Below are 57,671 nucleotides of genomic sequence, written 5' to 3' on the forward strand. Positions count from 1 at the left end.
CCTAAATCGATCGGTGTGGGTCAATACCAACACGATGTGAGCCAAACTATGCTCGCTAAGCGCCTAGATGCGATTGTCGAAGACTGTGTAAACGCGGTTGGTGTTGATGTGAATACCGCTTCGGCTGCGCTACTGACTCGTGTTGCTGGCCTGTCTAGCACCATCGCTCAGAACATCGTGGACTTCCGTGATGAAAATGGTCGTTTTGAAGCACGTACTACACTGAAAAAAGTCGCACGCTTGGGGCCAAAAGCCTTTGAACAGTGTGCCGGCTTCCTACGTATTATGGATGGCAAAAACCCACTGGATGCATCATCGGTTCACCCAGAAGCTTACCCAGTAGTGAAAAGCATCGCTGAGAAAAACCACAAAGACATCAAATCTCTGGTGGGTAACACCGACTTCTTACGTGGTTTGCACGCGGTTGATTACACCAATGAAAACTTTGGTGTTCCAACGGTCACCGACATCATCAAGGAGCTGGATAAGCCGGGACGCGACCCTCGCCCTGAGTTCAAGACTGCAACCTTCGCCGATGGCGTAAACAGTGTTTCAGATCTAGAACCGGGCATGATTTTAGAAGGTGTGGTATCGAACGTGGCTAACTTTGGTGCCTTCGTTGATATTGGTGTTCACCAAGATGGCTTAGTGCATATTTCAGCGCTCACCGATCGCTTTGTCTCTGACCCACGTGAAGTGGTTAAAGCGGGCGACATCGTGAAAGTGAAGGTGATGGAAGTGGATGTTCAGCGTAAACGTATTGCACTAAGCATGCGTATGAAGGACGAGCCGGGACAAGACAACCGTGCTCAACGTTCAAGTGCACCTCGCACACAAAACCGCTCGAATCAAAACTCGCAAGGTGGCCAACGCCGTCGTGAAGAGCCGCAACAAAACGCTGCAATGGGTGGAGCATTCGCTGCCGCTTTTGCTAAAGCGAAAAAGTAATCCATTAGCTCATCTAAAAAGCTGATGTGCTTAAAACAGAAAACCTGCATCCCTTAGGGTATGCAGGTTTTTTTATTATGTGTTCAAAAAAGACATCGAAGCTTGGTTGACTCGTAAACTTTTGATTTATAAGACCACCAACATCTCTGATGGAGCATGAGGCGCAACAGCATGACCATAATGATACTTTATGACCTTACGTCGTTTCTCCATCTGTCCTTCCTGAATCGCCGCATCTAAAACATGCTTTGGCAGGCGGAAACGCATGGTATAACCTTTGCCTTGATCAGCACTGTATGTTTTCAGTGCCAATAAGCTGAACAGCCGATCAAAAGGGTCTTGTGGCTCTTCTTGGCTAACCGAATTGGCCTCTGACTCGTTCTCCATTTCATAACCTGGATGGTCTGAAGGATCCCAAGCCGACTGCTGCCTTCGTTTATCGTCTGATTTTACCTTACGCTCTGCATTGGTTCTCGCCAATGCTACTGCGGGAGCAACAGGCTCTCGGACTCTATTATCACGCGCAACTTGCTCTGTTTGCACATTAACGGACGGGGCGATTAGTGGCACACTCACTGCAGTTGCAGGTGACACAATCATCGCGAACTCTCCTCAAGAATCGCCCATCGTTTTTGCTATAACGCTGTTGTACTGTGAGTCAGCACAACAGGCATAGCCCAACTTACCGCAATCAGCTCAGGAGAGAGTTAGGTCTGAGTATCAAGCAACACGTTGGTGTTATACCAATCGTAGTAAATAACTGATCATCCTAGCTTGTTAAAATGCTCGATAACGGCGTTAGATTTTTTGATTGTAGAATAACTACTTATCGAAACTACTTGTCAAAAAAAAAGCTGCCTTGTTCTCAAGCCTTTTACCTACGCTATTTTTGAACACTTACTTACTGTGATTGGTATTAGCTTATATATCGACCAAGCCGGATATATATTTAGCAATTATTTTTGTGCGAAGCTGACAAGCTCACTGCAAAAGGCATCCGCTTCGGTCATAAACGGTGCATGCGAAGACTGGGTAAATATGTATTGCTCGGTATGAGGCAAGGCTGTGCCTAAGTCTTTCGCAACCTTGATTGGCACCAATCCATCTAATCGACCATACAAGCGTAGCATTGGTACTGAAATCTCAGGCAGTTGTTCACGCAGATCGACATCCGACAGCATCTTTAATCCTGCCAATAATGAGTCAGGGTTCGGCAACGGGCGAGACAGCACCGCTTGCTTGAGTTGTTTTACATCTTGCCTTGCTGAAGGGCTGCCCATGGCTTGCAATGCCATAAAGCGTTCGATGGTGGTTTGGAAATCTTCAACCAGTTGCTCGGTGAATGCGCTTAATACGTTGGGCTGAATGCCTCGCCATAACACGGGCTCTTTTGCAGCGGCGAATTTGGGAGAACTGGCGACAGTCACCAGCTTGCTCACGTAATCTGAGTGATGGAGAGCCATGTGCGTTGCGACCAAGCCTCCAAGTGACCAACCCACCCAAATCGCTTGCTTTGGTGCTTCGGCCAAAAGCTGCTGAGCAATCTCTTCAAGATCTTGAGCGTGGCAGTGCGCGCTGTGTCCATACCCTGGTAAATCGACAACATGCACTCGAAAATCAGCTTGTAATGCATTAACGGTTTGTTGCCATACCGCACCGTTCATTCCCCAGCCGTGAACCAGTACTAAATCAGGCCCTTGCCCAGAAACATGCCAATATAACGCGTCACTCATTCTCAATATTCCCTACTTTTTCCATCAGCGATAATCCGCGCTTTTCAGTATGGTGAGCAAAAGGAACACCATAACCCAAAAGCATCACGAGCTATGTTATCCGATTGGCTACAAAAACACACACCACGTCTGGTCACACCTCAATGCCACCTGTGCAAACTTGATAAACTGCCCAGTGATACACATCCTCGATGGTGCAATTCTTGTCTCAAACTCTTTCAGCCAGTACCACGCTGCCAACGATGTGGTTTAAAAACACTGCTCACAGTAGAGCAGTGCGGACAGTGCTTATCTCAACCTCCACCTTGGCATCGCCTCTACTGTGTCGGCGATTACACCTTCCCTACAGCAGGTTACATTCAGCAAATGAAGTACGCTGATAAGTTTTGGTTTGCACGTGATCTATCTAAGCTATTGGCATCACGTATCGAATATCCTGCTCCGCTGATCACCAGCGTGCCGCTGCATTGGCGTCGATATACTCATCGCGGCTTTAATCAAAGTAAGCTGCTAGCCGACTACACGGCTCAAGAGCTTGGCGTTGAAAGTGATGTGCTCTTTCGTCGAATTCGCTCAACGGCTTCCCAGCAGGGGCTGACTAAATCCGCACGATTACACAATCTAAAGAGCGCTTTTGCGCTGCGAAAACAAGACGTTCAAGGAACTATCCCCTCTCACGTCGCGATAATTGATGATGTTGTAACCACCGGCAGTACTGTGTATCAATTATGCCAATTACTACTTGAAGTGGACGTTAAAAGGATTGATATTTACTGCATCTGCCGCACTCCTGAGCCCTCTGGATAAAAGCTGTGAATCACTACTTGTACAGCAATCCAACAAAAAAGGGCTGAATTACAAATCTGACAGGAGTAGAATGGCGCTAATAACCTACAAATCTACTCAGGTATTCGTCGTGTCAAATATTACTATTACAGAAACAGCTCAAACTCACTTTGCCAATCTGCTGTCACAGCAGCCTGAAGGTACAAACATTCGTGTGTTCGTGGTAAACCCAGGCACACAAAACGCTGAGTGTGGTGTTTCTTACTGCCCAACAGATGCTATCGAAGCGTCTGACACAGAGCTTAAATTCGAAGCTTTCTCTGCATACGTAGATGAGCTAAGCCTACCGTTCCTAGATGAAGCTGAAATTGACTTCGTTACTGACAAAATGGGCTCTCAGCTAACGCTTAAAGCACCAAACGCTAAGATGCGTAAAGTCGCAGACGATGCACCACTTCTAGAACGTGTTGAATACGCAATTCAAACACAAGTTAACCCACAACTTGCTGGTCACGGCGGTCACGTTAGCTTGGTAGAAATCACTGAAGACGGCGCAGCTATTGTAGCATTCGGTGGTGGTTGTAACGGTTGTTCTATGGTTGATGTAACGCTAAAAGAAGGCATCGAGAAAGAACTTCTTCAACAGTTTGAAGGTGAACTGACTGCTGTTCGTGATGCAACTGAGCACGATCGTGGTGAGCACTCTTACTACTAATCACTGATTTAGTGTTAGTTGTTATTTGAAAGGTTGATGCGCAAGCATCAACCTTTTTTGTTATGTGGATAAGCAAGTTAGGACTATCGCGTTCTCTCTATACTCTTTTGCTATACAACCATATTTTCACCTCGTTACCATCTTGAGTAAGGTATTCAAGTGATCGTAATCGATTCCTGCTTCAATAATTTTCGGATATGAAAACTCGGATCTAGGAACTCAAGGTCATTTCCCCTATATTAGAATGACTTTATAAGAAAGAATTCCAATGAGCTAAGGAGCGAGCGCAATGACGAAAAGGACCAAGCCAGAGATTTTGGCTAAACAAACTGTCGCTCAATCAAGACTATTCTCTATCGAGTCTCTCGACTTACGCTTTTCAAACGGCGAAGAGCGCACTTACGAACGCATGAAGCCCAGCGGGCGCAACGCAGTGATGATGGTTCCTATTACTGAGCAAGGCGATATTCTATTAGTACGTGAATATGCAGCGGGAACTGAACGCTACGAACTTGGCTTTCCAAAAGGGCTGATTGATCCAGGTGAGCAGCCAAACGAAGCCGCCGTTCGCGAACTCAAAGAAGAGATAGGCTTCGGTGCCAACAAGCTTACTCCGCTGAAGGAAGTGATCCTTGCACCCTCTTACTTCTCTAGCAAAATGACGCTGTTTATTGCAGAAGACCTCTACCCAGAAAAGCTAGAAGGTGATGAGCCAGAGCCTCTCGATATTGTGCGCTGGCCACTTGCTCAAGCCGAAGAACTGTTAACACATCTCGATTTCTGTGAGGCTCGGAGTATTACAGCCCTGCTTTTAAGCCTTCGTGTATTAAACAATAACTAGAACATTCAGGCTCGCTCTAAGAGTAAGAGAACATTTATGCCAATAACAAAAGATTTGTCTCACCTCCTACCCTCTGTCATTGAGATTGCTCGCTCTGCTGGTCAACTCATCTTAGAGATCTACGAGAAAAAGGATTACGAAGAGTTCATTAAGAGTGATGACACTCCAGTAACCAGTGCCGATCTTGCAGCACATAAGCTGATATTAAAAAAACTCAGTGAATTGACGCCTGATATTCCCGTATTATCCGAAGAAGACGCCGACATCAGCCTAGAGCAACGCTCTCAATGGGATCGCTACTGGTTAGTTGACCCACTGGACGGCACCCAGGAGTTCATCGCACGAAGTGGTGATTTCGCGACAATTATCGCCCTAATCGAGCATAACAAGCCAGTGATGGGCGTGGTATACGCACCCGTTTCAGGTGTGAGCTATTACGCTTACAGTGGCAAAGGCGCTTGGAAGATCCCAGACCTTAATGACAGCGTGAAAATCAAAACGCATCGTCACGAGCTGCCAAACCAGTCAATCGCCATGGCGATCAGCCGTCGCCAAGACATCAATCGCATCACTAGCCGTATGAGCTCAGCATGGAATTATGATTTGGTTCCTCTAGGCTCAGCAGCGCTTAAGGCATGTTTAGTCGCAGAAGGGGCTGTGGATTGTTATCTGCGCCTTGGACCAACCGGAGAATGGGATACCGCCGCAACGCAGTGCATTGTTGAAGAAGCTGGCGGACGTATCTTAAGTACTCAGCTAGAGCCGCTTTCGTACAATGAAAGAGAAACGCTAGAAAACCCGAACTTCATTGTACTCGGTGATGCAGATTTACCGTGGGCAGAAATACTTCAGGGTAAAGATTAGTTTTATCAATTACATAACATTGAGACCTCACCCTAACTTTAAAATATAAAATGTGAATAAAGTTCAATGGGCAACTATTTTCTATACAAATGATTTGATGTTAGTTCCATTCCTATCTATAAAAAGCAACTTAATAATAAATAGGAATGGATACTCCATGAAACGTCTTAGTTTGCTAGCTAGTACCATCGCTCTAATTCTATCAGGATGCGGTAGCGACAGTTCAGATAATAGCCCACAAACACCACCAAGCTCATCATTTGAAATCAACTCTACGGCAAGTACAACCGCCACAGAAGACATTCAATACCAATATCAACTATCAACAAACCATTCAGAACCCGTGGCCTACTCTGCAACCAATATACCTACTGGTATGACTTTAAGCAGTGATGGTTTGCTCACATGGATACCACTAGAAGGTATCCTTACATCTGGTGAGATCACCGTTAAGGCCGTCGCTTCAAGTGATACAAACCTATCTGACACTCAAACATTTTCAATAACTGTAACGCCTGTCAACGACACTCCGGTAGCAGAGACACCATTACAGCTTAATACTAATGAAGATGTTGCTCTTACTATTTCTCATGCAACTCTTCTAAGTAATGTGACAGATGTCGACTCTAGTATTTTAACAATTACAAACTTATCAATTGATAACCCAGCCATAACTATTACAGAAAACAGTGACTCGATTACTCTTACAGCATTGCAAGATTACAATGGCGATGCGAACTTATCTTTTAGTGTTTCAGATGAAGAATTTACTATCAGTAATAGTGGCATTGTAATAATTTCAGCAGTCAACGACCCTGTACAAATAGAGTCTTTTGCTAGCTTAAGTGTAGAAGCTGGTGAATCACTATCTTTTCAAGTTCAAGTCACCGATCCAGACGATGAAAACAATGGTTCTGATATTCAGTTCTCTTTGACCAACGCGCCTAATGGGCTGTCTGTTTCAGAGACCGGAGAACTGACGATATCTTCTTCTGTTCTTGCCTCAATCATTCACGACGACATCGTTTTGAAGGTTCAAGATGGCTTAGAAGATGGCGCCGTAATTGCGCAAAACACTTTCAAACTCTCTGAATTGTTCTACTACACGGTACAAGGTGAAGTCTCTAGCTATTATGAGAATACAGCGATTGAAGATAGCGTCGTCAAAATTTCGAATGATGGAGCTGTTTTAGCCGAAGGAAATTCTAACGCATCAGGTAAATACAGTATTAAGGTATTAGACACTGATTTAGATACCAATAAAGCAATTATTGTATCGGCTGATGCTATAGGCTTTTCTGAAGCTTCAGAATCTAAGCAATTTTCAGATATCGGTACGGCAATAAACTTGTATCTACCGACAATTCACGCAAATGTTAACTTCGATAGTCAAGTCGCTTCAGATCTACAAGTCGATAATGAAACTCTTGTTTCAGTAGAAGCTCAGAGCTTCGTGAACGCGCAAGGGGAAGCCGTAACTGGACAAATTAGTTCCGAACTATTCGTAATCGATCCATCGTTGGATATTGATTTGATGCCTGGCGAAATGGTTACTGAGATTCCTTCAGGAGAAACAGTTCTGATTGAATCTTTTGGTGCGGTCACTGCAACCTTTACTGATAGTGAAGGCAATGAGCTACAATTAGCAGATGGTAAAACCGCACAAGTTAGAATCCCTGCGTCAGGTTCGAATCCACCAGCCACAATCCCACTCTTCTATTACGATGAAGTACAAGGTATTTGGGTAGAAGACGGTACCGCTACTTTAGACGATGGATTCTATGTTGGGGAAGTTACTCACTTCACAACATGGAATGCAGATAGAATTTATGAAACTGTATACGTTGATGGTTGTGTCGTTGACAAAGAAAATCAATCAATTGCCAATGCAAGGATTCGTTCGGAAGGTGTTAACTATAATGGTCGCTCATCTGCCTATAGTGATGCTCAAGGTAACTTTAGAATACCGGTTAGACAAGATAGTACAGTGCTGATCTCTGCAGAAAGCCAGTATCAAAGTCGCACAGAAACTATACACACCGATTCACGTGATGAAACCATGAATGAGTGCTTAACCCTTGATGATGCTACAACCAAGATCCAACTAACCTGGGGACAAAACCCTAGAGACTTAGATACACACTTCTATGGCCCAAATGGTGAAGATGGTCGATTCCACGTTTACTATGGCAATAAGAACTTCAATCAATCTGGCAATAATATTTTCTTAGATGTTGATGATACAAGTAGTTATGGCCCAGAAGTTGTGACCATTCCTGACTTTACTGTTCCTGGAACTTATCGTTATGGCGTATACAAGTACTCTGGAACCGGCGATATTCAGCGCCGAGAGACAAAAGTAGAAATCATTTTAGACGGTAATCGCACTGTGTTTACTCCACCAGAGGGAGATGCAGAACGTTGGTGGTATGTATTTGAAATTGAAGTAAGCGACAACCTAAGTTTCAGCCTAACTCCAATAAATCAATGGTCAACAACTGACCCTGACTCCGCGGCTACTCCTGACTCCGCTACTACTCCTGACTCCGCTACTACTCCTGCTGCAGCTTATAGTAGCCAAGTCCTGAAATCATCTCAGCCAACGCAAAACTACGCAGAAAAAATGCTAGAAAGTAAATACTACGCTGACTAGTGTCCCCCCCCCTGATAAACCAAAGGGCGATAGAATTTAATTCTACCGCCCTTTCTCTTACTCGTTCACTTTTTAACAAAGCACTAAAAACGGCCTTGATAAGTAAACTGGTACTTACCTTGGCTATCAGGGTTGCCCAACCACTTAAGCTGACTCTGCATTGCTGGCGGGAATTCCGCCCCCGGCTTAAACCATGCTGCCAACGTGTAGCGTTGGTTAGGTGTTAGGCTCGCTGAGAACTCACTGTCTACCTGATCGCTCTTCTGAGTGCCTTTCGCTGCAATTGTGCTGTCTTCACAGGTTATGTCCGCAATCACAGGACCAAGGTCTAACGAACCAACAGGAGAGTCGACTGCGGCACCAGACCAAGCCAATGTACCTTCGCCAGATTGACACCAAGGCTGAGCGTGAACCGCATGCTTAATCGTCAGTTCAACTTGCCCACCAATAGAAACCGGTACTGGAATGGCTAGAGCGTATTTCATCACGTTCATAGCAGGCATTGAAGCCACTAAGTTTTCTGCATATGCGCCGCTCATGCTGTACCCGACACGCCCTTTACCTGATAAATTCATGTCACTGTTACGACCAAAACGAACCGCCAGTTCTGCTTTGGCTTGGAATAACTTAGAAAACTGGAAATCCCACTGCACTGAACCGTAATTAATGCGCTGCCACACGATGTTGTTAGCGCTGCCTTGCCAAATGGTGCCCTCAACGCCTTCGATACTCAAACCGCGCACAGCAGGTGCCTGCTTTAGAGCAAAAGAAGCCGGCAAGTGCAGCAACAAACTGACCGAGAAAAAGACGATAAAGATGCCACTGAAGAGCAGGCCATACTTAAAAGATAAACCGCGTTTCACATTAACCTCGTTTAAACTGTAGTCGGTTGACGTCAATAACCCCTGGGTTATCAGAGCGATCAATATCCATAAACTCGACCTCAACACCCTGTTTTTCTTTCAGGTATGTAAGCCAGTCAACGAACTTATTAAAAGGCACAGGTTTTACCCACACTTGCAACATCTCGCCACGTGGTTGCACACGTATCAGCTCGATATTAAAGCGACGCATAGAAGCAGGCACAGATTGATTCAGAGGTTGACTGGCACTAATGCCGCCACTGCCTCGTAGCTCAACCACTTCATTGGCTTTATTGGTTACCCAAGCCAGTAGTTGCTTCTCGCTTTGAATGCGGGTCTGCGCAAGTTCAGCTCGCTGACTGAGTGGCTGGATTAGCCCCCAATAAACGACACCGACCACCAATAGAATTGAGCAACCAATCACTAATCGTTGCTCTCTTTGACTTATTGAAGTCCACCACGCTTGGAGTGGCTCAATCATATTTCTCATCACTGATCTCCTTACGCAGGTTATTGATGGGGTTTAAGAGTAAAGCTGCCAAATACGGCATCGCCATTACGGTTTAATGGACCTTGTTCGACGGTAAATTTCTCTTCGAGCTTCACTCTTGCGGTCTCAAAATGTTGGAAGTCAGAGCTTTTCGCCTGGAGTCGAATCTCAGAACGATTACCATCGTAGCGAATGCTTTCGACTTCAATTGATTTCACCTGACCTAAGGTTTCAGGCAGCAATGCTAACCAACCCAATAAAGAATCACCATCGCCTGAGCCGCCATATTTCTTGGCTTCATCGTTCATCTGACGCTTAAGGTAGCTGACCGTCGGAATACGTTGCTTGCCCGGAAGTACGCTTCTAAAAATACGTTCACTCTCCGTTCGGTACGCTTCGGCTTGTGCTTCGTACTGCTGAACCTTTAAGACTTGCTGAGTGACGATCACCGCCACCAGCAAACAAGCTGCGATCGCTACTTTTTGCCATACACGCCAGTACTTACTGAATGAAGATTTGGTTTTAAAGGTGCCAGTCAGTAAGTTTACGCCACTTGTAATGGCTTGTTGGCTCAGTAAAGACATCACCAGTTCCGCAGGTTTAGCTTGCCACTCAATGCCACTTTGCAGTTGAACGTCATCACTTGGCAGTGCGGTGTAGCTAAAAATCGTTGGTGATTGCTCTTCGTCATCTAAGGCAACCCAATCGCTTTGTAAGAACATCGCTAGCCACGCCTCATTGATCGACACTGCTTGATAGTTGCTTTGACGCAATAACCAATGTTGGTCGATCTGCAGCGCACTGATGCCCTGATCTTCTAAAGGCAACGCTAAGGTATCAGGCAATACTTTACGAAAGATAATGTTCGCTTCGCGGAAAGTATCCAGCGCCTGCTTAAGCCAATCACGTTCCACACCACACACTGTCGCGTGCGTTGCGTCTTTCTCTAAAATAGTCAGGTGTAAGTCTTCGATATCTTGTGCGACTTCGTCTTCTAATAAAAACGGCAGCATAGAATCGAACTGGCGAGCAGCACCTTTCGGGATCTCAACACGCTTAATTAAGCATTCATTTCCCGGCAATAAAGCGATACAGCTACGCTTTTCAGCGTAAGGCGTTAACTCATCCAGCTGCTCCCAGCTAGACAGTTCGCCACTTGCTATCACTTCTTGTTGGCTTGTCGACCAAACTAACCACTGCACAGGGCTTTGTGGTTCGCTACTCAGTCGAACGGTCAGAAACTCGCTCACTGATTCCTCCAAAACGACGGCGTACTACCGTCACTGTTTCTCGATTACTACTATAGAAAAGCGTCCGTATACGTACACGTGACTGCTCAACTAATACCTCTGCATCTAGCTCAAAATAGGCGCTATCTACAGTTAAATATGCTTTCGCTTTTTTGCTGACTTCGGCACTCACACCCACAATAGCAGGCTCAGCCATAAACGCATCCACCGTATCCCAACCATCGAATGGGCGTTTGTCTATCAGCTGTTTGGCATCCGATTCACTTAAGCCGGGGGCAAACATCGCTTCCAATAACGGCGCCTGCTTTTCCGTAAGAGTATTCACATTCAAACGGAAATCGTCGCTCGGCAAAGCACAAACAAAGGGGCGAACCTTATTCATCACCTCACCCGTGACTTGATAAACCGCGCGTAGCTCGGACTCATCGGCCATTAAGCCATTCGCTGCCAAATAAGATGGCTTCATCGCCTCATAAGTACTGTCTTCGACACCTGCTGAAGAGGTGGTTCGGGTATCACTATCAACAAATTCCCAGCTTGAATGTGCGATAACCTCGGCCTGATAAGGCTCAATATCTTGGTTTTCCAACAAGGTTTGCCAAACCGTAATTAAATAAGGTGTTTGGTTACTTGAAGTCGTCGCCACACCAGCCAACGCATTGAGATTAAAACATGCCTGAGCATCAACAATACGGCCTTTAACTTGACCATAATCCAACGGGTATACCTGTTCTTCTAACGCCCATGGTTGACTCAAGTTGACGGTATCACTGTCTTTGTAGCTTTGCCTAATGCCGTCTTGCACCAGCGCTTCGACACCAATGCTGTACCAGTAAGCCTGTTGGTAACTCAGTTGATTGCCCACGCGCTTAAATTGAGTAAACAGGCGTTCCGACATACTGCCTGCGATGGTTGCCATTATCGCCAGTAGCATCAGGATAATGATCAGCGCAACACCTCGCTGCTTGCGCCCCATGGCAGACCTTGTCAGTGCAAACTTATTAGTTCGATGAGTCATTATTCCCCTCATTACTACTTGAAGAGTCACTGTTTGAAGAATCATCGGCCTGATCTAGCGTGCCACCAGGGGTGAGATAAATACGCTCTATCTCACCATAATCTTTCAAGGTTAGCTTTAACCTTACCGCTTTCGGTAGCGATTTGTCGGCTTGCCACTCTTTCCCCCAGCGGCTTCCGTCATAAAACTCGAATTCCAAGCTTTCAACATCATCAAGCAAAGGCGTAATCACACCCTCTTGGCCTGCAGGGGTATCGGGGTAGCGCCACCACACACGCTCAAGCGTTTCTTCTTTAATGCGGTAACCCACTTTGGTGACTTCTCCGCGAGGAAACTGCTGCTGTGGGTTATGCCAGCCAAGGCGAGTAAACATGATGCCAACGCTGTCGGAATCCAGTAAATACTCTTTAATTAAGATCAGCTTAGATGATGCTTCTTCACCGTTGGTACGAAATTGTCGTACCGCCATCTGGCGAAAATCATTATCTAAAATGACTAAGCTACGTTGCAGTTGATTTAAACGAGCACTACGCTCGATTGAAAGCTCGTTGCTGCGCTGAACCTGATTGACTACCTGATAAGCCGCCATGCTTAACGTGGCAAAGATAGCGATCGAGACCAAAACCTCAATTAAGGTAAAGCCTCTCCCGTTCGAAGATAGACCTTGTGTACGAGACACACGCTTATTGGCGGACATGCTCTTACTTAGCGACTTGCTCTGAGCTAACGACACGCTTTTACTTGACCACATAGCTGCGCACCGTGACCACTGGAGAAGCTTGTTTACTGGTTGCCACACTCACATCAAACGCCTTTAATAAATCATCGCTAGTATCGATTGGCGTGACCTTCCAAAACCACTCTCTCTCGGCCAACTCTTGTGTGCCCTGCGCTTTTTTTAGCTTCTCAGGATGCAGCATCACCAAAGCCATTTGATTATCAACGACCATAGCCGCGAAGGTTTTTTCTTCGAGATAACTGAGGGTATTGATGTGCTGAGTAACAGCACGAATCACACTGATCGCCGCAGTCGCAAAGATAGCGAGCGCAACCAATACCTCAAGCAGCGTCATTCCTCGAGAACCAAGGGGCATACCACGAAAACGATAAGGAGAACGGTTATTCCTCTTCATCTTCTTCTCCCGGTTCTAGCAGTCGAATCACACCATTGTCCAATACTCGAATACGCCAACCATCTTGTATGGTGTCTCCGGTATTTGGATAAAACGACAATACAAATGGCGTCATTTCAGCACTCGACAAGATGTAGATCTGTGGTGGTTTCGGCTTCTTTTCCTCTTCAAGATCAGCAAACATATCTTCATCAAACAAGCTTCCTGGGTTGAACAACCGATCATCGTCTTCCCATGCGCCACCACCTAAGGTCAGTGACAATGCGAGTTCTTCCGGTAGTTCAGTTAAAGAGGGGATTTTTTCAAAATCGACTTCTTGCCAGCCTTCAGACTTAAGCGCCATCAGTACATAGGTCGATTTCTTTTCATCAACTCGAACGCCAAAATCTAAGCCGCTCAAAATAGCCTCTTCATTGAGTAATTGAACTCGCTGATAAAAGCTTTGAGCGTATTTTTTAGCAACATCTTTGCTATTGGTAGGAATGGTCGCGATCACCGCAACCGCCGTTACTGACAGTAGTACCAACACCAAGAGAATCTCAATCAAGGTGAAACCTGGCTGTGTTTGCTTAGTTTTCACCTTTAGACTCCATCTGTTTACGTCCTACCATCAATAACGTATCAAGCATCAATAACGAATCAAACAATAAGCTGAAGCTTATTGGAAATCCTGCATGTTCCAGTTGCCGATATCCGCCGCAATACCTTCACCACCTTCTTGGCCATCAGCACCAAGAGTGAAAATATCAATAGTGCCGTTATCACCAGGGCTTAGGTATTGGTACTCGTTACCCCATGGGTCGTTTGGCAGACGCTTGATGTAGCCACCGTCGCGGTAGTTACGAGGCTCTGGGCTGCTTGGCTTAGAAACCAATGCATCAAGACCTTGATCCGTTGTTGGGTAAACGCTGTTATCCAGTTTGTACATATCTAGCGCGTTCTCTAACGCCACGATATCAGTGATGGCTTTTTGTTGGTCTGCCTTCTCTTTATTACCCAATAGGTTAGGTACAACAAAGCTCGCCAATACGCCAAGGATAACCACAACAACCATCACCTCGAGTAGAGTAAAGCCTGATTGTTTCTTCATTTTATTTTTCATTATTTTCTCCAAATTACAGACAGCGAGTTGAAGGTAATAATGTCCTTCTTCTCGTTAATCCAAAAACTAACGTCTTATAAGCGGTAGGTTAGCCGCTCATCAAATTATTCATTTCAAGCATCGGCATCAGAGTCGCCATCACAATGAACAGTACTAAGCCTGCCATCAAAGCGATAAGTGCTGGCGTAAAGATACCTAATGCGATATTCACGGTCGATTCAAAGCTTTGATCCTGGTTATCTGCCGCTCTTGTTAGCATTTGCTCTAACTGACCACTCTGCTCACCACTGGCGATCATATGCAGCATCATTGGAGGGAAGAGTTTGGTTTGATCGAGCGCTTTACGCAGGCTTGCCCCTTCTCTAACACTGTCTGACGCCTGCAGTACTTGTTGCTTCACATGGTGATTCGACATTACATCAACCGCAACCTTCATCCCCTCAAGGATAGGAATCGCACTCGAGGTACAGATAGAGAGTGTTCGTGCAAAACGAGAGGTATTAATTCCTTTCGCGATCTTGCCGATCAGTGGAATGCTTAATAGCTTGCGATCCCAACTCATGCGAACACCCGGCTTTTTCAGAGCGGTCTTAATCAACACAATCACACCGATGATCAACAACAGTAATTGGATGCCCCAATTCTGGATAAATTCACTCGATGCCAATAAAAATTGTGTCGATTGAGGAAGTTCTTGGCCCATTTGGATAATCGGTTCAACGATCTTAGGTACCACGGTTGCCAGCAGGAACGAAACAATCGTCACCGCAAACACCACCAGCACCACAGGGTAGATCATCGCTTGCAGCAACTTAGAGCGCATCTTCTGACGGTTTTCTGCGTAATCAGCCAGTCGCTCCAATACCGCATCTAAGTGACCCGATTTCTCACCAGCCGCGACCATGGCTCTAAACAGTTCATCAAAGACATGTGGGTAATCAGCCAAGCTATCGGCTAGCGAATAACCTTCCGTTACCTTCGAACGAACCGCCAGTAACATGGTTCGAATACGTGGCTTTTCAGATTGCTCCGCCACGGCTTTCAAGCACTCTTCTAGCGGCATGCCTGATTGCACCAAGGTGGAAATTTGGCGAGTAATCAAAGCAAGGTCTGGCGTGCTGATACCACGCTTAAAGCTGGTCGAAGGCTGTGCACCTTTCGTCGTTTTAGCTTTAGCTTCGGTCATCTCAACCGGCATCAAGCCTTGTTCTTTTAAGCGCTGGCGAGCCTGACGAGCGTTATCCGCTTCAATCGAGCCCTTTTTGCTCTTACCCTTGGCATCCAGTGCTTTGTATTCAAATGCCGCCATACTAGACTTCCTTGGTCACGCGCATCACTTCTTCTAGGGACGTTACCCCTTTCAGAACTTTGCTCAAGCCATCATCTCGAATACTTGGTGTTGTGCCACGAATTGCTTTCTCAATTGCCTGTTCGCCAGCTTCACTGTGAATCAGCTCTTGTACCGAATCGTCAATCATCAGGAGTTCATGAATACCGGTACGGCCTCGATAGCCTTTGTGACTGCAGCTTTCACACCCTTTGGCATGGTAAAGCGTTAGGCTGTCTTTCTTCTTCAACCCAAACAGTTTTTTCTGTTCTTTATCCGCTTCGTAAGGTTCTTTACAGTCGTTACACAGGGTGCGAACCAAGCGCTGAGCCAAAACACCCAGCAGCGAAGAAGAGATCAAGAAGGGTTCGATGCCCATATCACGCAGACGTGTAATCGCACCAACGGCAGTATTGGTATGCAGAGTCGACATAACTAAGTGACCGGTCAAAGAGGCTTGGACAGCGATCTCTGCGGTTTCCAAATCACGGATCTCACCAATCATGACCACATCAGGATCTTGACGAAGAATGGCACGTAAACCACGCGCAAAGGTCATATCAACCTTAGGGTTCACTTGTGTTTGACCAATGCCATCGATATCGAATTCGATCGGGTCTTCAACGGTTAAAATGTTTCGTTCATTGCTGTTGAGTTCTTGCAGGCCTGCGTACAGGGTCGTCGATTTACCTGAACCTGTCGGGCCGGTCACCAAGATAATGCCGTGTGGGCGCTGAATCAGCTTACGGAAGTTTTCATGGTTTTCTGCTGTCATACCTAAACTGTGCAAGTCTAGACGAGTGGCGTTTTTGTCCAACAGACGCATTACCACACGCTCACCGTGCGAAGAAGGCATGGTTGAAACACGAACATCAACCGCTCGGCCACCAATACGCAAAGAAATACGACCATCTTGTGGCACGCGTTTTTCCGCAATATCCAATTTAGCCATAACCTTTACACGTGACACGAGCAGCGGAGCCAGTTTACGGCTCGGCGCCAACACATCACGTAACACACCATCAATACGGAAACGGATCGACAGTGATTTCTCAAAGGTTTCGATGTGTATATCCGAAGCACCCTCTTTGATCGCCTCACCCAGCATCGCATTGATTAACTTGATGATTGGTGCATCATCTTCTGATTCAAGTAAGTCTTCGTCTTGAGGCAGTTCTTCCGCTAGTGAGAAGAAATCATCACTATCAGCACCAATGTCTTCCATGAGCTGACGAGCTTCCGACGAGTCACGCTGATAAGCATCGGTCAGTTTTTTATCAAACTCATCGAGAGTAATCGCTTGTGGCGTGAAACCATTTTTCACAACACGACTCACTTCAATGATCGCCGCCGATTTCAGTGGCTCAACATAATAAAGTATCGGTGCGCGCTCTGGATGTTGATACTCCAACACCATCTTATAGCGATTCGCAAAGCTAAACGGCAAGCGCTGATAAGTACGTGCCGCCCCTACCAATTCAGCCATTATTCTGTTTCCATCTGATCAATGAAGGCTTGAAGTTCAGCCGGGTAATTCATGCTTTCGCCAAATTTAGGCAATACCGGGATGTTATCGTCTGCCATTAATTTCAGTCCTTGCTCAGCCTTGTACAACTGCTCAGCACGGATGAAGTTGTATTTACGCTGCGTGATACCATCGGCTGTCATACCATCACGAATAATGGTTGGTTTGATGAAGACCATTAGGTTCTTTTTCTCAACCTGAGTACTGGTTGATTTGAACAGGTGTCCTAGAACAGGGATATCGCCCAAGAACGGCACCTTAGATTCACTTTCCAGCGCTCGCTCGTCAATCAAGCCACCCAGCACCAGCATTTGACCGTCTTGAACAATCACTGACGTATTTAGCTGACGCTTAGCAAAACGAACATCTACTGCCCCGTTTGCGCCTAATACGTTCGATACTTCTTGTTCTATTTGCAGCTGAACCGAGTCACCTTCGTTGATTTGTGGCACCACTTTAAGCTTGATACCCACTTCTTTACGATCGACCGTTTGGAATGGGTTATCATTACTTGAACCCGCAGTTGATCCCGTTAGAACCGGAACCTCTTCACCCACAATGAACGACGCTTCGCCGTTATCCATAACTGTAATGCTAGGAGAAGACAGAATGTTTGAGTTGGAGTCGGTCGCTACCGCACTGATCAGCGCAGTCCAATCACCCATCACCACACTCATTGCGGCACCATTAACGCCAGAAAGTGCAGAAGCCAAGGTTGAATAGTCACCAGCTTCTGTAGTCGTCTCATTACGCACAAAGTCGCCGTTATCGTCATAGACTGCAGTGGTCGTTTCAGTATCTTTCGCTTCTTCTAGGCCCACCATTACACCACCAATCGATGCACCAGTATTGCTGTACTGAATCATAGCGCCCGTTTCTAGATTACCCCATTGCACACCAAGGTTAACACCGTCACCTTCTGCCATTTCAACAATCAAGGCTTCGATCAATACCTGAGCACGACGAATATCTAACTGGGCAATAACATCTTGTAGAGCATTCATGATGTCTGGCTGCGCTGTAATTACCAAAGAGTTGGTATCACTGTGAGCTGAGATCATTACTTGGTTGCGTTGCGATGAACTGCCTTTGGTTGATGATTGTTTCTCTTGTTGCAGGTTATCCGACACGCCTTTCAGTACATCGACTAAGTCTTCTGCTTTTGCATACTTAAGATAAATAACTTGGTTGTTGCCCTTGGTTGCCATTTCGACATCAAGCTGTTCAATCAGCTTTCTTAAACGGCTACGTACCTTAGGGTCACCGGAAATAAGAATTGCATTAGTACGCTCATCGGCAACCAATTTAGGCTGTAGAAATGCAGGCGTATTCTTCGCATCTGTGGTTTTGCTTAGTGCGTCAACAATACGCACCATCTCTGCTGCTGAAGCGTTCTTTAGCTCAACAACTTCAATCTCTTTATCACCAGCTTGGTCAACACGCTTGATGATTTCAGCTAAACGGTTTACTACCGCCGCTCGGCCTGTAATAAGGATGATGTTGGCTGGGTCGTAGTGCACAACGTTACCCGCGCCAGCATTGTCGTTCAGTTGACGAAGCAGAGGAGAAAGTTCACGAACCGAGACGTTACGAACCGTCACTACGCGTGTCACTACGCTATCACCAGTGATCGAATCACGGTCACCAACAACGGGGATCGCCGAGGTTTTAGAATCTTTGGCTTTGATGATCTTAAGAACACCCGAGTCCATTTCGACGACTGCATAGCCATACACCTCTAGTACGTTTAAGAAGAAGCTGTAATATTGCTCTTCATTCAATACGTCGTAACTGCGTACATCGATTTTTCCGCGCACCGATGGATCAACGATGATGGTCTTCTCTAGGTTACGACCAACAATATTAATAAACTCTTGAATGTCAGTGCCCTTAAAGCTGGCACTAAAATCACTCGCGATGGCTGCGGGTGTGCAGATTAAGCTTCCTGCCAATAACCATGCACTTTTCTTAAACCAATGCTTCACGTACTTCTCCTACACTTTCGTCCTTCGTTAGACGCAAAGTTTTAAAATTCAATAAACACTTCATGTTGTTGACCATCTCTCTCGACGACGAGGTTTAGCTCTGTCAGCTCGGAGATAGAACGGAATATGTTGCCCATAGCGGCGGGGTCAGTCAGGTCTTGACCATTTAACTGAGTAGCAATATCTCCGTTTTGGAGCCCTACTGAGTTAAAAAGTTCTGAATCTTTGCCAGGGCTCACGCGATAACCAATAACGCTATCGTCGCGCTTCACCTGAGACAGTCGAACATATTGGAAGATTTGTTGCGGATCTTTCATTATCTTCGCTTTAATTTCATCAAGCTTCTCTTCTGCAGAAGCCGGGTTATTACCACGAACTGAAGAAGAGCTACGAGGTGCTGCAGGCGCTGATACGGCCAAACGCTTGTACTCAATACCTTCAAGCATCAAGGTTTCGTCTCGTCCTGAGTTATCAATGATCACGCGATCGATTAATACCGCTTTTAGCTTGGCTCGGGTGCCTTCAATCTCTTCATTAATCCCGTAGGTCGCTTGCGTGCCGCGATTGGCGATCACCGCTAAGCTCAGTTTTGGATTTGAGCTCGCGACTGCACCCACTAAAACGAGGTTTAAACGCGTCTTAGGCGCATCTTGGATAACTTGCTGTTCAACCACAGCGGGCGTGCTTGGGTTATAAGCACCAAACATGTTGCTCCGCTGCAAAGAAGAGATATCAAGGGTCGATTGAGGTGCTGAAGACGATGAAGCCGTTGCTACCCAAGGCACGAAAGTTTGCTCAGCAGGTTCGATAAACCATGCAAGCTGTCCTAAAATCCATGCGGAAGCTGTAATCAATACACAACAGGTGACTAAGCTTAGTTTCTGCTGAAGTACAAATCCATTCTCTAATAAGCGACTCAACACAGGAGAATTTCCTACGTGACTTTTGATATCTAAAAAGTTCACTTTAACCAACCCTTCCAATAACTAAGAAAACTGTAACTTACTAAACTTTCAGCTTTTTTGTTCATACATCCTATTCAGGCTTATTTAAAGCACAGGGTCGCAAACTATATCATAGACAACCTGTAAATCTTCATAACCTGCGCTATTTTGCAATCTTCCTTGAAAAAAAAGCCCATCGCCTCCACATAAACTTCTACTTAATGTGATAAGCATCATCAAAAACATGTTGCGCACTGTTCATTACAGTTAAACCGCATTCATTTCTCACTTAATAAGGCACAGCCCTATATGAAAACTGCTAATGAAGCTGTCAGACTCGATAAATGGTTGTGGGCAGCTCGTTTTTACAAAACCCGGTCTATTGCTCGCAACATGGTCGATGGTGGCAAAGTCCACTATAATGGTCAGCGCAGCAAGCCAAGTAAAATTGTCGAACTTGGGGCTGTGATTACACTGCGCCAAGGTAATGAAGAAAAGACGGTAACGATCGAGAAAATCTCTGCCCATCGCGGTGGAGCTCCGATCGCTCAAACCCTCTATAAAGAAACCACCGAGAGTTTGGCAAAAAGAGAAGAGTTTGCACAACAGCGCAAGCTAAATGCTCATAGCCCAGCACCAGAACGTCGCCCAGATAAAAAGCAACGTCGTGACATCATCAAGTTCAAGACTCAATAAGCTAGAAGGAATAGCCAAATGGCAGACCCAATGTCTACAAGTAATGTTTTAAATCGCTACCTATTTGAAGACCTATCAGTACGTGGTGAATTGGTACAGATGGACGAAGCGTACCAACAGATTATTTCTAGCAAGGAATACCCAGCTCCAGTACAAAAGCTGTTGGGTGAGCTACTGGTTTCAACGACGCTACTAACGGCGACCCTAAAGTTTGAAGGTTCTATCACGATGCAGCTGCAAGGTGACGGCCCAGTATCTCTAGCAGTTATCAATGGCGATCACGATCAGAAGATCCGTGGTGTTGCTCGCTTTGAAGGCGATATCGCAGACGACGCAGGTCTACACGCCCTAATGGGTAAAGGTCATCTAGTGATCACTATCGATCCTAAGAAAGGTGAGCGTTACCAAGGTATCGTTGGTCTTGAAGGTGACACGCTTGCACAAGTGCTTGAAGGCTACTTCGCCAACTCTGAACAGCTTAAGACTCGTCTATGGCTGCGCACTGGCGAGCATGAAGGCAAAGCACACGCTGCAGGTATGTTGCTACAAGTAATGCCTGACGGCACCGGTACTCCAGACGACTTCGAGCACCTAGAGCAACTAACAGACACCGTGAAAAACGAAGAGCTATTCACTCTAGAAGCGAACGAACTGCTTTACCGTTTGTACAACCAAGAGAAAGTACAGCTATTCACACCACAACCGGTTGAGTTCTTCTGTGGCTGTTCACGCGATCGAAGTGCAGCAGCAATCATTACTGTTGCTCAAGAAGAGATCTACGACATCCTAAGCACCGAAGGAAGCGTTGGTCTACACTGCGATTACTGTGGCACAGACTACTCGTTCGACAAGAATGATGTTGATGCACTGTACGCAGAAGCAGCAGATAAAGGCAGCAATACGGTTCATTAATTTACGGCGTACCAAAAACACGTAATTTACCCCAAAAAGGTCAGCCCTCAGCTGGCCTTTTTTGTGATCAAAATAGCGCAAACTCCGTAACATCTCGTAATAAAATCACCGCTTAATTTTAATCAATTAATAATGTTCTCGCCCCTAGCGCAAAGGTTTGCGTACAGGATAGACTAGTTGGGCCAATATGTGACGAGACGCTTAAAACCCCATGGCTAATATGGATATTTTTTGAGCTATATCCCTGTTTCCCCCGAGTCTCGTTGCTAGCATGGTGAGCAGATAACAATAAAAAATTAATACAAAATCCCTACAAAATATCCTACAAGGAGCACCTATGACCGTTATGGAACATACAAAGGCTGCACAAATTGATCTAACTAAGCACGGACTGACTGGCGTTACTGAAGTTCTTCGTAATCCTAGCTACGAGCAGTTATTCGTTGAAGAAACACTGCCAGGTTTGGAAGGCTACGAAAAAGGCGTAGTAACGGAACTAGGCTCTGTTGCGGTAGACACTGGTATCTTTACTGGCCGCTCACCAAAAGATAAGTACATTGTTAAAGATGACACGACCCGCGATACCATGTGGTGGTCAGATCAAGGCAAAAATGACAACAAACCGATTACAACTGAAGTATGGAATGAGCTGAAAGAGCTTGTGACAACTCAGCTATCTGGCAAGCGCCTGTTTGTCATCGACGGTTATTGTGGTGCTAACCCTGATACGCGCTTAAGCGTGCGTATTATCACTGAAGTAGCGTGGCAAGCGCACTTCGTTAAGAACATGTTCATTCGTCCAACTGACGAAGAGCTAGCAACGTTCGAACCTGATTTCGTGGTAATGAACGGTGCTAAAACAACTAACCCTAACTGGGAAAAGCAGGGTCTAAACTCTGAAAACTTCGTTGCTTTCAACCTAACAGAGCGCGTTCAAATCATCGGTGGTACTTGGTACGGCGGTGAGATGAAGAAAGGCATGTTCGCAATGATGAACTACCTGCTTCCTCTGCAAGGCATTGCTTCAATGCACTGTAGTGCAAACGTCGGCGAGAAAGGCGATGTAGCCATCTTCTTCGGTCTATCTGGTACAGGTAAAACTACGCTTTCAACCGATCCTAAGCGTGAGCTAATCGGTGATGATGAGCACGGTTGGGATGACGATGGTATCTTCAACTTCGAAGGTGGTTGTTACGCGAAGACGATTCGTCTATCTAAAGAAGCAGAACCTGAAATCTACAATGCAATCCGTCGTGATGCACTACTAGAAAACGTAACAGTTCGTGGTGATGGTTCTATCGATTTTGATGACGGTTCAAAAACTGAGAACACTCGTGTTTCTTACCCGATTCACCACATCGATAACATCGTTAAACCAGTATCAAAAGCCGGTCACGCTCAAAAGGTTATCTTCCTGACTGCTGATGCATTCGGTGTACTGCCACCCGTTTCTAAACTGACTCCAGAGCAAACGAAGTACCACTTCCTATCTGGCTTCACTGCAAAACTAGCGGGCACTGAGCGTGGTATTACTGAGCCAACGCCAACGTTCTCTGCTGCATTTGGTGCGGCATTCTTAACTCTCCACCCAACTCAGTACGCTGAAGTGCTTGTGAAGCGTATGGAAGCAGCTGGCGCTGAAGCTTACCTAGTGAACACAGGTTGGAACGGTACTGGTAAACGTATCTCTATCCAAGATACGCGAGGCATCATCGACGCTATCCTAGATGGCTCAATCGACAACGCTGAAACTAAGGTTATCCCTATGTTTAACCTAGAAGTGCCACTAGCGCTGCACGATGTTGACCCAGCGATCCTTGACCCACGCGATACGTACACTGACCCTCTACAATGGGAAAGCAAAGCGAAAGATCTAGCCGAGCGCTTCATCAACAACTTTGATAAGTACACAGACAACGCTGAAGGTAAGTCACTGGTTGCAGCTGGTCCTCAACTGGACTAATCCAACCATCTGCTCGGGCTTAGCCAAAAGCAAACGCCCAATTTAAAATGATATTTTTGTAGCAAGCCCCTCTTTTGAGGGGCTTTTTTGTTGATGCTTGACCCTTTTTGTTCCACTCTGTTTTAAGACTATTGAAATTTAAGGCTTTCAGGGAATGAAAAAGGTATTCATGGTGTTCGGCATTGTGTTGGCTATCGCCGTTGCAACTATCGCAGCGCTGCTATTAAGCCTGCAGACCCAATACCGTGCGGATGTTGCCAACTTTTTTATCAAACATACGATTGAACAACCTGTATTCATTGAAGATGTTGAGTATCAGGCGCCTTATCACATCACCTTAATGGGCATTACCCAAAGCCAACCAGAAAAGCAAACACCTCTGTATATCGACAAGATCGATCTTTGGTTCAGCCCCAGCTCGATGACAGAGGCCAAACTGGTCTTTGAATCTGTTTTGATCAGCGGCCTACAATTAGAGGCAGACGATCTAAAAACACTGACTTCTTTATTTACCCAACCAAACATCAAGCTCCACCAGCTGGCCATCAACAATCTCGACTTTTCGACGCCAGAGTTTAATGCGCGAGGCATCGACCTACAGATCTCCGCCCCAACGTGGAACAACGATAACTCGCTGCTACCTTATGGAAAAACCCAACTCTCTGCCTCACAACTGTATTGGCAAGGTGAGGCATTCGATAATCTGTTGATTGATCTAGACCTCAAGCCGAGTGACAGCACCCTTTATGGTGCTTCGTTTGACTGGCGTGGCGCCAAGATTTCTGGGCAAGCTGAACAATATCAACAAGATTGGTCGTTGGTGAATGTGACCGTCGATGGCTTACGACTCAATCAGAAACAGACCCAAAACCTACTAAGCAAAGAGTGGGATGTTGCAGGCATTAAGATTAATCACATCAATAGCTTAGATATTCTGCGTAGCGACGTAGAGTGGCAAGATGGCCACCTCGCTGCCTTTGATGCCTCATTAGAAAATATCCAACTGCCTTTTGAAATCTGGAAACAACAGAAAGCCATTTTTTCTCTACAGGCAGAAGGAGTGACCATTGATGATGACATGTTCATCGAGCCAAGCCTCAAGCTCAACCTAGAAGCAAACCGGATTCTGATTGAGGATTTCTATACTCAATTCCTGCAGGGCACTGTTCAGCTCAATGGCGAAGTCGCCCCTAGCAGCATTCAATTGGCGCAGCTCGACCTGCAAGGCATCAAGTGGATTACCGAAAACCAAGATAGCCCTCTACCGGCCGCTCGCCTATTGCCTTGGCTCACACAGCTCCAGAACGTCGAGATTAACCGACTTAATATAGAACGCAGCCAACTTATCCAACTAGCACAAACGCCTTACTGGCAGGTCTCTGGATTACATGTCGAGGGGCATCAAGTTCAACTGCTGCAAGATAGAAAACTGGGCTTATGGCAAGGGAAGCTGATGGCGAGCGCCAATGATGCCAGCTACCAAAATATTCTCAGCGCACAGCCTGTGGTTGAGATGAATAGCGAACAAGGAAAATGGACGCTGACTCGTCTGTTTGCACCACTCAGGAATGGCTACATTGAAGCCAATGCAACGCTCGATTTTAACCAAATCAGCAAGCCATGGAGCTTAGATATTTCTGCCGATGGGTTACCCATTGCGCCTATGCTGCAGCGACTTGAATTACCACTCGATGCAACCGGCTATGGCGAGTTTGAACTTCAAGCCGCAGGTTTATATGGCGACTCACTGATGCTCGGTTACTCAACCACAGGGCAACTCACTGGCAGCGTTCGCCAGGGTGTGATGACCTTTAATGATAAGCTTTCTGAAACATCGACTGATAACGTGTTTGAAATTCCAGAGCTTAATGCGCATTTTGACCGTGGGCGCTTCACTCTCGAACCGATGCATATTATTGGTGCATCATCAGCAGAGCAAGGCGAACAAAGGGTTCAAACGCTCAATGGCGAGGCTTCTGGAGAACTCGACTTGCTTAAAGCTGAGCAACACACCCTCTCGATTACCCTATCGGACCCATGCCATCAAATCTCAGGAAAGCTCACCCAAGCTGAGTATTCGGAGATTAACGACTGCCAACAAAAAAACGCCACTCCATAGGAGTAGCGCTTTTAATCAATATCTTACCAAATCAACGGAGTGCTAGATGTGGGCTATTCGCTCACATTAGAATCTGTCGAGAGTATCTTTTTATAATCAGGGATCAGCATATAGGTTCCCGTAAACTCAACCGCTTCCACATCGCCACTGTTAATGGTCACATGAATGATGATACGAGCTTTTCTGCCAGACGCGAGGCGATCTAAATCGCCACTGATCCCATCCAATGAAGTGGATGCGACTGGGTTTTGCTCGACTGGGTGACGATAACGAATATTACTGTCTGCCAGTACGATATCACCGGTCAGCCCGCGTTCTTTCATCAATAACCAAGTCATCCCCCAACCAGTTAAGGTCGCTAAGGTAAAGGCAGAGCCTGCAAACATGGTATTATGCGGGTTCAAGTTGGGATTCAGCTGAGCACTACACTCAAATTGGTAACCCGTGTATTGGTTGATCTTGATGCCCATCTTGTCACTGATCGGGATCTGATGTTCCCAGCGCTGCTGAAGCTCATTACACCACTCAGGCTTACGCAGAACGTCTGCCATTGGGTCAAGATGCTTAACCATCTGTTGGTGACGCACAGGGCCACGTTGATCGTTAATCTCACCGCGACGTTCAAATTCATTCTTCTCATAGAATGAGATCGCATCTTCACGTGCATTACACACCAAGCGCTTAGCACCTTCTTGGCGAGCCAATGACTCAAGTGCGACTAGAATCAACGAACCCATGCCTTTACTTTGGCGAGATTTCTTCACCGCCATGTAGCGGATCTGACCTTCCAGATCTGGGGTGATATACAGACGACCAATCGCCATCGGGCGACCCCGACCATCAACGATCATGCGATGGTGACTCATTGGGTCATATTCATCGCGCTCAGAACCTACCGGCATTCGCCAAGGTTCACGGAGCATCTGCCAACGAAAATGGTAATACTTGTTTAGCTGATTTTCGGTGGTTGGTGTTATGAGTTTAAACATGCTTATTCCTTTAAGCCTAAACCTGCAGCCAGAATGTCACTGGGCCATCATTAACCAAAGACACTTTCATGTCGGCTGCGAATCGGCCACGTTCCGTTGGTAACACTGATTCACACTGGTCAGAGAAATAGTTATAAAGACGCTCAGCATCTTCTGGGTGAGCACCACGAGAGAACCCTGCTCGAGTCCCTTTCTTGGTATCGGCCGGCAGAGTGAATTGAGACACCACTAATACCTTACCTTCTACCTGCTTCACGTTGAGGTTCATTTTATCGTCTTCATCTCCAAAGACACGATAAGTGGTCACTCGTTCCATCAAACGTTTAGCTTTGGCTTCATCATCACCTTTTTCTACGCCTAACAGAACCAATAAGCCTTGCTCAATCTCACCAACTACTTCGCCATCAACACGGACGGCAGCTTCACTTACTCTCTGGATCAGTGCTATCACTGTTGTTTCCTTGCTCTGTGATTTTGTCTTTATCCGACGAGTGTACCATTTCTTTCGAGTCACTCCACTGTTCCTGCTCACCCAATGCAGCGGTCACCTCAGCACCCACCAGCACAATCAACCAGCACAAATAAACCCAGACAAAAAGAATTGGTATTGCCGCCAATGCGCCATAAATCAACTGGTAAGAAGGGAATTGAGTAATGTAGGCCGCGAAGCCTTTCTTACTGAGTTCGAACAACAGAGCCGCCACTAGAGAACCTGCAGCCGCATGAGAAAAGTGTATCTTTTTGTTGGGAACCAACAGGTACAGACCGAAAAACGCAAAGAAAGAGATAATCAAAGGCAGTTTGCGAATTACGGTATTAAAGGCGCCAGATACGACTTCATTTTGTAGCAGACTGAGCGATGTCACATACGAAGTGGCAGCAATACTCGCCCCAACCAAGATCGGCCCAAGTGTTAGCACCATCCAGTACATTGAGAACGACAATACCGCACGTCGCTTCTCATTAACACGCCAGATGTAGTTTAGGTTCTTATCGATATTCGAGATCAACATCAGTGCCGCAATGAACAAGAACACACTACCGACCGCCGTCATTTTTCCGGTATTGGCAACGAACTCTAACAAGGCACCGTGTACGGCATCCCCAGACGCGGGAACAAAGTTGGTAATAACGAAGTTTTGAATGACGATACCAACATCAGCAAAGATGGAGAATGACGACAAGATAGAGAGCAAAACTGTCAGCATCGGAACGATCGAGAGCAAGGTAATGTATGCCAAGTAGCCCGCATTCACATTGACTCTATCGTGCGTCATCCGCGCCAAAAGATAGCGAGAAAACTTAATACTGAGTGTGGCGACCTTTTTTATCTTCAACTTGTAACTCCCTTGTAACTCGTTCATAGTCCTAATTAATATTCCGTTACTTAACTATAGGAAACTAGGATGCCTTATTTAATAGTTATAGTCCTCTCTATTTTTACTCTTACTGGATGCCAGTCAGCTTATTACTCCGCCATGGAGCAAGTGGGCTATCACAAGCGTGACATTATGGTTGATAGAGTGGAAGACGCTAAAGAGTCACAGCAGGATGCTCAGGAAGAGTTTACCAGCGCACTTGAAGCACTCAGCAGCCTGACTAACTTCAGTGGCGGCGACCTTGAAGACATGTACAACCAAATCAACGATAAATACCAAGACAGCGAGAAAGCCGCGCAAAATGTCAGTGATCGCATTGCTGCGATTGAAGATGTGTCGGATGCGCTGTTTGAAGAGTGGCAGAGTGAATTAGATCTCTACACCAGTGACTCACTGCGCCGCTCGAGTGAGCAAAAGCTTCGTGAAACTAAATCGTCTTACCAAACGATGCTGTCAGCAATGAAGCGCGCCGAGAAGAAAATGGACCCCGTGCTCAATACCCTTCGCGACAATACGCTTTACTTGAAGCACAACCTCAATGCGAGCGCTGTCGGTTCACTGCAGGGCGAGTTTATGAGCTTAGAAAAAGACATCGCCTACGCGATTAAGCAGATGAATGCAGCGATCGCCGAATCGGATAAGTTCCTAGCTCAGTTGAACCAAAAATAACGCCCGTAGACACAAATAAACATAAGCCCGTATGAACCCAATCATTATTACTGGCGGCCCTGGCGCCGGAAAAACCAAACTGATCAATGCCTTGGGTGATGCGGGTTACCCCACCTTCGCAGAGTCCTCTCGCCAGTTAATCGAACAGCAGAGCCAACTTGAGAACGGTATCTTACCTTGGTTAGACCTTCCGGGCTTTGCACGCCTATGTTTAACCGTCATGAGCGAACAAAAAGACCAAGCCAGTCAGCATCCTGTTGCCTTTCTCGATCGTGCCATTCCAGACATTTGTGGCTATTTGGCTCAGGCGAAACTAGAGATAAACACAACCTACCGAGAAGCGAGCCAAGGTTATCACCCCCAAGTGTTGTTCTGTCGCCCTGAGGCTTCAATTTATGTACAAGATGATGTGAGACCTTATCCGTTTGAGGAGGCGCTAGAGATTCACCACGCGTTAGAAAGAGTCTACCAAGAACTTGGCTATGAGGTGGTTGAAGTGCCGTTTATGCCAGTCGAAGAACGGCTTCAATTCGTTGAGCGTTACTTATGTATCAAAAGCTAGATCCCCAACTCGGTCGTTCCTCCCTCTTGAGGATGACGAAGACTTAAACACTCTTCGTATCTCGTTTAACCGTATCTAAACAAACTAAAAAACAAAAGCCCCGAGCAGCTAGGCTACTCGGGGCTTTCTTATCTACTTAGCTAGAAGCTAGTCAGCTGGCAATTAAGCCTTAGCTGGACGTGCTGCACGCTTACGTTCGTTTTCAGTAAGAAGCTTCTTACGGATACGAATGCTTACTGGCGTTACTTCTACTAGTTCGTCTTCGTCGATGAACTCAAGAGCTTGCTCTAGAGTGTGACGGATAGGTGGCGAAAGAACCTGTGCTTCATCAGTACCAGATGCACGAACGTTCGTTAGCTGCTTACCTTTCAGACAGTTTACTGTCAGGTCGTTTGAACGGTTATGAATACCGATAATTTGACCTTCGTATACTTCATCCGCGTGCTCAGCAAATAGACGACCACGTTCTTGTAGGTTGAATAGTGCGTAAGTCAGAGCTTTACCAGTTGCGTTCGAGATTAGAACACCGTTGTTACGTTGACCGATTACGCCGCCTTTGTGAGGGCCGTAGTGATCAAATGAGTGGTAAAGAAGACCAGAACCAGACGTTAGAGTTAGGAACTCAGTTTGGAAACCGATAAGACCACGAGAAGGCATCATGAAGTCCATGCGAACACGGCCTTTGCCATCTGGAGACATATCAGTTAGCTCACCTTTACGTAGACCGATGTTTTCCATGATGCCACCTTGGTGCTCTTCAAGCACGTCGATAGTCACAGTTTCAAACGGTTCAGTTAGGTTGCCATCTTCGTCTTTCTTGATGATAACTTCTGGACGAGATACAGCTAGTTCGAAGCCTTCACGACGCATGTTTTCAATCAGGATAGACAGGTGAAGTTCACCACGACCTGAAACACGGAAGCGATCCGGGTTATCAGTTTCTTCAACACGTAGTGCAACGTTGTGTACTAGTTCTTTTTCTAGACGCTCAAGGATGTTACGTGAAGTAACGAACTTACCTTCTTTACCCGCGAACGGAGAAGTGTTTACTTGGAACGTCATTGTTACTGTTGGTTCGTCAACAGAAAGCGGAGTCATTGCTTCAACATTGTTTTGGTCACAGATAGTGTCTGAAATCTTCAGCTCACCAAGACCAGTGATTGCAATGATGTCGCCAGCGTTAGCTTGCTCAACTTCGTGACGGTCAAGACCTAGGTAACCAAGAACTGTACCTACTTTACCGTTACGTTTTTTGCCTTCTGCATTTACGATAGTTACTTGTTGGTTTGGTTTAACAGAACCACGAGTAACACGAGCAACACCGATAACACCTACGTAAGAGCTGTAATCAAGTTGCGAAATTTGCATTTGTAGTGGACCGTCAAGGTCAACTGCAGGCGCGTCTACTGTATCAACAACAGCTTGGAACAATGGTTCCATGTCTGTACCAGTTTCGCCTTCTTCCATCGTTGCCCAACCGTTTAGAGCTGAAGCGTAAACAACGGTGAAGTCTAGTTGCTCATCAGTAGCACCTAGGTTGTCGAAAAGGTCGAATACTTGATCCATAACCCAATCAGGACGAGCGCCTGGGCGGTCAATCTTGTTGATTACAACGATTGGCTTAAGACCGTGTGCGAAGGCTTTTTGCGTTACGAAACGAGTTTGAGGCATTGGGCCATCAACTGCGTCAACGATAAGCAGAACAGAGTCAACCATAGACATGATACGCTCAACTTCACCACCGAAGTCCGCGTGTCCCGGGGTATCTACGATGTTGATGCGGTAATCATTCCAGTTGATTGCTGTGTTCTTAGCAAGGATTGTAATGCCACGCTCTTTTTCGATGTCATTCGAATCCATGACACGCTCTTCAGCTTCACCACGAGACTCAAGAGTGCCTGACTGTTGTAGCAGTTTATCAACCAAAGTCGTTTTACCGTGGTCAACGTGCGCGATGATCGCGATATTTCTTAACTTATCAATCTGTGGAGTAGACATGGATTCTCGATTCACTCATAAAAGTAGCCGTCACTTATCTCAAAAGTTTGGATAATAACCGCTAGCTTGATTTAAAAAACGGTCAATAATATACCAGATTCTAGACAAAAACCCAGAAATATGTGATCTGAACCAAGGCTTTTTTCTTTATTAGCGATTCATATCCGCTTAACTTTGATTCAGTACAGTGTTGAGCAGCGAAATTCGTAGGACTCTAAAAAAGTATCACCTGCGAGTGGCGAGCCAAATCTCCCGCAAAATAACAAAAGTGGATTGACAACTTAGGCAATTCATTGCTGAATGGTGCTCGCTTATGTCTCATATTGGTGCATAGACAAACGGTCGCACCAATAAAGTGCAGATAGAGATCATTTTGGTGCAAAAACCAGATTAAGCAAAATCGCAAAACAAGTAAATCATTGAAATTAATGGAATAATTTTTTTGGCACGTTTTTGGCAATAGATAAATCAGCATCGATTAATGCACTTATAGACATTAATCAATGCTAGTTTCAACCGAATCGAGCTAATACCGAATTAATAACACTGGAGGTTATCCAAGATGTCAGTAGAAAATGTACTATCCCTGATCCAAGAGAACGAAGTTAAATTTATCGACTTACGTTTTACTGATACAAAAGGTAAAGAGCAGCATATCTCTATTCCTTCTCACCAAGTTGATGCAGACTTCTTCGAAGAAGGCAAAATGTTTGACGGCTCTTCAGTAGCTGGTTGGAAAGGCATTAACGAATCTGACATGGTAATGATGCCAGACGCAGCATCTGCTGTACTGGACCCATTCACAGAAGACGCAACGCTAAACATCCGTTGTGACATCCTAGAGCCTGCAACAATGCAAGGCTACGACCGTGACCCACGCTCTATCGCTAAACGTTCTGAAGAGTACCTACGTTCTACAGGTATCGCAGACACAGTTCTAGTTGGTCCAGAGCCAGAATTCTTCCTATTTGACGACGTTAAGTTCTCAAACGACATGTCTGGTTCTTTCTTCAAGATCGATGACGTAGAAGCAGCTTGGAACACAGGTTCTGACTTCGAAGGCGGTAACAAAGGTCACCGTCCTGGCGTTAAAGGCGGTTACTTCCCAGTAGCTCCAGTAGATTCATCTCAAGACATCCGTTCAGCAATGTGTCTAGTAATGGAAGAGATGGGCCTAGTTGTTGAAGCTCACCACCATGAAGTAGCAACTGCGGGTCAAAACGAAATCGCTACTCGCTTCAACACGCTAACAGCGAAAGCTGATGAAACTCAAATCTACAAGTACGTTGTACACAACGTTGCTCACGCATTTGGTAAAACAGCGACATTCATGCCTAAGCCACTAGTTGGTGACAACGGTTCTGGTATGCACGTTCACCAATCTCTAGCAAAAGACGGCGTTAACCTGTTTGCTGGTGATAAGTACGGCGGCCTATCTGAAATGGCTCTTTACTACATCGGTGGTGTAATCAAGCACGCTCGTGCAATCAACGCGTTTGCTAACCCATCAACTAACTCGTACAAGCGTCTTGTACCTGGTTTCGAAGCACCTGTAATGCTTGCTTACTCAGCACGTAACCGTTCTGCTTCTATCCGTATCCCAGTAGTACCAAGCCCTAAAGCACGTCGTATCGAGCTACGTTTTGGTGACCCAGCAGCTAACCCATACCTATGCTACTCAGCAATGCTTATGGCTGGCCTTGACGGCATCAAGAACAAGATTCACCCAGGCGAAGCTATGGATAAAGATCTATACGACCTTCCTGCAGAAGAAGCAGCTGAAATCCCAACAGTTGCAGAATCTCTACAAGAAGCTCTAGCAGCGCTTAGCGAAGACCGTGAGTTCCTAACAGCTGGCGGCGTATTCTCTGACGATTTCATCGATTCTTACATCACTCTGAAATCTGACGACGTACAACGCGTGAACATGGCTACACACCCACTTGAGTTTGAACTGTACTACTCAGTTTAATCTCCTGTAGAGATAAGCCATTTCTTACTGCAACCTTGTAAGAATCGCTGACTAAATATTAGGCTCGCCTCGCAGGCGGGCCTTTTTTATATTCTCCCTCCCCCCGCTTCCTCGTACCATACCTTAGACAAAAGCCCTCAGAGGCTGTCGCGCTAAATACAATAAAACCAACGCCAAACGTGAAATCACCTAGCGGTGAAAAGAGGCTAAAGATATGAAAAACATACTGTTCCTAATCGGGTTAACAGTCGCGCTCTCGTGCTCTGCTCAAACTGTGTATACCTGGGAAGATGAAGATGGCGTGCTCCACTTTAGTGATAACCCTAGCGCTCAAGATGCCGAGGCTCTTCGCCTGCCAGATGTGCAAGCTTCAGCACCCGCCCCTAAATTTGAGGCCTCGACTCCGGTTGACGCCGCAGCTTCCTCTACAACTAAAACGCCAGCTAAAACCCAGGCAGAAACCGAAACCACAGAGCGCGAGGTTCCCACTCAATTAACTCTCACCATGCTGACTCCAGTTCATGATCAAACCATTCGCAACAACCGCGGCTTAATCCCGATTCAGATAGAGCTCAACCGAAAACTTGGTATTGGGGAGCAATTACAATTGATGCTTGATGGCCGTCGATATGGCGCCCCACAGACCCAGCCTATTTGGGAATTAAAAGGTATCGATCGAGGTACTCACACCATTGCAATTCAAGCACATAGAAGCGGCAAGCTTATTGCATCTACTAGTCCAGTCACCGTGTATTTACATCGAGCGACGCTCAAGTAGGCCAATGTGTTAAAAGAGGCCAAATAACCTCTACTTTTCACCTAATCGAAGCAGCTTTCAGCGACTCTAATGAATTATCTTTAGCTTCTGGTTGATATGCGCCATACTTGAACTTAGCCACGCACCAATTTGGTGCAGTGAGAAAAACACCAGTTCAAGGACGAAATAGTGAATCGATCAGCCAAAAGCGACAGCATAGATACACACCATCTTTCCAGCGCCATTCTCGACAATATGGTGACTTCGACATTAATGCTCGATGAGCAATTGTATGTCCGATACGCAAATCCGGCGGCTGAGCAGCTCTTTTCACAGAGCGCACGACGCATCGTTGATCATCCACTGAGCCAACTTATCCAACACGCTTCACTTGATTTGGCGCTTCTGACGCAACCGCTACAAAGTGGCCAGAGCATTACCGACAGTGACGTTACCTTCGTTGTTGATAACCGCCCACTGATGCTTGAAGTCACGGTTAGCCCAATATCTTGGCAGCGAGAGACGCTGTTATTGGTTGAGATGCGCAAGATAGACCAGCAAAGACGCCTTAGCCAAGAGCTCAACCAACATGCACAACAACAAGCGGCTAAGTTGCTGGTACGCGGGTTAGCACATGAGATCAAAAATCCACTCGGTGGCTTAAGAGGTGCGGCGCAGTTACTTGGGAAAATGCTTCCTGATCAGTCTCTTAATGAATATACGCAGATCATTATTGAGCAAGCCGACCGCTTAAGAGCATTAGTCGACCGTCTGCTTGGCCCACAGAAGCCGGGGACTAAATCAGAAGAGAACCTTCACCAGATACTTGAGAAAGTCAGGCAGCTCGTAGAGCTCGAATCGGGTTCAACGCTCGCCATCGAAAGGGATTACGACCCGAGCCTACCGGACATCTTGATGGATTCGGCACAGGTTGAACAAGCGATGCTCAATATCGTGAGCAATGCAGCGCAGATTCTAAAGACTCAAGATTCTGGCAAAATCACCATTCGCACCAGAACGGTGCATCAAGCAAATATTCACGGGCAGCGACACAAACTCGCAGCTCGTATTGAGATCAGCGATAACGGTCCGGGCATCCCCGATGATTTAAAAGACACGCTGTTTTACCCAATGGTCAGCGGACGAGAAGGTGGAACAGGGCTGGGGCTATCGATTTCTCAAAACCTGATCGATCAACACAATGGGAAAATTGATGTTGAAAGCTGGCCAGGCAACACCACATTCACGATTTATCTACCGATTTAGGTCATAAGAACCTCGCTATTGGACAGCGAGATGAAAAGCTTAGCTCGGTAACACAAAGATTAAGACATCATAAAAACAACAATGATTATCACAATAGATTTGGCTGCAAAGGAATTGAATTATGAGTAAGGGATACGTTTGGGTCGTCGATGACGACAGCTCTATCCGCTGGGTAGTAGAGAAAACACTTTCATCTGCGGATATTAAGTGTGAAACATTTGCTGATGCTGAGAGCGTGTTGCTTGCGCTTGAGCGCGAGACACCGGACGTATTGGTGTCTGACATTCGCATGCCCGGCATTGACGGGATTGAGCTGTTGCATCAGGTTCATCAACGCTCTCCCGACCTGCCCGTGATCATTATGACCGCGCACTCAGACCTTGATGCGGCGGTGAATGCTTATCAAAAAGGCGCCTTTGAATATCTTCCAAAGCCGTTCGATATTGATGAAACACTGACTCTAGTCGAACGAGCGATCGCGCACAGCCAAGAGCAGAAACGCGAACAAGCCAGTGAGGTCGCTGAAGACACCAACGCGCCAGAAATCATCGGTGAAGCACCGGCAATGCAGGAGGTTTTCCGAGCGATTGGCCGTTTGTCTCGCTCATCCATATCCGTGCTGATCAATGGTGAATCGGGTACCGGTAAAGAATTGGTCGCTCACGCTCTGCATCGTCACAGCCCAAGAGCTAAGAAGCCCTTCATTGCCTTGAACATGGCAGCAATCCCCAAAGATCTGATCGAGTCTGAACTGTTTGGCCACGAAAAAGGTGCCTTTACCGGTGCTAACAGCGTTCGCCAAGGACGCTTTGAACAAGCCAACGGCGGCACGCTTTTTCTTGATGAAATCGGCGACATGCCACTCGATATTCAGACTCGCTTGCTACGTGTACTTTCTGATGGCCAATTTTATCGTGTGGGTGGACACTCTGCGGTTAAGGTTGACGTTCGTATCGTTGCCGCAACCCACCAAGATCTTGAGCGCTTAGTGCATGAAGGCGACTTCCGTGAAGACCTTTTCCACCGACTCAACGTTATCCGAATCCATATCCCGGCACTTCGCGAACGTAAACAAGACATTGAAAAGCTGACTCATCACTTCCTAGCATCCGCCGCCGAAGAGCTCGGTGTTGAAGTGAAGACACTGCATCCTGAGACCATTTTGAAGCTCAACCAGCTCAATTGGCCGGGTAACGTGCGTCAGCTTGAAAACATTTGTCGTTGGCTTACCGTGATGGCCAGCGGCAGCGAAATTCTTCCTTCAGACCTGCCACCAGAGCTGCTAGAAGAAAAAGTGGTGACCACCTCAGGAACTGGAGATAACTGGCAACAACTGCTCGCTAATTGGGCAAAGTGTGCGCTTGATTCAGGAGAAAAAGAGCTGCTAACTTATGCTCTGCCAGAATTTGAACGTATACTGCTAGAAGCTGCACTCCACCACACTAATGGTCATAAACAGGATGCAGCTAAGGTTTTGGGATGGGGAAGAAACACCCTAACTCGTAAACTCAAAGAACTGTACTAGACCTTATATGATTCTCGATGCAGCTACTTTTTAACCAAAAAAGTGTCGCTTGGTTTGAATAGTGTCGGTACAATTACAGTGCGCTATTCACCAAAGTTGTAGCTAAAGATGTCTTTGAAAACACAAATTACTTTGAGAACCGCAGTGGTTCTGCCATTCGTGATGATTTTTCTGTTCACTATGGGTGTAATGGTTTTCACTCAAAAGCTAAGCTACAAAGAGATGGTGAGTGATGTTAGTGCACGCCAGCTGACATCACTGACTGACAATGTTCATCAAAGCCTGTCTAATTTTTTAGAAAAGCCATTTCACGCCAACCTCTCGCTCAGCCATAACATCGGCTACCACCATCTTTATCAAGCAGGCAATCTTAGTAAGGTCCAAGACTATATTTTTTATACGTTTTCAGACCATTACACTGCTGTACCTCAACTCGATGCGATCGGCTTTGGTTCTGAAGATGGTAACTACGTCGGTTTCCGCAAAGAAGCCAACAAAGGCTACACCTTGATGGTGCAAGACGAACGCACCAATGATCAGCTGGTCATTTACCGTGGCAGCAAAATTAGTGAAGACATTCGATCGGTGATTTCAGGTTACGATCCTAGAATCCGTCCTTGGTACACACCCATTGCGACACAGAAAAAACCGTTATGGTCACCAATTTATGCCAATGCTGACGAACGTCAAGAAATCACCTTATCTGCTCTAGCGCCTATCTATGATGATAATGAATTCAAAGCCGTCGTAGTCAGCGACATCAAAATCAATACCTTCAATGCGTTTCTCAGAAAGCTCAAAGATAGAACGGATGCCTCTGTTTACATCATCGATAAGCAGCAACGCTTGGTCGCGCACTCAGGCGGAGGCAGTGTCGTTTCATGGGGCACAGGACAAACCAACAAAGGGCAACGCAAACTAGCAACAGAGAGTGCTAATCCAGTCATACGTGAGAGTGCTAGCTACGTAGAGCAATTCCACCTAATCGAGAATTTGGGCGAGCAGCGCTTTAGTTTTAGCCTAGACAACGAACGCTACTTCAACCAAATCACCCCATACGAAGATGAGCACGGGCTCACGTGGTTTATTGGGGTGTCGATCCCTGAAAGCAATCTGCTCGGTGAATTGCCAGAAAATCAAAGAAACAGTTGGTTGCTTGGGCTAGCACTGAGCTGCATTGGGGTCATTGCAGGATTAATTGCCTTTAATCGCGCAACCCAACCCATCACCTCGACAGCGGATGCGGCAAAACGCCTTGCTAAGGGCGATTGGGACGCGAGCATGCCAAAAACAGGGCATATATATGAAACCAGCATGTTGGTCGAGTCATTCAATGAAATGACCAACAACTTAAAGGCTTCGTTTCATGCATTACAGTCTCAACTTACCTATGACTCATTAACCAAGCTATACAGCCGTGAAGGCTTTATTGACGCTGCCAAGAAACACCCCGACAACGAAAAAGGCACACTGTATTTGATTGGTATTGATCGCTTCCGAGACATCAATGACAGCCTAGGTCATTACAATGGCGACCAGCTACTTATCATTGCGGCCGCTCGTTTAAGAGGCACACTGCCATCCGAATACCTACTAGCTCGCACTGGTGGTGATGAGTTTGCCATCTACGCGCCAAACGTAACGCAAAGCGATGATGTTCAGCTGCTGACTAACCGCTTACTTCAAACCTTCGCTTCCCCATTTTCAATGGAATCGGAAAGCGTGGTGATTAAGGTATCGATGGGGATAGTGAATGTCTCGAATCTTCACGACATTACACTCCTGCTACGCAGCAGCAGCATTGCATTGAGCAATGCGAAACAAGACAAAACCAGTGTCTGTATTTATAGCCTTGAAATGGGCAAAGCATCGAGACATCGCACCAAGATGTTAGCGCGGATGAACCGAGCGATTGAGCTTCAACAGTTCGAACCGTTTTATCAGCCTATTATTGATCTGGAATCTGGCTCGACCATAGGAGCAGAAGCTTTAGCTCGCTGGATAACGGATGAAGGGGTGATCTCGCCACTCGAGTTCATTCCTCTCGCGGAAGAGAGCGGGCTCATTGACGATATCGGCAAGCAAATTCTGCATAAGTCCTGTCGAGATACAGCCATCGCGATTGAGTCAGGAAAGTGGAGTAAAGACTTCTCGATTCACGTCAATCTATCAGTCGATCAGCTAAGCGAAAATGGCTTTGTGGAACAAGTAAAAGGCACGCTGCGAGACACCAAGCTGCCAGCAAGCAACCTAACACTAGAGATCACCGAATCACGCATCGTCGACAATGATCCGACCATCATCGATAACATGCTGACTCTAAAAGCACTAGGGATATCAATTGCGATTGATGACTTTGGTACCGGCTATTCGTCACTGGCTTACTTACACAAACTGCCATTCGACTGCCTTAAGATCGACCGCAGCTTTGTCAGCAAACTTGATAAAGAGAACCTAGATAGCTCCATCGTCGCGGCCATCGTTAACATCACTAAGGGCTTCAAAGTAAGCTTGGTGGCAGAGGGCGTTGAAACACAGCAACAGGCTGAACTTCTCAAGCAGCTGCAGTGCCCGCTTGCTCAAGGCTTCTTATACAGTCGCCCAGTTCCGTTTGACCAATGGCCTACCGACCTCATCAACTCCAAGCAAAGTGCCAAGGTCAAACAAAATACCACTGAGAGTCTCACCTAAACCAGGCAGAAATCGAATGAGTCAGATACAAAAATGCCAGCATGATGCTGGCATTTTTTATTGTTCTATTCTCTATCGAGCGATTAGATAACGCGAGAGAATTGCTGCTGGCGAGCCTTTGCACGTAAGTATTTATCAAAACACATACAGATGTTACGGATCAGCAAGCGGCCACGCAGAGTAACGCGGATTTCTTTGTCATCGACTTCAACCAAATCATCGTTGATGAAGGTTTGTAGAAGCTCTAAATCTTCTTTGAAGTAGCGATTAAAGTTAACCGAGAACTCAGATTCGATCATTGTTTTATCAAGCTTGAAGTTACAAATCAGCTGCTTGATCACTTCACGACGTAGAAGGTCGTCACTGTCTAGAGCAACACCTTTCCAAAGTGCATGACGCAGGTCATTCACCTGAGCGTAGTACTTCTTCAGCTCTTTCTGATTTTGTGCGTAAGCATCACCAACCATAGAAATCGCAGAAACACCGAAACCAATTAAGTCAGCTTCACCTTGGGTGGTGTAGCCTTGGAAGTTACGATGCAGAATACCTTCACGCTGTGCTACGGCTAGCTCATCTTCAGGTAGTGCGAAGTGATCCATACCAATGAACTGGTAACCCGCTCCCGTTAGCGTCTCGATGGTATCTTGCAAGATAGCCATTTTCTCTTTCGCTTCAGGTAGATCTTCGTCTTTAATCTTACGCTGCGCCGCAAACAGCTGAGGCATGTGTGCGTAGTTAAATACCGATAAACGGCCCGGCTTCATTTCTAACACTTGCTTCAATGTTTCAGCGAACAAAGCTTGAGTCTGCTTTGGTAGGCCGTAGATCAAATCAAGGTTGGTTGAACGGAAGCCTAGCTCTTTCGCACGTTTAACCATCGCAATGATGAACTCTTCATCTTGCTCACGGTTAACCAGTTTCTGCACTTCTTTATTGAAGTCTTGCACACCAATGCTCAGGCGGTTGAAGCCTTCGTTACGCAGGTGGTCAAGTACGTCTAGCTCAATCTCACGCGGGTCAACTTCAATACTGATTTCAGCGTCAGCAGTGAAATTAAATTCCTCACGCAGAATCATCATCAAGCGAGTAATTTGTGTTTTGGTCAAGAACGTTGGCGTACCACCACCGAAGTGCAATTGCGTCACTTCACGGCCATTCAACAAAGAGGCGCGCTGGCGGATTTCATGTTCAATCACATCAAGGTACTCATCCGCTTTATGCGAGTGACGAGTAATGACTTTATTACAACCACAGTAGTAACAAAGCTTATGACAGAACGGGATATGCACGTAAAGAGAGAGTGGACGCTCAGGGTACTGAGTACACGCCATGTCGTAATCAGCGACGGTAAACGCTTCATGAAACTCCAACGCTGTTGGATATGAAGTGTAACGAGGTCCCGAATAGTTGTACTTGTTTAAGATCTCTTGATCCCAAACGATTTGCTGATTCGTTGTTACTGGCTTGCTCGACATAGCGGTAATTCCAATTTAGATCCGCGAGAACCTAAGGTCTCTCAAATCATTTTACATACATTAAAATATAGACGGGTTATTTTGCCACACGACCAGTAAGGTCGTTCCAAGACAAAATCAATTTTTCAGACAAAAACTCAGAACTGCTAGCTTGATCACTAACAAAGCGTCGGGATTAACGAGACGCAAAAGGTAAGAAGGCTCATTTAACACTATCTATAAAGATAAGGTGTCTCAAGAACACCCTGTATTAAACAAGCCTCTATTTTAAATAGTCTTAGCGACTAGATCATCTGAATGTTGATTTGGTTGTTGAGAGGTTTAACCTTCTCTTGCAACCTTTTCAGATCTTCAATGACCGCATCATTCAAGCGAGTCTCTGCCTTATGGCGCGTGAGATTCTGCTGCATGCGCTCTTTCTTCGTCAGTTCCTGTCTTGCCTCTCCGCGAGCCATATCTTTTACGATATGGTACAGCTCAGAAAGAGCAGGATACTCAGAATCAAAATCGACACGCTCATCACCCTGAACATTATCCATAATGATACACACTCGGATACTGATCTCAGGTAAGTCACATTGCCCTTGAATGCCCGCTAAGCACAAAGTATTTACGTTTTCGTAAATCGTCGCGTTGCGTTTTTCAATGGCTAGTGCTTGATGCTGCTTTTGCAACTCCGTCTGCTTCTTCACTTGAAGTAGAAGGTAACCTGCGTAAGAGCCCAAGCCGAGAATGATAATTCCACCAGCAATTGCTAATAAGGTTACGTTCACTGGCTATTAACCTTTAAAGCTGTCTAAATCGAAATCTTCGAATTGAGATAGCAAGTCTTCGTCAGAGCTCGCTTTCTTCTTAGAGGCAACCGGTGCTTCTTCGAAGATCTCTTCTTCATCGTCTTCTGGCTCTAGTAGACCTAAGCGGCCCATTAGGTGTTCGATACGATCAAGTTTCTCATCAACAAACTTCTGTAGACCAGCACCTAGGTTTTCACCATTTTCGATACGATCTAGCAGTGTGTTCAGTTGAGCGTCATTCTCAAGCATCTCTAACTCTTGTTCGTTAGATAGCTTGCGCTCTTGTTTAGTCGGCTTCTTCGCTGGTTCAACGATCAGCGGAATTTTTTTCTTGCTGCCTAAACGTGGATCACGAGCTTGTGCAGCTTTACGCTGTTTTGCTTCGCTACCATCTGAGTGACGGCTGCCAGACTTAAGGCCTTTACGCTTTTTAACACGCTTACGTTCACGACCTTCAACATCAGATTCACTACGGTTACGAGTAACCATAGGCTCCGGAGCGCCAAGTGCTCCCGGCTTTCTTGATTTCTTACTACGACCCATTACTGCACTTTCCTCAGTAAAATTACATCATTTCCAAAAAATTCTAGTTCGAGCTTATCCCGCTCTGCCAAAAACTGGAATGTTTGACGACTAAAGAAGACGACATGTGTCGGGTCATTCTTGTAGTGCCAACCAGCAAACGCGTCTACGTCTATTACTAGTTTAGTCATAAGACCAATCCAGCCCTTGGGTTTAACTAAATTCAACCATTGCTGCCACACTTTGTCTGGGTGATAAAGATGCTCTATCACCTCCGTGGCAGTCATAAAGTCATACGTTTTTTCCAACACAGAGGGTTCTGGGTGGTAATAGATATCGTACAACTCCATGGTGTGTCCGGCTTCTTCTAACATAATAGATAGCGTAGGGCCTGGGCCACAACCAAAATCCAACCCGTGTGAGTTAGATGAAATTTTGTCTGTTAGTGGATCCGCGATGCGAGATAAAAAGCGGCGATAGCCTGCATCACTAGGATCGTTCTCATGGAGATCATAGTGTGCTTTTTCTTCTTTTGCTTCTAACCTTTGTTCAGGTTTAACAAATACCAGTTCACATTGCTGACACTGCAGATAGGCTCTGCGTTTGTCTTCAAAATAGTGATTCACGCCTTGGTGATGGCATAAGGGACAAGTATACATAGCACATCCTTAAACAGGGATGCGAAACATACCAGAAACTGAGTTTATAGTGGAGAGGTATTGGGTGTTTTTTCATCAAATCAATAAAAAAAGCGATAGGAAAACCTATCGCTCTCTAAATCTGCCTATATCGGCCAAAATTTGCATACTCAACTTGGTACACAAATCTCCATTTGTTATTGGTGCTTTCCATGCCAAATTTGTTTGTTGTTCATCGTCCTGATGAGTTTTGGCTATCCTTTTCTAACACCTTGTTGCTGGGCTGTCCTAGCCTGATCCATTTCTGTCTATACCGTTAGACTAGATGATCATCCATATCTAAGTCAGCTCCTAGCTGATGGCGGTTACTTTACCGTGTTACAAAAAGACTACAAGAGTGCGACTTCACACTTTTGTACACAAATCGATCACACATTGATAAATCAGACATAAACACAAAACGCATTAATAAAACCAATACAAAAGAAAACGCCCCGACCATTACTGATCGGGGCGTCTCTTCAATCTCGCTCGAACGTACATTCCTTTACTCTGGCTAAGAGCAAGAAACCGACAAATTAGTGTAAACCACCAACGTACTTCGATAAGGTATCAATATCAGCGTCTGTTAACTTTTTAGCTACATCACGCATCATCGCATTCATGTCGTTATTACGGTCACCATCGCGGAATTTTTCAAGTTGAGCCTTGATGTAATCTGCGTGCTGACCTGAAATCTTAGGGAAACCAGAAAGTTCGGTACCATTACCACGAGGGCCATGACAAGCAATACACGCCGTTACGCCGCGTTCTGCGTTACCCGCTGTGTAAAGAACCTTACCTTCATCTACTACATTTTCAGGAGTAGAGTTACTAGAGATAGGTAGAGAGGCGTAGTATGCCGCTAGGTCAGCCATATCTTCTTCAGATAAAGGCATCGCCATTGCACCCATTACAGGTTCGTAACGACCTTGCTTACCACCACTTGTCATACCTAGCTTAAGCTCTTTTAACTGCTTCTCTAGATACTTCTCATGTTGACCAGCCAGCTTAGGGTACTGAGTGATCAGGCTGTTGCCGTCAGCACCGTGGCAGGCAACACATGTTTGTGATTTGGCTTTACCAGCTTCAATACTACCTTGAGCCCATACTGAGCAGCTGGCTAAAAGACTCAAAATTAGCGCTAATTTCTTCATGACATTCCATTATAATTATCAAGCTTCCAGTACCACTCTATGTTGCCACTCATGGTACAATAGGCGACCTTATGCCGAGCACGGTTATTTTACACAAATTCACAAAAAAGTAATCAATCGACTACACAAAGTCGAGATGGAGTTAACAGTGAGCGTAAAAATTCATTATCAAAACACGCATTTCATTACCAGTGCACCTGATATTCGTCATTTACCAGAAGACGAAGGGATCGAAATTGCGTTTGCAGGACGCTCCAATGCTGGTAAATCTAGCGCGCTAAATCGCGTTACAAACCAAAAAAGCTTGGCGAAAACCAGTAAAACACCCGGTCGAACTCAGCTAATCAACCTATTTAAGGTAACGGACGGTTGTCATATCGTCGATTTACCTGGATATGGCTTTGCTCAAGTACCACTTGAGATGAAGAAAAAATGGCAGAAGTCGCTAGGTGAATACCTACAACGACGTGAAAGCCTGAAAGGTTTAGTGGTATTGATGGATATCCGTCACCCAATGAAAGACCTTGACCAACAAATGATCTACTGGGCTATCGATAGCCGTATCCCAGTGCAGGTTTTGTTAACAAAAGCAGACAAACTGAAAAGTGGTGCGCGTAAAGCACAGCTACTGAAAATCCGTAACGATGCAAAATCTTTCGGTGGTGATGTTGCGGTTGATGTCTTCTCTTCAATGAAGGGCATCGGCGTTGACCAACTGCGTGCCAAGATGGATGAGTGGTTTGCGCCTGCGCTTGCTGATCAAATCATTGATGAGTTAGCAGACGAAGAGCACAACGACTCAGAGTAGTTCCTCTACTTATCGCTATAGGTTAGAGCACTTACAACACGTGATTTAGCCTTATCAATGCCCCTCCTTATATAGGTGGGGTATTTTTTTGCCCAAAAATGAGTGAGTTAAGCATAAGTTTTTAGTGTTAAAAATCGGATTTAGCCACTAAAACCAATAGAAGTGAACCATACTAAAAGACACATCTAAATAATCAGAACAATGAGAAAGGAATACTCATGTGGAAAACACCATTGGCCATCATTGCACTTATGTTGGTCTCACTGACAGGGTTTGCCTCTGAAGCAGAACAAGAACAAGAACAAGCCCCACTGATCAATGTCGATATGACCTTAGACCTCGATGGCATGGAAAAGTACGCCCAAGACGCGAGTGAGTCTCTTGAGGTGATATCGCAATCTTTGCAAGCGATAGTCAACAACCCCAACCTAAGCGACGACCAGCAACAAGCCCTCAATCAAACGGTTGAAAGTATCAATAAGCTTGCGAGCTCCACCAAGACATCACTCAATCAACTGCCACAAGCCTTAGACCAATCTCGACTCGCCTTTAAACAAACCAGTCAAATGCTGTTGGATGACATTCAGACCAAGATCATCATTGCGCTGGCGGCCGTTATCGCCGTCATTATTATCGCTTTGACCGCTATCTATCTGCTTATCCTGAAACCCATGCAGCAAACCTTGGTAAAAGCGACCAACAATATCTCTTCGATGGCACAATCCATCCAGATCACCGCCGAAGCACTGAAATACAGCACCGAGAAACAACAGAAAATCATGGATTACATTGAGCATTCACCGACTCAATACACTGATAAATAAGGCGTGATCCATCAATCCTTTATCGATAACTTGTAAAATAAAAGTTATTTCAAGTGATAAAACAATCGACTTAGAGACGGATTTAAATTACCAAAAGCTGATCGAATTTCAGATCTAAGGCAAATCAGGGGTTTATCACTGTGCTTGAGAAAGTGTAATAAAAGGCACTAAAAATGAGAGGTTTTACGGGGGAATGACAGGTTGGAAATATTTTTCTTTCGCACAAGAAAAAACGCCCCAGTCAAATACTGACTGGGGCGGCTGAATCAGCCTAATCCAATAACGTGAAACAAAAGGTCTGAAAGATAGAACATCTTACCTCTGTACCCTACGAGATTTAATGTACAACAATTGCTCAGAAATGAAAACAACTTTTGTAGTTTTTTTTCATGAATGTTTTATTAAAACACCTAAATTCTTATTACGACTTAACTTTATTTGAGACAAAAAAAAGCCAGTGTTTGTGCACTGGCTCATACTAATTTGCTTATTAAGGTCAAAAACTGATTAGTGGGCTTGATCCCAGTTGTCACCGTGGCCAGCTTCCGCGACAAGCGGCACTTCTAGCTCTGCAGCGGATTCCATCAATTCTTGTACTTTACTTTCAATTTCGGCTAAAGATGACTCTTCCACTTCAAACACCAATTCATCGTGTACCTGCATAAGCAGTTTTACACGACCATCGCCTTCCGCTTGAATCCACTCATCCACCAACAACATCGCTTTCTTAATGATGTCCGCTGCTGTGCCTTGCATTGGCGCATTGATCGCCGCGCGTTCAGCAGCTTTACGACGCATGCCATTACGAGATTGAATCTCAGGAAGGTGCAGTCGACGACCGTAAATGGTTTCAACGAAGCCTTGCTCTGAAGCAGCACTGCGCGTGTCTTCCATATACTGCATTACGCCAGGGTAACGCTCGAAGTAAGTGTCCATGTAGTGCTGTGCTTCGCCACGAGGAATACCCAGTTGCTTAGCCAAGCCAAAGGCACTCATACCGTAGATAAGACCGAAGTTAACGGCTTTAGCACGACGACGTTGTTCAGTGGTCACACTCTCAATATCAACACCAATGATCTCAGCAGCCGTTGCCGCGTGGATATCTTTGCCTTGTTGGAATGCTTCCAGAAGCGCTTTATCACCCGAAAGGTGCGCCATGATACGCAATTCAATTTGAGAGTAATCGACCGCTAGAATCTTCCAACCATGTTGTGCAACGAATGCTTGGCGGATACGACGGCCTTCTTCATTACGAATTGGGATGTTCTGCAGGTTTGGATCTGTTGAAGACAATCGACCCGTTGCTGTCACCGCTTGGTGATAAGACGTATGAACACGACCCGTTTCAGCGTTGATCATCTTCGGTAGTTTATCTGTGTAGGTCGACTTTAGTTTCGCAAGGCCACGATACTCAATGATCAGCTTAGGTAGCGGGTAATCAAGAGCCAACTCTTGCAGCACTTCTTCGTTGGTTGAAGGTGCACCTGATGGCGTTTTCTTGATAACAGGCAGACCCATTTTCTCAAACAGGATCGCTTGCAGCTGTTTTGGCGAGTTCATGTTGAACTCTTGCTCTGCAATCTCGTAGGCTTTCTGTTCTAGCTCATCCAATCGAACCGCAATCTCTTGCGATTGAGCGCCTAGCAGCATGTCATCGATGAATACGCCAGTGCGTTCAATGCGAGACATAACAGGGATCAGTGGTACTTCGATTTCTTCATAGATGGCTTTTAGCTTTTCATCTTGCTCAATGTTTTCCATCAAACGGTTATGAAGACGTAAAGTCACGTCAGCATCTTCTGCTGCGTATGGAGACGCTTCTCCCAGCTCAATCTGGTTGAAAGTAAGCTGCTTCTTACCTTTACCTGCGATTTGCTCAAATGAGATGCAGCTGTGCTGAAGGAAACGCAGCGCTAGGCTATCCATATCATGCTTGCCGCCAACGCTATTAAAAACATAAGACGCTAGCATGGTGTCGTGCTTGATGCCTTTCATCTCGATACCGTAGCGCGCTAAAACGCTCATATCGTACTTCAGGTTTTGACCGACTTTAGGCTGTGCGTCATCTTCAAGAATCGGCTTAAGCTGTTCAAGTACCCAATCACGATCCAGTTGTTGAGGTGCATCTAGGTAATCATGGGCAACCGGCACGTACGCGGCAACGCCTTCTTCAGTCGCGAATGACAGGCCAACGAGGTTCGCCACCATGTAATCTAGGCTGTCGGTTTCAGTATCGAAAGCAAATACTTCAGCCGCTTTCAGTTTCTCTAGCCAAACATTGAATGACGCTTCATCGAGGATGGTTTCGTAGTTGCTGCGATCAATGGTCACGGCAGAGGTGTTCATTTCTACGGTAGAAGTGGTTGATGCCGTATTGCTGCGCACTGCGCCCGACTTTTCATCCGCCTCAACCACACCACTGCCACCTTCAAGTAGCTCGTTCAACCAAGACTTGAAGACCAGTTGACCATATAGCTTAATCAGCTCATCCGTATTTGGTTGTGCTTTTACAAGCGACTCAGGTGTCTCTTCTAACTCGACGTCCAGTTTGATCGTTGCAAGCTCGTAAGACATCTCAGCGTTGTCTTTATTATCAATCAGCTTCTTAGCCATGGTTTTTGAACCACGGAAGCCAAGAGCGGCAATATCATCCAGGTTTTGATACAGCTTTTCGATGCTACCAATGCCTTGTAGTAGAGCAGTTGCTGTTTTGTCACCAACACCTGGAACGCCAGGAATGTTATCCACTTTATCGCCCATCAGTGCAAGGTAGTCGATAATCAGCTCAGGTGGGATGCCAAACTTCTCTATCACGCCTTCGCGATCCATAACCACGTTGGTCATGGTGTTGATCAAAGTAACGTTGTCATCAACCAGCTGCGCCATATCTTTATCGCCAGTACTAATAAGCACAGGCATACCCATCGCAGAAGCTTGAGAAGCAAGCGTACCGATCACGTCATCCGCTTCAACGCCGGGAATAGAGATAAGTGGCAAACCCATTGCACGAATCACATTGTGCAAAGGCTCAATCTGGCAACGAAGATCATCAGGCATAGGTGGACGGTTTGCCTTGTACTCTGGGTACATGTCATCACGGAACGTCTTTCCTTTCGCATCAAAAATTACCGCAATACGATCAGAAGCAAATTGACGCATCATGCTGCGCAGCATGTTAACTACACCGTAAACAGCGTTAGTTGGGATATCACCATTGCTCATTGTGCCAGGGTAAGCATGGAACGCGCGATATAGGTAAGAAGAGCCATCGATCAGAATCAATGGATTATCAGGAATACGAGCCATAATGTTTGTGTATCCAGTAAGTACAGAAATTATCTGTTAAGAATGCCACGTCTGTTGGTTGGATTCCACGTTGTCGATCTGTATCCGTTCACTCGGTTGTGTTCGTTATAATCGATTTGTTGTTATTTTTTGTTCTTAGACGCAAGCGTTCTGTGGATAACTCTGTTTATATTATTTATCCACCCTGTTGAGAACTACGGTGAACAACTCAAAAAACACCAATAAACAACTGAAAATAAAGAATAATTTTACAGATCGAACAGATGATCAACGATCTTTTCTCGATCTTGCGTTGTGGAAAAGAATGCTGATGGCGTTTTATTCATAAAAATACGTGCCACTAAATATGCATCTTGTTGAAATGGTAGGTATAAAAAAAAGCGACACCCGAAGATGTCGCCTAGCAAAAACCGGTAAAGCCATTCAAATTGAATACCACAGCTTTACCTAAAAGCTATAAATTACACTGGAAGCAATGTGAGCAATGTCGTGTCAAAAAGAACTTAGTACAAGTTCGCGAGAATTCTGTTGGGTAACCAAGTAGATACTTGAGTACTTAACATCCTTGTGAACATTTCCTCATTCCCTAAGACGAAGTTAATAATAATGATTCTCATTTAATAGTCAACAATTAAATGATAATAAATCTCATTTGATTTATAAACCGTTAACAGCAGTGCTTAAATTTGCTTCAAAAAATGGATTCTATGGTCATTAATGTCTTCTTTTTCTTCAAATCTTTCGATTAGGTAACCGTTTCTCAATAACAGGCGCAACATTGCAGGGAACTGGTTACGAGACTTAACCTTTAACTGTCTGTAGCCCTGCTCTTTCGCCCACTGTTCCTGAACGTCTAATTGCGCCTGTGCAACGCCTTTGTTCCTCGCGAGCGGTGACACGCCACCAAACCAGCTGTAAAAAGTATCTTGATCCAATTCATAGCCGATCTTAAAGCCAAGCAACACGCCAGCTTCTTCAGCCACTAAGATAAGGCTCTTTTTCCCTGCCAGCCGCTCTGACAGAGAAGCGACACTCTCTTTTTTAGCGAACTCAGAGATCTGCTCGACCACAGACACCACTTCTTCTAAAGAACCTTCACGTACGACAACTGACATCTTATTCATCCTTATAAACGAAAGGGCTGGCACAATGGCCAACCCTTTACTGATCACTTAAGTGAGATCTACACGGTTACTTTTCTTTTAAATGCTCAGCAGCTTGTGCGTTATCTTCAGCAAGCCACTCTGCGACATCTTTAGCGAAGTAAGTAAGAATGCCATCAGCGCCAGCACGCTTAAAGCACAACAGTGATTCCATGACGGTTTCGCGCTCTTTCAGCCAGCCGTTTTGAATCGCCGCTTTGTGCATCGCGTATTCACCAGATACTTGGTAAGCAAACGTAGGCGCTTGCAGTTCGTGCTTAACACGACGAACAATATCAAGGTAAGGCATGCCTGGTTTCACCATCACCATGTCCGCACCTTCATTAAGATCCATCGCGACTTCATGAATCGCTTCATCGCTGTTGGCTGGATCCATCTGGTAGTTCTTCTTGTTACCACCTTTCAGGTTCGAAGCACTGCCAACTGCATCACGGAATGGGCCGTAGTAGCACGATGCATATTTTGCAGAGTACGCCATAATCTGAGTATGAATATGTCCCGCTTCTTCTAACGCTTCACGGATCTTACCAATGCGACCATCCATCATATCCGATGGGGCAACTACGTCAGCACCCGCTTCAGCGTGTGATAATGCTTGCTTGATCAAGACTTCAGTCGTCTCGTCATTCATCACGTAACCATCTTCATCGATGATGCCGTCTTGGCCGTGAGTGGTGAACGGGTCTAGTGCTACGTCAGTAATAACGCCAATGTTTGGCACATGCTCTTTTAGTAAACGTACAGCGCGCTGCACCAAACCTTCTGAGTTATGAGCTTCAGCTGCGCATAAACTTTTAGCATCTTGGTTCACGACTGGAAATAGAGCAATCGCAGGAACACCCAGCTTTGACAGGTAATCTGCTTCCTCAAGCATGTAGTCGATCGACAAGCGTTCAACACCTGGCATTGACTCGACAGGCTCGCGGCGGTCTTTACCCATCAGGATAAACATTGGGTAGATTAGATCATCCACAGACAATTGATTTTCTGCCATTAGGCGACGGCTAAAGTCGTGCTTACGCATACGGCGCATACGGCGACCTGGGAATTGACCTTGAATTGAAACAGACACTAGATTCTCCTTGCCTAGTCTAAGCACCGAAATACTTAGATATGAAAAGTGCTAAATACAGGCAAAAGCATATCACTGATGGCTCAGGACGCTAGCAGTAAAATATGAAACCCACTCAAAAATAGGGATAAATGGCAAAAAATGACCTTCTCCTCACACTGCCGTATACTCATGACAACTCAGTAAAGACCGCTTTCAGGACAAAACAATGATCGACACCCATGCTCATATTTACGCTAGTGAATTCGATGAAGACCGCGAACAAGTTGTGCAGCGCGCACTGGCTCAAGGGATTGATACCATTCTATTGCCGAACATCGATTTAGAATCTATCGAACCAATGTTAGCAACAGAAGCGCAGTTTCCTGATGTGTGCCGTTCAATGATGGGCTTACACCCTTGTTATGTGGATGCGAATATCGAGCAAACCCTCAAAACCATTCGAGCTTGGTTTGATAAGCATGACTTTATCGCCGTGGGTGAGATTGGTATCGACTTGTACTGGGATAAAACCTTCAAGGCTGAACAAGAGATGGCGTTTGTGACTCAACTGCAGTGGGCAAAAGAGCTTGATCTACCTGTGGTGATCCACACTCGTGATTCCATTGAAGAGACACTTGCCCTACTTCGTAAAGAACAAGATGGCAGCTTACGCGGGGTATTCCACTGCTTTGGTAGCAGCTTAGAGGAAGCTCAAGCGATCAACGAGCTAGGCTTTCATTTAGGTTTAGGCGGCGTTTCGACCTTTAAGAACTCTGGGATGGACAAGGTGATCCCACATCTCGATATGGATTACGTCATTCTAGAGACAGATTGCCCATACTTGGCACCAACACCGAATCGCGGTAAACGCAATGAACCAGCCTACACAGAATTAGTAGCAAAACGCATCGCCGAATTACGCGGAATTACCCTTGAAGAAGTCGAAAACATAACCACCAAAAATGCTAAGGCATTGTTTAATTTATGACAAATCTATTAATAAGTAATTATTACGGATTTTTCCTGAATTTATTTGAGAAAGCTAAGTGACATGTATAGTATCAACCGCCTGCATATGGAGGTAGTTGATTATGTGTGACCATTCACAACACTTACAACGTCAACATCGAACCCTATGGCATAAAATTTTGGGCATCAAAGAGCTCTATATATGTCAGAACTGTGGCTATCAGTTAAAGATTCGATAAACAGACATAATAAAAAAGCGGCCCTAGGCCGCTTTTTTATTATGTGATTTTTACTGAAGCATTCCGAATCAAGATTCAGCTTCTTCCTCTTCATCCGCATCTGGCTTACGCGTATAAAAGCGTGCGAAAAACAGACCAATCTCAAACAGAATACACATTGGAATCGCCAACAGTGTTTGCGAGATCATATCTGGTGGTGTCAGCATCATACCGATGATGAAAGCACCCACCACAATGTAAGGACGCTTTTCAGACAGAGATTGAGGCGTTGTTGCCCCCGTCCAACACAACAAGATAATCGCAACAGGCACTTCAAAGGCAATACCAAAAGCAAAGAACAGCGCGAGTACAAAATCAAGATAGCTTGAGATGTCGGTTGCGAACTCTACTCCCCCTAATGATATGGCCGTAAAAAAGCCAAATACCAACGGGAATACAATAAAGTAAGCGAACGCCACACCACAGTAAAACAGCAATGAACTTGAAGCCAATAGCGGCATGATCAAGCGTTTTTCATGCTTGTATAAACCCGGAGCAACAAAAGCCCACACCTGATACAAAATAAACGGAACCGCGAGGAATATAGACGCGATCAAGGTTAATTTCAGCGGTGTGAAAAATGGCGATGCAACATCGGTTGCGATCATCGTCGCCCCTTCCGGTAGACGATCTACCAAAGGTGCTGATACGAATTCATAAATATCATTAGCAAAATAAATTAGCCCGACAAATATCACTAGCACCGCGACAATCGCACGTAGTAGGCGATTACGTAGTTCTAGAAGGTGGCTAATTAAAGGCTGTGTCTGCTCAGTCGAAGACATGTCAAACCTCTTAAACAGGAAGATCGAAAAGGAGCCGCGCGTGTATCTATCCAGTTGAATTGGTATCCACTTGAATAGTTATTTACTTGAATAGATATCTATTTAAACATCTAGCGAATCAAGTATCCGGCGACTCCTCCTTGCGAGACTATTCGGCTTTCTTATCTGACGGTGCTGAAGCTTCGCTGTTGACCTGAATGGTTTCAGATTCCACAGTTTCCATGACACTAGGTTTAGTCTCACTTGGCTTATCAGACTCAGGCTTAGCATACGGACGTTGAACCTCAGCAGCGGCCTGCTTGAGTTCATCGACTGACGCTTTAAGGTCTGGAGATAAATCTTCCATACCCATTTTTTCCGCCTTGCGTAGGTTTTCTTGCAGCTCTTGCACCTTAAGCTCATGAGAAAGTTCATCTTTCACACTGTTTGCCATGCTTTTCGCTTGTCCAACAAACTTGGAAATACTGCGAATCGCCACGGGCAAACGCTCAGGCCCTAAAACCACTAACCCAACGACAGATATTAATACCAGTTCCCAAAAACCGATATCAAACACGATTTACGCCTGCTCTTTGTCTTTCTTTGTTTCAGCAGTTGTTTCAGCGTGAGCTTCTGTCTTCTGCTGTTCAATATTCTTTGGTTCGAAGTCTGCATCTTTCTTATCTGCAGGCTTGTCTTCATCGCTCATCGCTTTTTTGAAGCCTTTAACCGCTGAACCTAAGTCACCACCCATACCGCGCAGTTTCTTTGTTCCGAATAGCAAAATTACAATTACAGCAATGATTAGAAGTTGCCAAATACTGATACCACCCATTGTCATTGTCCTCGGGTCTGTCTACACATAAAAATATTAAGAGAGTCTACTGTCTAACGACGGTAAGCTCGCCAACTAAGCAACCAAAATGTGACACCTGCGATGCCACAGCCCATAGATAGCTGCTCATAAGGGCTTGAAACTAATATTGCGGAGCATACGACTAAAGTGGCTCCAACGCCAAACAAAAACTTTCCAGTTGCTTGCTGACGCTTACTATCTCGGTAACCTTGATAAAGCTGATCCATTCTGTGGTTCATCGCTTTACCTTGGCGCAAGCTGTCATAAAGTAGCTCTGGCAGCTCTGGCAGTTTTTCTGCCCAGAATGGCGCACGCTCTTTTACTGCGTTGATCACAGCTTGCGGCCCCACCTGATTCATCATCCAGGTTTCAAGGAAAGGCTTCGCCGTTGCCCACAAATCAAGTTGCGGATACAGCTGACGGCCTAGGCCTTCGACATACAACAAGGTCTTTTGCAGAAGCACCAACTGAGGTTGAACCTCCATGTTGAAACGTCTTGCTGTATTAAATAAGTTTAGCAACACATGGCCAAATGAGATCTCGCCAAGTGGTTTTGCAAAGATTGGCTCACACACCATACGGATCGCGAACTCAAAATCATTGACGTTAGTGTCGTGTGGCACCCACCCCGAATCAACGTGTAGCTCAGCAACTTTACGGTAATCTCGATTGAAAAAAGCCAACAAGTTCTCTGCTAAATAGCGCTTATCTTCGCTATTGAGCGTACCAACAATGCCACAATCCAAACCAATCCACTGAGGGTTATCTGGATTCTCTGGGTTAACAAATACGTTGCCCGGGTGCATGTCTGCATGGAAAAAGCTATCTCGGAATACTTGGGTGAAGAATACCGTCACACCGCGTTCCGCGAGCAATTTCATGTTGGTGCCGTTGGCTTCTAGCGTCTCAATATCGGAGACTTGAATACCATAGATTCGCTCTGACACCATCAGGGTTTCGCTGCTTAGATCAGGGATAACCTCTGGAACATACAGCTCTTCACTGCCTTCAAAATTACGTCGCAGTTGAATGGCATTGGCCGCCTCACGGCGCAGGTCGAGTTCATCAAGTAACGTTTTCTCGTACTCGTGAACCACTTCAACCGGTTTCAAACGACGTGCTTCAGGAAGCGACTTAGCGACTATACGCGCCATTCGGTGCATCAGTTTTAGATCTGCGTCAATCACCGGGTGAATATCAGGTCGAATGACCTTCAGAACAATCTCACGACCGCTCTCTTTAAGCTTTGCGGTATGCACCTGAGCGATAGAAGCAGAAGCCAGTGGCTCGATATCAAAGTCGGTAAACCAGTTGTCTAAACTGCCACCCAACGCCTTTTCCATATCTTGCTTCGCCAGTTGACCATCAAACGGCGCAACTTGGTCTTGCAACAACGCCAACTGATCGGCGATATGAGGAGGGAACAGATCACGACGTGTCGACATCATCTGTCCAAACTTGATCCACACTGGACCAAGTTCTTGCAGCGCAAGGCGCAAGCGATGACCCAACTCTTTATCTTGATGCTTGTTCTTAAGCCAAAACAGTGACTTTCGCGCCAACAAAGGAGCTTTAGTCAGTTGGTGTTCCGGCATCAACTCATCAAGGCCGTATTCCAACTGTACCTTGATAATATGATAAAGACGTTTCAGTTCTGCTGGGGTCATGCTTTCTCCAACAGAGCGTTCAACTTAGCTTCAAGACGAGCAGCGGAGCTTTTTACGTCATCAACTTGGTCGCAAAAGTGCGCAACTTCTAACGGTGCAGGTGCGATCTTCCACTCTTCAGTCAGAACTTGAGCAACATGATTTTGATGCTTAGTTGCCTGTTTTGCTACAAAGCCACCGACGTTTTTAACGCCTTGCACCAAGGTATGCGCAACCACATCACCCGTTACGCGCGATAACCACTCTTCCAAATCAGGCTTGCAGTCTGTCATCAGTTGAGCGAATTTCTGAGCCAGTTGAATATCACCTTCTAAGATCAGCTTATCTTGCTTGATCAGCTTGGTGATGTTCGATTGCTCACGCAGTTCAGGTAACACCGATAGGTTCAAAGATAGGTAGCAGTCAGGCTGCCCTTCGTATTCTGACAACACATCAATCTGTTGGCTGAAAACGAAAGTGAGTGTTTTATTCAACTCTTTCAAATTAACTTGAATGATCTGCCCCTTTAAACGAGACAAACGACGAACCAAGGCTGGATCATCGTTCACGAAAGTATTTAAAGAGGTTTCAATAACCGCGGTGACCAATGGATCAAATGGCATGACTGTCCTTACCTTTGAAAACGGATAAGCCTTAACCTATCCGTTCTGTCTTTATTCTTATTGTTTAGCACGCCCTAAGAGCCTGCTACCAAGTTCGACTAGAACTTGTAACCGCGGTGCAGCGCAACAATGCCGCCCGTTAGGTTGAAGTATTTAGTATTCTCGAAACCCGCGTCTTGCATCATGCCTTCCAAGGTTTCTTGGTTAGGGTGCATGCGGATTGATTCTGCAAGGTAACGATAGCTGTCTGCGTCGTTGGCAATCAGCTCACCCATTTTTGGCAACAGGTGGAAAGAGTAGGCATCGTAAACCTTTGATAGTGGCTCAAGCACTGGCTTAGAAAACTCAAGAACCAACAGACGGCCACCCGGCTTAAGTACGCGGTACATAGAACGCAGCGCTTGGTCTTTATCGGTTACGTTACGCAGACAGAAGCTGATCGTAATGCAATCGAAGTAGTTATCTGGGAATGGCAACTCTTCAGCGTTCGCTTGTACGTAGTGTACGTTGCCAACAATGCCGCTATCACGCAGCTTATCACGGCCAACATTCAGCATTGAGTTGTTGATATCAGCAAGAACCACGTGGCCTTTTTCACCAACGATACGCGAGAATTTCGCAGTAAGGTCGCCAGTACCACCACCAAGATCTAGGATACGCTGACCAGGGCGAACGCCACTGCAATCAATCGTGAATCGCTTCCACAAGCGGTGAACACCACCCGACATTAAGTCATTCATGATGTCGTATTTAGCGGCTACAGAGTGAAATACCTCTGCTACTTTCGCGACTTTTTCGTCTTTTGCGACTGTTTCGAAACCAAAGTGTGTGGTTTCTGACTCTACTGCTGAATTTGTCTGCACGCTTGTGTCCATAATGCTGTTATCTACCATGGTAAGTTCTCATCGACAGCGCTCTTTGTGTTTAGAGGCGCTGCGGCCGATTAGTTTACTTTATCCTCAGCAGGTTGTCTTTCTACTAAGGAAGCATTTTCTGAAAAAGCCTCATTTTGCGCCATTTCAGCCAAACCAATCGAGATCGGTTTCTTCACTTCAACACCCAATTGCTTGAAGCTTTCGG

General features: G+C 45.7%; 53 protein-coding genes (2 of these 53 cut by a window edge). 20 read left to right on the plus strand and 33 right to left on the minus strand.

From position 1 onward, the window contains the following. Nucleotides 1-948, plus strand: the 3' portion of a protein-coding gene (locus AB4209_RS07075; protein WP_102394585.1) for a Tex family protein. 1,383 nt of this gene lie to the left of the window's left edge; only the last 948 of its 2,331 coding nucleotides appear in the window; its start codon lies off the left edge, out of view; the stop codon is at nucleotides 946-948. Between the two features lie 126 nt (nucleotides 949-1,074). Here the strand turns inward: AB4209_RS07075 and AB4209_RS07080 are convergent, their stop codons facing one another. Both AB4209_RS07080 and bioH read right to left on the minus strand, forming a co-directional pair. After that, nucleotides 1,075-1,548: a hypothetical protein gene (locus AB4209_RS07080; protein ID WP_017063078.1), complete on the minus strand. Its 474-nt coding sequence runs from the start codon at nucleotides 1,546-1,548 to the stop codon at nucleotides 1,075-1,077. A 356-nt stretch (nucleotides 1,549-1,904) separates the two neighbouring features. Next, nucleotides 1,905-2,681, minus strand: coding sequence for a pimeloyl-ACP methyl ester esterase BioH (bioH, locus tag AB4209_RS07085; protein WP_017063077.1), 777 nt, complete (start codon nucleotides 2,679-2,681; stop codon nucleotides 1,905-1,907). Nucleotides 2,682-2,774: 93 nt separating this feature from the next. Between bioH and AB4209_RS07090 the strand changes: the two genes are divergently transcribed. The 5 genes from AB4209_RS07090 to AB4209_RS07110 all read left to right on the plus strand — a co-directional run bounded on the left by AB4209_RS07090 (nucleotide 2,775) and on the right by AB4209_RS07110 (nucleotide 8,540). Then, nucleotides 2,775-3,488 carry a ComF family protein gene (locus AB4209_RS07090; RefSeq protein WP_170962812.1) on the plus strand — a complete coding sequence of 238 codons (714 nt, stop codon included), beginning with the start codon at nucleotides 2,775-2,777 and terminating at the stop codon, nucleotides 3,486-3,488. A gap of 109 nt (nucleotides 3,489-3,597) precedes the next feature. Further along, nucleotides 3,598-4,182, plus strand: a complete 585-nt coding sequence (nfuA, locus tag AB4209_RS07095; RefSeq protein WP_004741449.1) for a Fe-S biogenesis protein NfuA — start codon at nucleotides 3,598-3,600, stop codon at nucleotides 4,180-4,182. A gap of 289 nt (nucleotides 4,183-4,471) precedes the next feature. Beyond that, on the plus strand, nucleotides 4,472-5,023 hold the full coding sequence (gene nudE / locus AB4209_RS07100; protein WP_017062476.1) for an ADP compounds hydrolase NudE: 552 nt from the start codon (nucleotides 4,472-4,474) through the stop codon (nucleotides 5,021-5,023). A 36-nt stretch (nucleotides 5,024-5,059) separates the two neighbouring features. Further along, nucleotides 5,060-5,887, plus strand: a complete 828-nt coding sequence (cysQ, locus tag AB4209_RS07105; RefSeq protein WP_059021843.1) for a 3'(2'),5'-bisphosphate nucleotidase CysQ — start codon at nucleotides 5,060-5,062, stop codon at nucleotides 5,885-5,887. 157 nt (nucleotides 5,888-6,044) lie between these two features. After that, nucleotides 6,045-8,540 (plus strand): cadherin-like domain-containing protein, encoded by a 2,496-nt coding sequence (locus tag AB4209_RS07110; RefSeq protein WP_372055312.1) that lies wholly within the window; start codon nucleotides 6,045-6,047, stop codon nucleotides 8,538-8,540. 83 nt (nucleotides 8,541-8,623) lie between these two features. On the opposite strand, the gene AB4209_RS07115 is transcribed toward AB4209_RS07110, so the two are convergent. The 12 genes from AB4209_RS07115 to gspC all read right to left on the minus strand — a co-directional run bounded on the left by AB4209_RS07115 (nucleotide 8,624) and on the right by gspC (nucleotide 20,156). Further along, on the minus strand, nucleotides 8,624-9,403 hold the full coding sequence (locus AB4209_RS07115) for a type II secretion system protein N (RefSeq protein WP_372055313.1): 780 nt from the start codon (nucleotides 9,401-9,403) through the stop codon (nucleotides 8,624-8,626). A gap of 1 nt (nucleotide 9,404) precedes the next feature. After that, entirely contained in the window at nucleotides 9,405-9,893 is a 489-nt protein-coding gene (locus AB4209_RS07120) for a type II secretion system protein M (protein WP_019826466.1), read from the minus strand. A 20-nt stretch (nucleotides 9,894-9,913) separates the two neighbouring features. Then, nucleotides 9,914-11,143: a type II secretion system protein GspL gene (gene gspL / locus AB4209_RS07125; protein WP_372055315.1), complete on the minus strand. Its 1,230-nt coding sequence runs from the start codon at nucleotides 11,141-11,143 to the stop codon at nucleotides 9,914-9,916. Beyond that, a complete protein-coding gene (gspK, locus tag AB4209_RS07130; RefSeq protein WP_372055317.1) occupies nucleotides 11,112-12,161 on the minus strand; it encodes a type II secretion system minor pseudopilin GspK in 1,050 nt (349 codons plus the stop codon). Before gspK ends, gspL begins: the two co-directional genes overlap by 32 nt. Beyond that, a complete protein-coding gene (gene gspJ, locus AB4209_RS07135; RefSeq protein WP_372055319.1) occupies nucleotides 12,145-12,912 on the minus strand; it encodes a type II secretion system minor pseudopilin GspJ in 768 nt (255 codons plus the stop codon). The genes gspK and gspJ overlap by 17 nt, the downstream gene beginning before the upstream one ends. Beyond that, nucleotides 12,899-13,294 carry a type II secretion system minor pseudopilin GspI gene (gene gspI / locus AB4209_RS07140; RefSeq protein WP_017062483.1) on the minus strand — a complete coding sequence of 132 codons (396 nt, stop codon included), beginning with the start codon at nucleotides 13,292-13,294 and terminating at the stop codon, nucleotides 12,899-12,901. The genes gspJ and gspI overlap by 14 nt, the downstream gene beginning before the upstream one ends. Then, on the minus strand, nucleotides 13,281-13,874 hold the full coding sequence (gene gspH / locus AB4209_RS07145) for a type II secretion system minor pseudopilin GspH (protein ID WP_017062484.1): 594 nt from the start codon (nucleotides 13,872-13,874) through the stop codon (nucleotides 13,281-13,283). Before gspH ends, gspI begins: the two co-directional genes overlap by 14 nt. Nucleotides 13,875-13,952: 78 nt before the next feature. Then, the gene (gene gspG, locus AB4209_RS07150) at nucleotides 13,953-14,396 is read right to left on the minus strand and encodes a type II secretion system major pseudopilin GspG (RefSeq protein ID WP_004741459.1); all 444 of its coding nucleotides are present in this window, start codon (nucleotides 14,394-14,396) and stop codon (nucleotides 13,953-13,955) included. Between the two features lie 88 nt (nucleotides 14,397-14,484). Further along, nucleotides 14,485-15,705, minus strand: coding sequence for a type II secretion system inner membrane protein GspF (gspF, locus tag AB4209_RS07155; protein WP_372055321.1), 1,221 nt, complete (start codon nucleotides 15,703-15,705; stop codon nucleotides 14,485-14,487). Between the two features lies 1 nt (nucleotide 15,706). Continuing rightward, a complete protein-coding gene (gspE, locus tag AB4209_RS07160) occupies nucleotides 15,707-17,209 on the minus strand; it encodes a type II secretion system ATPase GspE (RefSeq protein ID WP_372055323.1) in 1,503 nt (500 codons plus the stop codon). Continuing rightward, nucleotides 17,209-19,233 carry a type II secretion system secretin GspD gene (gspD, locus tag AB4209_RS07165; RefSeq protein WP_372055324.1) on the minus strand — a complete coding sequence of 675 codons (2,025 nt, stop codon included), beginning with the start codon at nucleotides 19,231-19,233 and terminating at the stop codon, nucleotides 17,209-17,211. The genes gspE and gspD overlap by 1 nt, the downstream gene beginning before the upstream one ends. A gap of 41 nt (nucleotides 19,234-19,274) precedes the next feature. Further along, nucleotides 19,275-20,156 (minus strand): type II secretion system protein GspC, encoded by an 882-nt coding sequence (gspC, locus tag AB4209_RS07170; RefSeq protein WP_372055326.1) that lies wholly within the window; start codon nucleotides 20,154-20,156, stop codon nucleotides 19,275-19,277. Nucleotides 20,157-20,486: 330 nt separating this feature from the next. On the opposite strand from gspC, the gene hslR reads away from it, so the two are divergent. The 4 genes from hslR (at nucleotide 20,487) to AB4209_RS07190 (ending at nucleotide 25,867) form a co-directional block, all read left to right on the plus strand. After that, nucleotides 20,487-20,873 carry a ribosome-associated heat shock protein Hsp15 gene (gene hslR, locus AB4209_RS07175; protein WP_372055328.1) on the plus strand — a complete coding sequence of 129 codons (387 nt, stop codon included), beginning with the start codon at nucleotides 20,487-20,489 and terminating at the stop codon, nucleotides 20,871-20,873. A gap of 18 nt (nucleotides 20,874-20,891) precedes the next feature. After that, a complete protein-coding gene (gene hslO / locus AB4209_RS07180; protein ID WP_372055330.1) occupies nucleotides 20,892-21,785 on the plus strand; it encodes an Hsp33 family molecular chaperone HslO in 894 nt (297 codons plus the stop codon). Nucleotides 21,786-22,122: 337 nt separating this feature from the next. Beyond that, complete coding sequence (gene pckA / locus AB4209_RS07185) at nucleotides 22,123-23,748, plus strand: phosphoenolpyruvate carboxykinase (ATP) (protein ID WP_017062492.1); 1,626 nt, start codon at nucleotides 22,123-22,125, stop codon at nucleotides 23,746-23,748. A gap of 154 nt (nucleotides 23,749-23,902) precedes the next feature. After that, nucleotides 23,903-25,867 carry an AsmA family protein gene (locus AB4209_RS07190; protein WP_372055331.1) on the plus strand — a complete coding sequence of 655 codons (1,965 nt, stop codon included), beginning with the start codon at nucleotides 23,903-23,905 and terminating at the stop codon, nucleotides 25,865-25,867. A 53-nt stretch (nucleotides 25,868-25,920) separates the two neighbouring features. Here AB4209_RS07190 and AB4209_RS07195 read toward each other — a convergent pair whose 3' ends face one another. From AB4209_RS07195 to AB4209_RS07205, 3 genes are read right to left on the minus strand one after another with little or no spacing between them, the layout of a single operon-like run. Further along, nucleotides 25,921-26,856, minus strand: coding sequence for a bifunctional GNAT family N-acetyltransferase/hotdog fold thioesterase (locus tag AB4209_RS07195; RefSeq protein WP_102394592.1), 936 nt, complete (start codon nucleotides 26,854-26,856; stop codon nucleotides 25,921-25,923). Between the two features lie 16 nt (nucleotides 26,857-26,872). Next, nucleotides 26,873-27,307: a D-aminoacyl-tRNA deacylase gene (dtd, locus tag AB4209_RS07200; protein ID WP_004735590.1), complete on the minus strand. Its 435-nt coding sequence runs from the start codon at nucleotides 27,305-27,307 to the stop codon at nucleotides 26,873-26,875. Beyond that, a complete protein-coding gene (locus AB4209_RS07205; RefSeq protein ID WP_372055333.1) occupies nucleotides 27,279-28,220 on the minus strand; it encodes a virulence factor BrkB family protein in 942 nt (313 codons plus the stop codon). Before AB4209_RS07205 ends, dtd begins: the two co-directional genes overlap by 29 nt. A gap of 42 nt (nucleotides 28,221-28,262) precedes the next feature. Here AB4209_RS07205 and AB4209_RS07210 point away from each other — a divergent pair, with 42 nt between their 5' ends. Together AB4209_RS07210 and AB4209_RS07215 are read left to right on the plus strand one after the other, a co-directional pair. Then, nucleotides 28,263-28,904: a DUF2959 domain-containing protein gene (locus AB4209_RS07210; RefSeq protein WP_123285155.1), complete on the plus strand. Its 642-nt coding sequence runs from the start codon at nucleotides 28,263-28,265 to the stop codon at nucleotides 28,902-28,904. A gap of 31 nt (nucleotides 28,905-28,935) precedes the next feature. Continuing rightward, the gene (locus AB4209_RS07215; RefSeq protein ID WP_229648025.1) at nucleotides 28,936-29,466 is read left to right on the plus strand and encodes an AAA family ATPase; all 531 of its coding nucleotides are present in this window, start codon (nucleotides 28,936-28,938) and stop codon (nucleotides 29,464-29,466) included. Between the two features lie 162 nt (nucleotides 29,467-29,628). Here the strand turns inward: AB4209_RS07215 and typA are convergent, their stop codons facing one another. Continuing rightward, the gene (gene typA, locus AB4209_RS07220; protein ID WP_372055335.1) at nucleotides 29,629-31,464 is read right to left on the minus strand and encodes a translational GTPase TypA; all 1,836 of its coding nucleotides are present in this window, start codon (nucleotides 31,462-31,464) and stop codon (nucleotides 29,629-29,631) included. 562 nt (nucleotides 31,465-32,026) lie between these two features. Here typA and glnA point away from each other — a divergent pair. From glnA to AB4209_RS07245, 5 genes are all read left to right on the plus strand, one after another. Then, on the plus strand, nucleotides 32,027-33,436 hold the full coding sequence (gene glnA, locus AB4209_RS07225) for a glutamate--ammonia ligase (protein ID WP_017059221.1): 1,410 nt from the start codon (nucleotides 32,027-32,029) through the stop codon (nucleotides 33,434-33,436). A 214-nt stretch (nucleotides 33,437-33,650) separates the two neighbouring features. Next, nucleotides 33,651-34,214 carry a DUF4124 domain-containing protein gene (locus tag AB4209_RS07230; protein ID WP_372055337.1) on the plus strand — a complete coding sequence of 188 codons (564 nt, stop codon included), beginning with the start codon at nucleotides 33,651-33,653 and terminating at the stop codon, nucleotides 34,212-34,214. 168 nt (nucleotides 34,215-34,382) lie between these two features. Then, nucleotides 34,383-35,459: a nitrogen regulation protein NR(II) gene (gene glnL / locus AB4209_RS07235; protein WP_019826501.1), complete on the plus strand. Its 1,077-nt coding sequence runs from the start codon at nucleotides 34,383-34,385 to the stop codon at nucleotides 35,457-35,459. Nucleotides 35,460-35,580: 121 nt separating this feature from the next. Beyond that, nucleotides 35,581-36,984 (plus strand): nitrogen regulation protein NR(I), encoded by a 1,404-nt coding sequence (gene glnG / locus AB4209_RS07240; RefSeq protein ID WP_017059224.1) that lies wholly within the window; start codon nucleotides 35,581-35,583, stop codon nucleotides 36,982-36,984. 108 nt (nucleotides 36,985-37,092) lie between these two features. Next, nucleotides 37,093-39,675 carry an EAL domain-containing protein gene (locus AB4209_RS07245; protein ID WP_372055339.1) on the plus strand — a complete coding sequence of 861 codons (2,583 nt, stop codon included), beginning with the start codon at nucleotides 37,093-37,095 and terminating at the stop codon, nucleotides 39,673-39,675. An 83-nt stretch (nucleotides 39,676-39,758) separates the two neighbouring features. On the opposite strand, the gene hemN is transcribed toward AB4209_RS07245, so the two are convergent. The 5 genes from hemN to AB4209_RS07270 all read right to left on the minus strand — a co-directional run bounded on the left by hemN (nucleotide 39,759) and on the right by AB4209_RS07270 (nucleotide 44,300). After that, the gene (gene hemN, locus AB4209_RS07250; protein WP_102332593.1) at nucleotides 39,759-41,150 is read right to left on the minus strand and encodes an oxygen-independent coproporphyrinogen III oxidase; all 1,392 of its coding nucleotides are present in this window, start codon (nucleotides 41,148-41,150) and stop codon (nucleotides 39,759-39,761) included. A gap of 284 nt (nucleotides 41,151-41,434) precedes the next feature. Continuing rightward, complete coding sequence (locus AB4209_RS07255; protein ID WP_017060164.1) at nucleotides 41,435-41,923, minus strand: DUF2489 domain-containing protein; 489 nt, start codon at nucleotides 41,921-41,923, stop codon at nucleotides 41,435-41,437. A 6-nt stretch (nucleotides 41,924-41,929) separates the two neighbouring features. Next, nucleotides 41,930-42,487: a Der GTPase-activating protein YihI gene (gene yihI / locus AB4209_RS07260; protein ID WP_017060163.1), complete on the minus strand. Its 558-nt coding sequence runs from the start codon at nucleotides 42,485-42,487 to the stop codon at nucleotides 41,930-41,932. Continuing rightward, the gene (locus AB4209_RS07265) at nucleotides 42,487-43,125 is read right to left on the minus strand and encodes a class I SAM-dependent methyltransferase (protein ID WP_010433503.1); all 639 of its coding nucleotides are present in this window, start codon (nucleotides 43,123-43,125) and stop codon (nucleotides 42,487-42,489) included. The genes yihI and AB4209_RS07265 overlap by 1 nt, the downstream gene beginning before the upstream one ends. Nucleotides 43,126-43,682: 557 nt before the next feature. After that, nucleotides 43,683-44,300 carry a cytochrome c gene (locus AB4209_RS07270; RefSeq protein ID WP_012602993.1) on the minus strand — a complete coding sequence of 206 codons (618 nt, stop codon included), beginning with the start codon at nucleotides 44,298-44,300 and terminating at the stop codon, nucleotides 43,683-43,685. A 148-nt stretch (nucleotides 44,301-44,448) separates the two neighbouring features. On the opposite strand from AB4209_RS07270, the gene yihA reads away from it, so the two are divergent. After that, a complete protein-coding gene (gene yihA / locus AB4209_RS07275) occupies nucleotides 44,449-45,108 on the plus strand; it encodes a ribosome biogenesis GTP-binding protein YihA/YsxC (RefSeq protein ID WP_017060162.1) in 660 nt (219 codons plus the stop codon). A 218-nt stretch (nucleotides 45,109-45,326) separates the two neighbouring features. After that, nucleotides 45,327-45,932 carry a GTP-binding protein gene (locus AB4209_RS07280; RefSeq protein WP_102428481.1) on the plus strand — a complete coding sequence of 202 codons (606 nt, stop codon included), beginning with the start codon at nucleotides 45,327-45,329 and terminating at the stop codon, nucleotides 45,930-45,932. 507 nt (nucleotides 45,933-46,439) lie between these two features. Here the strand turns inward: AB4209_RS07280 and polA are convergent. From polA to hemB, 3 genes are all read right to left on the minus strand, one after another. Beyond that, nucleotides 46,440-49,238: a DNA polymerase I gene (polA, locus tag AB4209_RS07285; RefSeq protein ID WP_372055341.1), complete on the minus strand. Its 2,799-nt coding sequence runs from the start codon at nucleotides 49,236-49,238 to the stop codon at nucleotides 46,440-46,442. A 680-nt stretch (nucleotides 49,239-49,918) separates the two neighbouring features. Continuing rightward, a complete protein-coding gene (locus AB4209_RS07290) occupies nucleotides 49,919-50,353 on the minus strand; it encodes a GNAT family N-acetyltransferase (protein WP_017063054.1) in 435 nt (144 codons plus the stop codon). A 76-nt stretch (nucleotides 50,354-50,429) separates the two neighbouring features. Continuing rightward, on the minus strand, nucleotides 50,430-51,473 hold the full coding sequence (gene hemB, locus AB4209_RS07295) for a porphobilinogen synthase (RefSeq protein WP_017060158.1): 1,044 nt from the start codon (nucleotides 51,471-51,473) through the stop codon (nucleotides 50,430-50,432). A 208-nt stretch (nucleotides 51,474-51,681) separates the two neighbouring features. On the opposite strand from hemB, the gene AB4209_RS07300 reads away from it, so the two are divergent. After that, entirely contained in the window at nucleotides 51,682-52,443 is a 762-nt protein-coding gene (locus tag AB4209_RS07300; RefSeq protein ID WP_017063053.1) for a TatD family hydrolase, read from the plus strand. A 288-nt stretch (nucleotides 52,444-52,731) separates the two neighbouring features. On the opposite strand, the gene tatC is transcribed toward AB4209_RS07300, so the two are convergent. The 7 genes from tatC to rmuC all read right to left on the minus strand — a co-directional run. Further along, nucleotides 52,732-53,487 carry a twin-arginine translocase subunit TatC gene (gene tatC / locus AB4209_RS07305; protein WP_017060156.1) on the minus strand — a complete coding sequence of 252 codons (756 nt, stop codon included), beginning with the start codon at nucleotides 53,485-53,487 and terminating at the stop codon, nucleotides 52,732-52,734. Between the two features lie 148 nt (nucleotides 53,488-53,635). Beyond that, the gene (gene tatB / locus AB4209_RS07310; protein ID WP_017060155.1) at nucleotides 53,636-54,043 is read right to left on the minus strand and encodes a Sec-independent protein translocase protein TatB; all 408 of its coding nucleotides are present in this window, start codon (nucleotides 54,041-54,043) and stop codon (nucleotides 53,636-53,638) included. Nucleotides 54,044-54,046: 3 nt separating this feature from the next. Then, entirely contained in the window at nucleotides 54,047-54,301 is a 255-nt protein-coding gene (gene tatA, locus AB4209_RS07315) for a Sec-independent protein translocase subunit TatA (RefSeq protein WP_017060154.1), read from the minus strand. Nucleotides 54,302-54,354: 53 nt separating this feature from the next. Further along, nucleotides 54,355-55,989, minus strand: coding sequence for a ubiquinone biosynthesis regulatory protein kinase UbiB (gene ubiB, locus AB4209_RS07320; RefSeq protein WP_372055343.1), 1,635 nt, complete (start codon nucleotides 55,987-55,989; stop codon nucleotides 54,355-54,357). Next, nucleotides 55,986-56,591, minus strand: a complete 606-nt coding sequence (locus AB4209_RS07325) for an SCP2 domain-containing protein (protein ID WP_017063051.1) — start codon at nucleotides 56,589-56,591, stop codon at nucleotides 55,986-55,988. The genes ubiB and AB4209_RS07325 overlap by 4 nt, the downstream gene beginning before the upstream one ends. Before the next feature lie 98 nt (nucleotides 56,592-56,689). Continuing rightward, nucleotides 56,690-57,469 carry a bifunctional demethylmenaquinone methyltransferase/2-methoxy-6-polyprenyl-1,4-benzoquinol methylase UbiE gene (gene ubiE / locus AB4209_RS07330; protein WP_029235100.1) on the minus strand — a complete coding sequence of 260 codons (780 nt, stop codon included), beginning with the start codon at nucleotides 57,467-57,469 and terminating at the stop codon, nucleotides 56,690-56,692. 65 nt (nucleotides 57,470-57,534) lie between these two features. Beyond that, nucleotides 57,535-57,671, minus strand: partial view of a DNA recombination protein RmuC gene (gene rmuC, locus AB4209_RS07335; protein ID WP_372055345.1) — the end only. Its footprint extends 1,396 nt past the window's final position; 137 of the gene's 1,533 nt are visible here — the last part of the coding sequence; its start codon lies off the right edge, out of view; the stop codon is at nucleotides 57,535-57,537.

Source organism: Vibrio sp. 10N.286.48.C11, assembly GCF_041469805.1.
Classification (GTDB): Bacteria; Pseudomonadota; Gammaproteobacteria; order Enterobacterales; family Vibrionaceae; genus Vibrio; species Vibrio crassostreae_C.

Coding starts and splice junctions, on each gene's coding strand:
- AB4209_RS07080 (WP_017063078.1), bottom strand. CDS start 1,548: ATGATTGTGTCACCTGCAACTGCAGTGAGTGTGCCACTAATCGCCCCG.
- bioH (WP_017063077.1), bottom strand. CDS start 2,681: ATGAGTGACGCGTTATATTGGCATGTTTCTGGGCAAGGGCCTGATTTA.
- AB4209_RS07090 (WP_170962812.1), top strand. CDS start 2,775: ATGTTATCCGATTGGCTACAAAAACACACACCACGTCTGGTCACACCT.
- nudE (WP_017062476.1), top strand. CDS start 4,472: ATGACGAAAAGGACCAAGCCAGAGATTTTGGCTAAACAAACTGTCGCT.
- cysQ (WP_059021843.1), top strand. CDS start 5,060: ATGCCAATAACAAAAGATTTGTCTCACCTCCTACCCTCTGTCATTGAG.
- AB4209_RS07110 (WP_372055312.1), top strand. CDS start 6,045: ATGAAACGTCTTAGTTTGCTAGCTAGTACCATCGCTCTAATTCTATCA.
- AB4209_RS07120 (WP_019826466.1), bottom strand. CDS start 9,893: ATGAGAAATATGATTGAGCCACTCCAAGCGTGGTGGACTTCAATAAGT.
- gspK (WP_372055317.1), bottom strand. CDS start 12,161: ATGACTCATCGAACTAATAAGTTTGCACTGACAAGGTCTGCCATGGGG.
- gspJ (WP_372055319.1), bottom strand. CDS start 12,912: ATGTGGTCAAGTAAAAGCGTGTCGTTAGCTCAGAGCAAGTCGCTAAGT.
- gspI (WP_017062483.1), bottom strand. CDS start 13,294: ATGAAGAGGAATAACCGTTCTCCTTATCGTTTTCGTGGTATGCCCCTT.
- gspG (WP_004741459.1), bottom strand. CDS start 14,396: ATGAAAAATAAAATGAAGAAACAATCAGGCTTTACTCTACTCGAGGTG.
- gspF (WP_372055321.1), bottom strand. CDS start 15,705: ATGGCGGCATTTGAATACAAAGCACTGGATGCCAAGGGTAAGAGCAAA.
- gspE (WP_372055323.1), bottom strand. CDS start 17,209: ATGGCTGAATTGGTAGGGGCGGCACGTACTTATCAGCGCTTGCCGTTT.
- hslR (WP_372055328.1), top strand. CDS start 20,487: ATGAAAACTGCTAATGAAGCTGTCAGACTCGATAAATGGTTGTGGGCA.
- hslO (WP_372055330.1), top strand. CDS start 20,892: ATGGCAGACCCAATGTCTACAAGTAATGTTTTAAATCGCTACCTATTT.
- pckA (WP_017062492.1), top strand. CDS start 22,123: ATGACCGTTATGGAACATACAAAGGCTGCACAAATTGATCTAACTAAG.
- AB4209_RS07190 (WP_372055331.1), top strand. CDS start 23,903: ATGAAAAAGGTATTCATGGTGTTCGGCATTGTGTTGGCTATCGCCGTT.
- AB4209_RS07195 (WP_102394592.1), bottom strand. CDS start 26,856: ATGTTTAAACTCATAACACCAACCACCGAAAATCAGCTAAACAAGTAT.
- AB4209_RS07205 (WP_372055333.1), bottom strand. CDS start 28,220: ATGAACGAGTTACAAGGGAGTTACAAGTTGAAGATAAAAAAGGTCGCC.
- AB4209_RS07210 (WP_123285155.1), top strand. CDS start 28,263: ATGCCTTATTTAATAGTTATAGTCCTCTCTATTTTTACTCTTACTGGA.
- AB4209_RS07215 (WP_229648025.1), top strand. CDS start 28,936: ATGAACCCAATCATTATTACTGGCGGCCCTGGCGCCGGAAAAACCAAA.
- typA (WP_372055335.1), bottom strand. CDS start 31,464: ATGTCTACTCCACAGATTGATAAGTTAAGAAATATCGCGATCATCGCG.
- glnA (WP_017059221.1), top strand. CDS start 32,027: ATGTCAGTAGAAAATGTACTATCCCTGATCCAAGAGAACGAAGTTAAA.
- AB4209_RS07230 (WP_372055337.1), top strand. CDS start 33,651: ATGAAAAACATACTGTTCCTAATCGGGTTAACAGTCGCGCTCTCGTGC.
- glnG (WP_017059224.1), top strand. CDS start 35,581: ATGAGTAAGGGATACGTTTGGGTCGTCGATGACGACAGCTCTATCCGC.
- AB4209_RS07245 (WP_372055339.1), top strand. CDS start 37,093: ATGTCTTTGAAAACACAAATTACTTTGAGAACCGCAGTGGTTCTGCCA.
- hemN (WP_102332593.1), bottom strand. CDS start 41,150: ATGTCGAGCAAGCCAGTAACAACGAATCAGCAAATCGTTTGGGATCAA.
- yihI (WP_017060163.1), bottom strand. CDS start 42,487: ATGGGTCGTAGTAAGAAATCAAGAAAGCCGGGAGCACTTGGCGCTCCG.
- AB4209_RS07265 (WP_010433503.1), bottom strand. CDS start 43,125: ATGTATACTTGTCCCTTATGCCATCACCAAGGCGTGAATCACTATTTT.
- AB4209_RS07270 (WP_012602993.1), bottom strand. CDS start 44,300: ATGAAGAAATTAGCGCTAATTTTGAGTCTTTTAGCCAGCTGCTCAGTA.
- AB4209_RS07280 (WP_102428481.1), top strand. CDS start 45,327: ATGTGGAAAACACCATTGGCCATCATTGCACTTATGTTGGTCTCACTG.
- polA (WP_372055341.1), bottom strand. CDS start 49,238: ATGGCTCGTATTCCTGATAATCCATTGATTCTGATCGATGGCTCTTCT.
- AB4209_RS07290 (WP_017063054.1), bottom strand. CDS start 50,353: ATGTCAGTTGTCGTACGTGAAGGTTCTTTAGAAGAAGTGGTGTCTGTG.
- AB4209_RS07300 (WP_017063053.1), top strand. CDS start 51,682: ATGATCGACACCCATGCTCATATTTACGCTAGTGAATTCGATGAAGAC.
- tatC (WP_017060156.1), bottom strand. CDS start 53,487: ATGTCTTCGACTGAGCAGACACAGCCTTTAATTAGCCACCTTCTAGAA.
- tatA (WP_017060154.1), bottom strand. CDS start 54,301: ATGGGTGGTATCAGTATTTGGCAACTTCTAATCATTGCTGTAATTGTA.
- ubiB (WP_372055343.1), bottom strand. CDS start 55,989: ATGACCCCAGCAGAACTGAAACGTCTTTATCATATTATCAAGGTACAG.
- AB4209_RS07325 (WP_017063051.1), bottom strand. CDS start 56,591: ATGCCATTTGATCCATTGGTCACCGCGGTTATTGAAACCTCTTTAAAT.